General features: G+C 64.7%; 52 protein-coding genes, 1 tRNA gene and 1 pseudogene (1 of these 54 cut by a window edge). 34 read left to right on the top strand and 20 right to left on the bottom strand.

What is annotated here, in order from left to right; genetic code table 11:
• Positions 1-100, top strand: partial view of a DUF6676 family protein gene (locus Q1V78_RS05825; RefSeq protein WP_367279556.1) — the 3' portion only. The gene continues 431 nt to the left of window position 1, outside the view; the window shows 100 of its 531 coding nt (coding positions 432-531); the start codon falls outside the window, past its left edge; the stop codon is at positions 98-100.
• Positions 101-706: 606 nt separating this feature from the next.
• A complete protein-coding gene (locus Q1V78_RS05820) occupies positions 707-2,596 on the top strand; it encodes a DIP1281 family NlpC/P60 protein (RefSeq protein WP_367279557.1) in 1,890 nt (629 codons plus the stop codon).
• A gap of 57 nt (positions 2,597-2,653) precedes the next feature.
• Here the strand turns inward: Q1V78_RS05820 and Q1V78_RS05815 are convergent, their stop codons facing one another.
• The gene (locus tag Q1V78_RS05815; protein ID WP_300612604.1) at positions 2,654-3,556 is read right to left on the bottom strand and encodes a hypothetical protein; all 903 of its coding nucleotides are present in this window, start codon (positions 3,554-3,556) and stop codon (positions 2,654-2,656) included.
• Between Q1V78_RS05815 and Q1V78_RS05810 the strand changes: the two genes are divergently transcribed.
• Complete coding sequence (locus tag Q1V78_RS05810) at positions 3,543-4,382, top strand: DUF3097 domain-containing protein (protein ID WP_300612602.1); 840 nt, start codon at positions 3,543-3,545, stop codon at positions 4,380-4,382. The two genes, Q1V78_RS05815 and Q1V78_RS05810, sit on opposite strands and share 14 nt — an antisense overlap.
• A gap of 90 nt (positions 4,383-4,472) precedes the next feature.
• Here Q1V78_RS05810 and Q1V78_RS05805 read toward each other — a convergent pair whose 3' ends face one another.
• From Q1V78_RS05805 to Q1V78_RS05795, 3 genes are all read right to left on the bottom strand, one after another.
• Positions 4,473-5,123, bottom strand: a complete 651-nt coding sequence (locus tag Q1V78_RS05805; protein ID WP_300612600.1) for a DNA-binding protein — start codon at positions 5,121-5,123, stop codon at positions 4,473-4,475.
• Between the two features lie 106 nt (positions 5,124-5,229).
• On the bottom strand, positions 5,230-5,928 hold the full coding sequence (locus Q1V78_RS05800) for a TVP38/TMEM64 family protein (protein ID WP_300612598.1): 699 nt from the start codon (positions 5,926-5,928) through the stop codon (positions 5,230-5,232).
• A 72-nt stretch (positions 5,929-6,000) separates the two neighbouring features.
• Positions 6,001-6,089: transfer RNA gene (locus Q1V78_RS05795), tRNA-Leu, on the bottom strand.
• Positions 6,090-6,250: 161 nt separating this feature from the next.
• Here Q1V78_RS05795 and Q1V78_RS05790 point away from each other — a divergent pair.
• A complete protein-coding gene (locus Q1V78_RS05790) occupies positions 6,251-6,814 on the top strand; it encodes a YbhB/YbcL family Raf kinase inhibitor-like protein (RefSeq protein WP_300612596.1) in 564 nt (187 codons plus the stop codon).
• Positions 6,815-6,845: 31 nt separating this feature from the next.
• On the opposite strand, the gene Q1V78_RS05785 is transcribed toward Q1V78_RS05790, so the two are convergent.
• Together Q1V78_RS05785 and Q1V78_RS05780 are read right to left on the bottom strand one after the other, a co-directional pair.
• Positions 6,846-7,973, bottom strand: a complete 1,128-nt coding sequence (locus tag Q1V78_RS05785; RefSeq protein WP_300612594.1) for a quinone-dependent dihydroorotate dehydrogenase — start codon at positions 7,971-7,973, stop codon at positions 6,846-6,848.
• Positions 7,974-8,028: 55 nt separating this feature from the next.
• A complete protein-coding gene (locus Q1V78_RS05780) occupies positions 8,029-9,180 on the bottom strand; it encodes a hypothetical protein (protein ID WP_300612592.1) in 1,152 nt (383 codons plus the stop codon).
• Between the two features lie 97 nt (positions 9,181-9,277).
• On the opposite strand from Q1V78_RS05780, the gene Q1V78_RS05775 reads away from it, so the two are divergent.
• From Q1V78_RS05775 to aspA, 6 genes are all read left to right on the top strand, one after another.
• On the top strand, positions 9,278-10,117 hold the full coding sequence (locus Q1V78_RS05775; protein WP_300612590.1) for an undecaprenyl-diphosphate phosphatase: 840 nt from the start codon (positions 9,278-9,280) through the stop codon (positions 10,115-10,117).
• A 9-nt stretch (positions 10,118-10,126) separates the two neighbouring features.
• Positions 10,127-11,446 (top strand): cysteine--1-D-myo-inosityl 2-amino-2-deoxy-alpha-D-glucopyranoside ligase, encoded by a 1,320-nt coding sequence (gene mshC, locus Q1V78_RS05770; protein ID WP_300612588.1) that lies wholly within the window; start codon positions 10,127-10,129, stop codon positions 11,444-11,446.
• Positions 11,447-11,463: 17 nt separating this feature from the next.
• Positions 11,464-11,874 carry a hypothetical protein gene (locus tag Q1V78_RS05765; RefSeq protein WP_300612587.1) on the top strand — a complete coding sequence of 137 codons (411 nt, stop codon included), beginning with the start codon at positions 11,464-11,466 and terminating at the stop codon, positions 11,872-11,874.
• 110 nt (positions 11,875-11,984) lie between these two features.
• On the top strand, positions 11,985-12,257 hold the full coding sequence (locus Q1V78_RS05760) for a phosphoribosyl-ATP diphosphatase (RefSeq protein ID WP_012360282.1): 273 nt from the start codon (positions 11,985-11,987) through the stop codon (positions 12,255-12,257).
• Positions 12,258-12,353: 96 nt separating this feature from the next.
• The gene (hisG, locus tag Q1V78_RS05755; RefSeq protein WP_300612584.1) at positions 12,354-13,268 is read left to right on the top strand and encodes an ATP phosphoribosyltransferase; all 915 of its coding nucleotides are present in this window, start codon (positions 12,354-12,356) and stop codon (positions 13,266-13,268) included.
• A 245-nt stretch (positions 13,269-13,513) separates the two neighbouring features.
• Positions 13,514-15,046 carry an aspartate ammonia-lyase gene (gene aspA, locus Q1V78_RS05750; protein ID WP_300612582.1) on the top strand — a complete coding sequence of 511 codons (1,533 nt, stop codon included), beginning with the start codon at positions 13,514-13,516 and terminating at the stop codon, positions 15,044-15,046.
• 3 nt (positions 15,047-15,049) lie between these two features.
• Here aspA and Q1V78_RS05745 read toward each other — a convergent pair whose 3' ends face one another.
• Both Q1V78_RS05745 and Q1V78_RS05740 read right to left on the bottom strand, forming a co-directional pair.
• Positions 15,050-15,877 (bottom strand): RecB family exonuclease, encoded by an 828-nt coding sequence (locus Q1V78_RS05745; RefSeq protein WP_300612580.1) that lies wholly within the window; start codon positions 15,875-15,877, stop codon positions 15,050-15,052.
• Positions 15,878-15,948: 71 nt separating this feature from the next.
• Positions 15,949-16,626 (bottom strand): YoaK family protein, encoded by a 678-nt coding sequence (locus Q1V78_RS05740; RefSeq protein ID WP_300612578.1) that lies wholly within the window; start codon positions 16,624-16,626, stop codon positions 15,949-15,951.
• Between the two features lie 35 nt (positions 16,627-16,661).
• Here Q1V78_RS05740 and Q1V78_RS05735 point away from each other — a divergent pair, with 35 nt between their 5' ends.
• The 13 genes from Q1V78_RS05735 to Q1V78_RS05675 all read left to right on the top strand — a co-directional run bounded on the left by Q1V78_RS05735 (position 16,662) and on the right by Q1V78_RS05675 (position 32,835).
• Positions 16,662-17,495 (top strand): tRNA (adenine-N1)-methyltransferase, encoded by an 834-nt coding sequence (locus Q1V78_RS05735; RefSeq protein ID WP_300612576.1) that lies wholly within the window; start codon positions 16,662-16,664, stop codon positions 17,493-17,495.
• A gap of 100 nt (positions 17,496-17,595) precedes the next feature.
• Positions 17,596-19,212, top strand: coding sequence for a proteasome ATPase (gene arc / locus Q1V78_RS05730; protein ID WP_300612574.1), 1,617 nt, complete (start codon positions 17,596-17,598; stop codon positions 19,210-19,212).
• Between the two features lie 61 nt (positions 19,213-19,273).
• Positions 19,274-20,863, top strand: coding sequence for a depupylase/deamidase Dop (gene dop / locus Q1V78_RS05725; RefSeq protein ID WP_300612572.1), 1,590 nt, complete (start codon positions 19,274-19,276; stop codon positions 20,861-20,863).
• Between the two features lie 65 nt (positions 20,864-20,928).
• Positions 20,929-21,126 carry a ubiquitin-like protein Pup gene (locus Q1V78_RS05720; protein WP_012360290.1) on the top strand — a complete coding sequence of 66 codons (198 nt, stop codon included), beginning with the start codon at positions 20,929-20,931 and terminating at the stop codon, positions 21,124-21,126.
• Positions 21,123-22,634, top strand: a complete 1,512-nt coding sequence (pafA, locus tag Q1V78_RS05715; RefSeq protein WP_300612568.1) for a Pup--protein ligase — start codon at positions 21,123-21,125, stop codon at positions 22,632-22,634. Before Q1V78_RS05720 ends, pafA begins: the two co-directional genes overlap by 4 nt.
• A gap of 6 nt (positions 22,635-22,640) precedes the next feature.
• On the top strand, positions 22,641-24,944 hold the full coding sequence (locus Q1V78_RS05710; RefSeq protein ID WP_300612566.1) for a WYL domain-containing protein: 2,304 nt from the start codon (positions 22,641-22,643) through the stop codon (positions 24,942-24,944).
• Between the two features lie 43 nt (positions 24,945-24,987).
• Positions 24,988-25,218 carry a Sec-independent protein translocase subunit TatA gene (gene tatA, locus Q1V78_RS05705; RefSeq protein WP_300612564.1) on the top strand — a complete coding sequence of 77 codons (231 nt, stop codon included), beginning with the start codon at positions 24,988-24,990 and terminating at the stop codon, positions 25,216-25,218.
• A 43-nt stretch (positions 25,219-25,261) separates the two neighbouring features.
• The gene (gene tatC, locus Q1V78_RS05700; RefSeq protein WP_300612562.1) at positions 25,262-26,293 is read left to right on the top strand and encodes a twin-arginine translocase subunit TatC; all 1,032 of its coding nucleotides are present in this window, start codon (positions 25,262-25,264) and stop codon (positions 26,291-26,293) included.
• A gap of 105 nt (positions 26,294-26,398) precedes the next feature.
• Positions 26,399-29,134: a DEAD/DEAH box helicase gene (locus Q1V78_RS05695; protein WP_300612560.1), complete on the top strand. Its 2,736-nt coding sequence runs from the start codon at positions 26,399-26,401 to the stop codon at positions 29,132-29,134.
• Positions 29,127-29,861 (top strand): SDR family NAD(P)-dependent oxidoreductase, encoded by a 735-nt coding sequence (locus tag Q1V78_RS05690; protein ID WP_300612558.1) that lies wholly within the window; start codon positions 29,127-29,129, stop codon positions 29,859-29,861. Before Q1V78_RS05695 ends, Q1V78_RS05690 begins: the two co-directional genes overlap by 8 nt.
• Positions 29,862-29,980: 119 nt before the next feature.
• Complete coding sequence (locus Q1V78_RS05685; protein WP_300612556.1) at positions 29,981-30,466, top strand: FxsA family protein; 486 nt, start codon at positions 29,981-29,983, stop codon at positions 30,464-30,466.
• A 38-nt stretch (positions 30,467-30,504) separates the two neighbouring features.
• Positions 30,505-32,025 (top strand): apolipoprotein N-acyltransferase, encoded by a 1,521-nt coding sequence (lnt, locus tag Q1V78_RS05680; protein ID WP_300612554.1) that lies wholly within the window; start codon positions 30,505-30,507, stop codon positions 32,023-32,025.
• A gap of 12 nt (positions 32,026-32,037) precedes the next feature.
• Positions 32,038-32,835 (top strand): polyprenol monophosphomannose synthase, encoded by a 798-nt coding sequence (locus tag Q1V78_RS05675; protein WP_070760240.1) that lies wholly within the window; start codon positions 32,038-32,040, stop codon positions 32,833-32,835.
• Between the two features lie 79 nt (positions 32,836-32,914).
• Here Q1V78_RS05675 and Q1V78_RS05670 read toward each other — a convergent pair whose 3' ends face one another.
• Positions 32,915-33,283 carry an RNA polymerase-binding protein RbpA gene (locus Q1V78_RS05670; RefSeq protein WP_300612550.1) on the bottom strand — a complete coding sequence of 123 codons (369 nt, stop codon included), beginning with the start codon at positions 33,281-33,283 and terminating at the stop codon, positions 32,915-32,917.
• Positions 33,284-33,398: 115 nt separating this feature from the next.
• Here Q1V78_RS05670 and Q1V78_RS05665 point away from each other — a divergent pair, with 115 nt between their 5' ends.
• Genes Q1V78_RS05665 through mgtE form a run of 4 tightly spaced genes read left to right on the top strand, consistent with a single transcriptional unit; the run spans position 33,399 to position 36,141 of the window.
• Complete coding sequence (locus Q1V78_RS05665; protein ID WP_300612548.1) at positions 33,399-33,782, top strand: hypothetical protein; 384 nt, start codon at positions 33,399-33,401, stop codon at positions 33,780-33,782.
• Positions 33,783-33,829: 47 nt separating this feature from the next.
• Entirely contained in the window at positions 33,830-34,525 is a 696-nt protein-coding gene (locus Q1V78_RS05660) for a YceI family protein (protein WP_070759115.1), read from the top strand.
• A gap of 52 nt (positions 34,526-34,577) precedes the next feature.
• Positions 34,578-34,757 carry a hypothetical protein gene (locus Q1V78_RS05655; protein WP_300612545.1) on the top strand — a complete coding sequence of 60 codons (180 nt, stop codon included), beginning with the start codon at positions 34,578-34,580 and terminating at the stop codon, positions 34,755-34,757.
• A 1-nt stretch (position 34,758) separates the two neighbouring features.
• Positions 34,759-36,141: a magnesium transporter gene (gene mgtE / locus Q1V78_RS05650; protein WP_300612543.1), complete on the top strand. Its 1,383-nt coding sequence runs from the start codon at positions 34,759-34,761 to the stop codon at positions 36,139-36,141.
• Here the strand turns inward: mgtE and Q1V78_RS05645 are convergent.
• From Q1V78_RS05645 to Q1V78_RS05620, 6 genes are all read right to left on the bottom strand, one after another.
• On the bottom strand, positions 36,138-36,827 hold the full coding sequence (locus Q1V78_RS05645) for a TrkA family potassium uptake protein (RefSeq protein ID WP_300612542.1): 690 nt from the start codon (positions 36,825-36,827) through the stop codon (positions 36,138-36,140). The two genes, mgtE and Q1V78_RS05645, sit on opposite strands and share 4 nt — an antisense overlap.
• The gene (locus Q1V78_RS05640) at positions 36,820-38,181 is read right to left on the bottom strand and encodes a TrkH family potassium uptake protein (RefSeq protein WP_300612540.1); all 1,362 of its coding nucleotides are present in this window, start codon (positions 38,179-38,181) and stop codon (positions 36,820-36,822) included. The genes Q1V78_RS05645 and Q1V78_RS05640 overlap by 8 nt, the downstream gene beginning before the upstream one ends.
• A 220-nt stretch (positions 38,182-38,401) precedes the next feature.
• Positions 38,402-39,820 (bottom strand): hypothetical protein, encoded by a 1,419-nt coding sequence (locus tag Q1V78_RS05635; RefSeq protein ID WP_300612538.1) that lies wholly within the window; start codon positions 39,818-39,820, stop codon positions 38,402-38,404.
• A 123-nt stretch (positions 39,821-39,943) separates the two neighbouring features.
• A complete protein-coding gene (locus tag Q1V78_RS05630) occupies positions 39,944-41,368 on the bottom strand; it encodes an amidase family protein (protein WP_300612536.1) in 1,425 nt (474 codons plus the stop codon).
• 115 nt (positions 41,369-41,483) lie between these two features.
• Entirely contained in the window at positions 41,484-43,190 is a 1,707-nt protein-coding gene (locus Q1V78_RS05625) for an FAD-binding dehydrogenase (RefSeq protein ID WP_300612534.1), read from the bottom strand.
• Between the two features lie 148 nt (positions 43,191-43,338).
• The gene (locus Q1V78_RS05620; protein ID WP_300612532.1) at positions 43,339-44,841 is read right to left on the bottom strand and encodes a class I SAM-dependent methyltransferase; all 1,503 of its coding nucleotides are present in this window, start codon (positions 44,839-44,841) and stop codon (positions 43,339-43,341) included.
• A 146-nt stretch (positions 44,842-44,987) separates the two neighbouring features.
• Here Q1V78_RS05620 and Q1V78_RS05615 point away from each other — a divergent pair, with 146 nt between their 5' ends.
• Complete coding sequence (locus Q1V78_RS05615) at positions 44,988-46,418, top strand: NAD(P)/FAD-dependent oxidoreductase (RefSeq protein ID WP_300612530.1); 1,431 nt, start codon at positions 44,988-44,990, stop codon at positions 46,416-46,418.
• A 91-nt stretch (positions 46,419-46,509) separates the two neighbouring features.
• On the opposite strand, the gene Q1V78_RS05610 is transcribed toward Q1V78_RS05615, so the two are convergent.
• Positions 46,510-46,986: a PaaI family thioesterase gene (locus Q1V78_RS05610; protein WP_300612528.1), complete on the bottom strand. Its 477-nt coding sequence runs from the start codon at positions 46,984-46,986 to the stop codon at positions 46,510-46,512.
• Positions 46,987-47,029: 43 nt separating this feature from the next.
• Here Q1V78_RS05610 and gndA point away from each other — a divergent pair, with 43 nt between their 5' ends.
• The 6 genes from gndA to Q1V78_RS05580 all read left to right on the top strand — a co-directional run bounded on the left by gndA (position 47,030) and on the right by Q1V78_RS05580 (position 54,622).
• Positions 47,030-48,529 (top strand): NADP-dependent phosphogluconate dehydrogenase, encoded by a 1,500-nt coding sequence (gene gndA, locus Q1V78_RS05605; RefSeq protein WP_300612526.1) that lies wholly within the window; start codon positions 47,030-47,032, stop codon positions 48,527-48,529.
• The gene (locus Q1V78_RS05600; RefSeq protein ID WP_300612524.1) at positions 48,530-49,819 is read left to right on the top strand and encodes a DEAD/DEAH box helicase; all 1,290 of its coding nucleotides are present in this window, start codon (positions 48,530-48,532) and stop codon (positions 49,817-49,819) included.
• 78 nt (positions 49,820-49,897) lie between these two features.
• A complete protein-coding gene (locus Q1V78_RS05595) occupies positions 49,898-51,295 on the top strand; it encodes a hemolysin family protein (RefSeq protein WP_300612522.1) in 1,398 nt (465 codons plus the stop codon).
• Positions 51,295-52,329 carry a hemolysin family protein gene (locus tag Q1V78_RS05590; RefSeq protein WP_300612520.1) on the top strand — a complete coding sequence of 345 codons (1,035 nt, stop codon included), beginning with the start codon at positions 51,295-51,297 and terminating at the stop codon, positions 52,327-52,329. The genes Q1V78_RS05595 and Q1V78_RS05590 overlap by 1 nt, the downstream gene beginning before the upstream one ends.
• 45 nt (positions 52,330-52,374) lie before the next feature.
• Positions 52,375-53,322 carry a 3-methyladenine DNA glycosylase gene (locus tag Q1V78_RS05585; protein WP_300612518.1) on the top strand — a complete coding sequence of 316 codons (948 nt, stop codon included), beginning with the start codon at positions 52,375-52,377 and terminating at the stop codon, positions 53,320-53,322.
• A 64-nt stretch (positions 53,323-53,386) separates the two neighbouring features.
• A complete protein-coding gene (locus Q1V78_RS05580; RefSeq protein ID WP_300612516.1) occupies positions 53,387-54,622 on the top strand; it encodes a VWA domain-containing protein in 1,236 nt (411 codons plus the stop codon).
• A 55-nt stretch (positions 54,623-54,677) separates the two neighbouring features.
• Here the strand turns inward: Q1V78_RS05580 and Q1V78_RS05575 are convergent, their stop codons facing one another.
• The 4 genes and pseudogenes from Q1V78_RS05575 to Q1V78_RS05560 form a co-directional block, all read right to left on the bottom strand.
• Positions 54,678-55,211, bottom strand: a complete 534-nt coding sequence (locus Q1V78_RS05575; protein WP_300612514.1) for a MerR family transcriptional regulator — start codon at positions 55,209-55,211, stop codon at positions 54,678-54,680.
• 256 nt (positions 55,212-55,467) lie between these two features.
• Positions 55,468-56,211 (bottom strand): MerR family transcriptional regulator, encoded by a 744-nt coding sequence (locus Q1V78_RS05570; RefSeq protein ID WP_300612512.1) that lies wholly within the window; start codon positions 56,209-56,211, stop codon positions 55,468-55,470.
• A 5-nt stretch (positions 56,212-56,216) separates the two neighbouring features.
• Positions 56,217-56,651, bottom strand: coding sequence for an oxoglutarate dehydrogenase inhibitor Odhl (gene odhI / locus Q1V78_RS05565; RefSeq protein WP_070759131.1), 435 nt, complete (start codon positions 56,649-56,651; stop codon positions 56,217-56,219).
• A 96-nt stretch (positions 56,652-56,747) separates the two neighbouring features.
• Positions 56,748-57,349: pseudogene (locus Q1V78_RS05560) on the bottom strand (accessory Sec system translocase SecA2); the annotation flags it as partial.

Genomic DNA, 57,349 nt, shown 5'->3' with positions numbered 1-57,349 from the left:
AAACACAGCAACACCGACAACTGCCGTCAGCAGCGGCCTGCTGGGAATCACCATTCTCTCGATTGCAATCACCGCACTGTTCGCGCAGCGGCGCCGCTAGCGGAACAAAAGTAGCTGCGATTATTCACCACACAATTCAGCGATGCTCACGCGACCGCAGCACCGCTTCTTAGTCCTTAGCCCCGCCACCCCAGCTCCCACCCACCGGATCACCAGGGCGATGGCAGGCAGATCTTCAGCTCCACGCACTTTTCGGCGACGAAGGTCACGAAAAGGCGAAGAAAACCATACAACCGGACTGGCAAAAATCTGGTCAATCCCAGAGACTTGACAGACCTTAATCGAGAGTTGAGCGATTTACACGCTTTCTTGCATCCTCCAAGCAGACACGCCAGCATCTTCCAAATTGTGATTTACGCCACAAAGTTGCCAATTCTTTACCTTTTCGCTGGTCAAGTCATGTGACATGACCAAAGTGGCGTGTGTTTAATTTGATACTTATGTGAATTGAGTCGCTCAGTTATGCATTTGTGCCCTAGGGTTTTGAACGTCATCGACTGAAACAGGAGGGCACTCGAGTTACTCGAGCTGCACCGAAACCTTCGGACACCCCCTGGACCGCGCTTCATCTCATGGGGAAGTGAGATAAACCGGACCGCGGGTGACCTTCTTGTGGACGTCCACCGTCAACCAGGAGACCTTTAACGTGCTATCTCGCCCGAGCATCGGCCGTAACGACACGGCAAACATCGCGCGGTCTAGTCGCACTCTTCTTGCGGTCGCTGTGACCGCTGGCATCTATGCGCACACGGCCACCGCACCCGCACTAGCAGACGACCAGGAGTCCGTTGAGGCATATCTCGCGGACCTGGTGGATCAGACGTCCAGCAAGCAGTCCGAGGTTGACAACATCCTCAACCAGATGGGCGGCATCCGCGAAGCAGCAAATAAGTCCCGCGTGGACCTGGAGCGTAGCCAGAAGGCCGCCCAGGAAGCGCAGGATAAGACGCTGTCCGCGCGCAAGCGGCTCGACAGTGCCGAAAAGGACGTCAACACCGCCCAGGAAAAGCTGAACGAAATTGCTCGCTCCGCATATAAGCAGGGCGGCCACACGGCTCCGGTCACTCTCGCCGCGGGCGCCGATTCCGCCGCGTCCCAGATGGATCGCGCCAGCTATGTTCGTCTCGCGACAGAGAAGCAGCAGGGCGTAGTCAACCGTTTCGACTTGTCTCGGACCCAGAGCGCGAACGAGGAGTCTCGCCTGCGGGCGTCCCGCGAGGCCGCGGATAACGCGGTGCAGAACGCGGTCAAGGCGCACCAGACCGCCGTGGACACGCTGCGCAACTCCCAGCAGCGGCTGCAGCAGATCTCGGCGGAGTACCAGAAGCTCAAGCGCCAGGCCGAGCAGGCTCAGGCAAAGCTTCGCGCAGCCAAGAGCGCGATCGAGACGCTGGCAAACCAGAAGCCCAAGGCTTCCTCCTTTGAAAAGCGTGCTGCAGCGGAGAAGGCCGCGAACCTGGTCGAGGATAAGACGGAGAAGGACTCCGATAAGAAGTCCGAGCAGCCGAGCGCGCCACAGCAGAACACGCCGCAGACTGAGGAAGCGACCTCCGGCAGCAACGCCGCTGAAAGCACTGCAGCACCTACCGAGACCCAGGCACCGTCCGAGGCACCTGCGCCGGACACCGCAGCAGCTGCTGCACCGGAGACACCTGCCACCTTCGAGCAGTCCAGCGCTGGCGACGATCACCGCCAGAAGGCCATCGACGGCCTGATTGCTGCCGGCCAGGACGCCTTCCGGGCAGGCGCCACCGCCACCGCCAATGGGCAGGATCGTGCCGCCGCGCTGCGCGCCGCTGGGGAAGCAGGCCGGAATACCGCCGGTCAGCACTACGATCAGCTCGTCGCTAACGCAGGCGGCGCACAAAACCAGACCGCGACCACCCCGGAGTCTGCGCAGGAGACCGCTGAGCAGCAGGCCGAGCCGACCGTAGAAGCGGAGGGCCAGGAACAGAGCGACAACCCGGCTCAGCAGGCTGAGTCCCAGGGCATCCTGATCAACCCGGAGACCGGCCTCCAGGAAGAGCGCCCCGGCGAGATGCCACCGGTCACGGCACCGGATAACGACAACCTGCCGGCCGCGGACACCACCGTCGACACCAGCGGCACCGCTGAAGAGAAGATCGAGCGTGTGATCGACCGCGCGATGAGCCAGCTCGGCGTGCAGTACGCCTGGGGTGGTGGAAACGCCAATGGCCCGACGCTCGGAATCCGCGACGGGGGTGTGGCGGACCAGTACGGCGACTACCAGAAGATCGGTTTCGACTGCTCCGGTCTAACCCTCTACGCCTTCGCCGCAGTGGGCCTGGATATCGGCCACTACACCGGCTACCAGTACAACCAGGGTCGCAAGATCCCGGTCTCGGAGATCAAGCGTGGCGACATGCTCTTCTGGGGACCGAACGCCGAGTACCACGTCGCGATCTACCTCGGCGACGGGAAGATGATCGAGGCTCCGCAGTCGGGCGATGTGGTCAAGATCTCCGACGTCCGCTACGACGGCATGAGCCCCTACGCGGTGCGCATGATCGAATGATGAGACGCTAAAAGAGCTCCTGGAAAACTGCTCCGTTAGTCAAGGTAAATGGCTTGACTAACGGAGCAGTTCTCGTTGTGCATAATCCACCGCAGTCATCCGAGCGGTACGCACCGCCCGCCCCAGCGGCAGGAGAAAAGGATCGAGGCTTGACTGCGGTGCCGAATCGCGCGCGACATCAATAATGGCCGCGACATAGTCTGCGCGAGCCATGAGCTTCTCCGCGCGCGAGGGAACGTTCACCGGCAACCCCGGCACACCGAAAGCATCGCTCAGCGCCCCCACCAACATCCGTGGTCCGACCGAGCCGGTGGGCCAGCGAACCATCACTCCACTGGAGTCGATTCCTGCAACCGCCCGATCCGTCGCCTGTCGCAACATCGCATCCGCGTCGCCCGGCCCGTTGGTTGGCAGTTGCGGAGCCCGGCCCTCGGCGGTGTGCCAGTGCCAGTAGATCACCGAGGAATCAACGATCTCGGGCACGGCGACGTGGTGGACGAGCGGGTCTTCGTCCGCAAAGGCAATCCCCGCACCCGCCGCGGCGACCGCCGAAGCAGCCTCCCCAGCCGGCAGTGGGGGCGGATCCCCCATTCCAGCCAGCACCAAATTAACCAACGGCCGGTGCTCCAGACCGACTGCCGCTCCCTCAGTCACCGCGCGTACGGTCTTGAGGAGGTCGATCAAACCGGTGACCTCATCCGCCTCTGCGGCGGTTCCGGATACCGTCCCACCCGCTCGGGCCAGCACCCGGTGATGCCGGCCCTGCACCGCGTGGAAGGAGTCGATCACCTCGTCGGTGCTAATGACCCCATGCAGCCACCACGCCAACCATAGGGACGTGTTCTGCACCGGGGACCACAGCTGGCTGCGGATCAGCCGCTTCGTTTCAGCATTAGGCATTGTGCCACTGACCTCTTTCATTCGCCTTAGCCTAAGCTTGACAGCCATGAGCTTCAACAATCGCGACCCCTACGCAGGCGACATTTTTCAAGGTCACGCCCGCACGAAGCGGCCACAGTACCCGGAGGCGCCCGCCGAACCTGGGCTGATCATCGAGGTTCTCGCCGATGACTTCGTGGGAGAGGTCGTCGGCGGGGAGAAGACGATCGACGGCTGGTGCGTCAAGCTCGAGGACCGCCATGGCGCCCAGCGCCTGTTCCCGCTGCGACCTGGCGGTTTTCTCCTCGAGGGGCAGCGAGTTAGCCTCAGCCGGTACGTCGCGCCCCGCGAGGTGCCCGCCCAGCCCACGATCTCCAATTCTGGTTCCCGACGGGTCGCCAACGTCGAAGCAAAGGTCGCCGCCCCTTCCCGTATCTGGGTGGAGGGGATTCACGACGCCGCGATCGTCGAGCGGGTCTGGGGGCACGACCTCCGTGTCGAGGGCATCGTGGTGGAGTACATCGAGGGCCTGGACAACCTCCACGGGAGGCTCGCCGAGTTCCAGCCCACCGCGGATCGGCGGGTCGGCGTACTCGCCGATCACCTGATCGAAGGCACCAAGGAGATGCGGCTCGTGCAGAGTCTTGGCCCCCATGTGATGGTCACCGGCCACCCGTATATCGATATCTGGGAAGCCGTGAAACCGTCCTCAGTTGGAATCAAAGCCTGGCCTCATGTTCCGCGTGGGATCGATTGGAAGACCGGGGTGTGCGAGCAACTCGGTTGGGGAACCCCGCAGGATGGCTGGCGGAAAGTCTATTCCTCCGTGAAGACCTTCCGGGACCTCGATTCCTCGCTGCTGGGGGCAGTGGAGCGGCTGATCGACTTCGTGACGGTCGGGGAGTAGCCAACCCTTATTTCCACGGGGCGTTTTGCGCCACACGGTTGGACCCGAGCAGGGTCTGTGCGCCGGTAGTTGCCTCCAGCTCGGTGTGAGTCAGCCCAGCTCGTCCACGCGGGCGAGCATGTGCACCGCAAGGTTCCACCCGGCCTGCTCGGCCTGCCAACCCGCAGAAGCGAGCCGTTGGCTCATCGCCTGCTTGGAGATGCCGACAACCTCCGCTGCCTCCGACTGCGAGTAACCGGAACGCAGGAGGGCAGTAGCCTCGCGCCCCTCCTTTGTGCGCCGGGCCAACACATGGGCGATGAGGGTAAACGCGGCGGCAATATCCTCGGCGATCTCCGTTCCCTTGCCCGGTGCCTGGGTGTGCTCCGAGCCGGGCAGCTCCAGCCGAACGCTCACCTCACCAGCCCGCTGCCGGATGCGGATCGCTCGCCGAGCGACCTCGCCGGTGGCAGCCATCTGCTCGTGAGGTGCCAATTCCTCCCATTCCTCAGTGCTTTCTGGGTAGAGCTCGGCCATGGTCACGGTTCGCCCGATGCCGATGGCGAAATCCCTGGCCTGGATCAGGCTCAGAACCACCGCGAGCGTCTCCTCAGCCCCCTCGGTGTGGCAGAGCAGGTCCTCGACCCCGACCTGTTCCACGTTCAAAACGGAGTCCGCATTAGCGAAGGCTTCGGTGACCTCCTCGACGTATTCCGCCCGGCGACGGGAACGGCCACGGTAGGAAGCGAAAACTGCGAACACTTGCTGTCAGGGCTTTCTTATTGGGAACTGCGGGACGTTGGCTGGTGGCCTGCGGTGGCAGGGGCGCACCAAACGGGACGGCGCGTTCGCGCCAGTGATTTTCATTCTAAGGCCTGCTGCTCACGAGCTTGCGCCAGAGCCAGGCCTCACGGGAAGCGATAGCCAGGCCCGCCAGCATCAACAAGGCTGAGGCCACGAGCCACAGCATTCGCGTCCCGGAATCCAGGTTCTGGGAGGTGAGGCTATTGGTCGCAATGATAAGACCGACAGTATTGGGAGCGCTGCCCACCACCGTGGCAAAAAGGAAACCCGGGAGGGGGATGCACACCAGGCCACAAGCGTAGTTTAACAAGCTAAACGGCACCGCTGGCACGAGCCGGAGCCCCAGCACGGCCAGCCAACCACGCTGTTCAATCAGCTCGCGCAAGGTCCCGACGCGCGGGTCGTCGCTGTCCTCGGCCGGACGCCACCGGCCGCCGAGGCGACGGAAAATCAGCACGGAGATGGTCGCCGACAGCCCGAGCCCCAGGAACATCAGTGTGATGCCTAACAACGGACTAAACATCAGCCCCGCGGTCAGCGTCCAGACTGTGCGAGGGAACGGGAACTGGGTACACAGAACCATCAACACCAGGTATGCCAGTGGCGCCCAGGGGCCAGTAGACCCCACCCAGTCGCGGATGGTGTGCGGGGAGGGCAGCGGAATAAAGAAAAGGCACGCGACCATGGCGAGCGAGGCAAGGACGAGGCCGATCTGAGCCCGAGTTCCCAGTTGCGCCCAACGTTCGCGAAGATGGGTCAGCACTTGAGGGCGCCCCTTCCAGCCACGTGAGATCCAATAAAAAATCGCCCCGCTTGGTTCAAGCGGGGCGAATCATGGTGTCCGGAGGGGGACTTGAACCCCCACGCCCGTTAATAGGGCACTAGCACCTCAAGCTAGCGCGTCTGCCATTCCGCCACCCGGACAGGGTAAGCATACACTGTGCTTAGGTGGCTTAGCACCTAGCCCGTGCGTGCTTGAAATACTGTATCCAGCTTATGAAATTAAAACAAATTGGCAGGTCAGAGCGATAAAACTTCCGGAAATCCGTGGCTAGAGTACAAGATTGTTCGGTAGACTAAACAGCATGACTCTTAACCCAGAAGATGCTTCAACTAAAGCTTCCTATGTCGACGATCGCTTTCCGGGTCCAGACCCGTATGCGCCACTAGCCGACCTGCCCAAGCTTAAGGTCAGCAGCGAGACCTTCGCAGACGGAGACCGCCTCCCAGAGGCGCAACTCGGTGGCAACGATGTCTCCCCGCAGCTGAGCTGGGAGCCCGGCCCGGAGGGGACCGAAAGCTATGCGGTCACGTGCTTTGACCCGGATGCGCCTACCGCCAGCGGCTTCTGGCACTGGGCCGTGTTCAATATCCCGGCGTCCGTGACTAGCCTCCCGCTCGATGCGGGGGACGAGGAGCTCGCCGGCCTGCCAAAGGGTGCGACAGCGCTGCGCGGGGACTCCGGAAGCCGCGGCTACTACGGCGCCATGCCTCCAGAGGGCCACGGCCCACACCGCTATCTCTTCGCGGTGCACGCTGTCGGGGAGAAGTTGGATATCAGCGACTCCGCAACGCCAACCGTCCTGGGGTTCAACCTCCAGTTCAAGGCTTTGGCGCGCGGCATCCTGTGGGGCTGGGCAGAGAACTAAGCCCCTTAAGCGCTCAACGCGAGGGAGCTGCTTAGAGCTCCTTCCACTCCAGACCCGAGCCCACTGCTTCGGAGATGTTCCGCAGGCCGTGGGCTCGAATCTGTGCGGCCAGTCCCCGGTGGATCTTCGAGATCCAGTTCGGGCCGCCGTAGATAAAGCCGGTGTAGCCCTGCAGAAGGCTGGCACCTGCAGCGATGCGCTCCCAGGCCTGCTGCGGGGTCTCGATGCCCCCCACGCCGATGAGCACCAGCTTGCCCTCCGCACGTGCCGCGATGCGACGCAGCACCTCGAGGGAGCGCTCTGCCAGGGGAGCACCCGATACTCCGCCAGCGCCGAGGGACTGAACCCACTGCGCGTCGGACTTCAGACCCTCTCGGCTGATCGTCGTATTCGTCGCGATCAGGCCGGTGACCCCCAGTTCAATGCCCAGATCGGTCACGGCGTCGATGTCCTCATCGGAAAGATCCGGCGCGATCTTGACGAACAGCGGGAGATCGGCTTCCTCCTGGACTGCCGCGACGATGGGACGCAGCGAGTCCACGGCCTGCAGGTCGCGCAGCCCCGGCGTGTTCGGGGAGGATACGTTGATCACCAGGTAGTCGGCGACGTCCTTCACCGCACGCGCGGACTCGCGGTAGTCGTTGGGCGCCAGCTCCGGTGGGGTGATCTTCGCCTTGCCAAGGTTCACACCCACGGGCTCGAGGCAGCGCCGGCGGGACAGGCGCTGAGCAGCAGCAATCGCGCCGTCGTTGTTGAATCCCATGCGGTTGAGGATCGCGCGGTCCTCAGGCAGCCGGAACAGACGCGGGGTCGGGTTACCAGGCTGGGCAACGCTGGTCAGCGTGCCGAGCTCCGAGTAGCCGAAGCCGAGCGGACCCCAGATGTGGAATTCCTCGGCGTTCTTATCGAAGCCGGCAGCCAGGCCGAGCGGCCGGTCAAAGCGAATACCGGCCACCGTCTGGGAGAGCACCGGGTCGTCGACGACTAGCGCGCGGCGCACCGCAGCGCAGGCAACCTGCGAGTCAGCGATTCGACGGAAAACGCCCGAGAGCATGCCGTGGATCCGCTCCGGCGGGATCCGGAACATCAGCTTCAACAGCTTCTCGTAGGCCGAGTCCGAGAGGTGATTGAAGCGGCGGGGAGTTGGGGTGTTGGCCATGGCAGTCTCCTGAATTGTGTGGTGGTGGACGTGGTTCTCTGTGGCGACCAGTGGGCTAGTGATCCTCGTGAATCACGGGGAAGTCCTCAGCCCCCGGCACCCCGCGCTCAACAGCGGCGTCGATATCCGTGGCCGACACCCGCTGGGTGGTGCCGTCCGGGCAGAAGAACAGCATGTCGCCGTCCGGGGAGTCCAGGATGTGGCGCACGTTCGCGATGGAGTCGAACGCCGCTACCTGGATCGGGGTTCCGCTGTCGATGCGGTAGCCGGTGACCTTATTATCGCCGGTGGTGGAGACCCAGGCGATCTGGCGCTTGCCGTCCCACAGCACCGCCCACGGGCTCTTGCCGGTGGGGGCGGCCTGGACCTGGCGCACGACGTCGTTCAAGGTGAAGACCTGGAACTGGTCCTGCACGGTATCCGCCGCGATGAAGATCCCCTGATCCCCGCGACCAACGCTGTTCAGACCCACGCCCTGGCCGATGCGCAGGGCACCGCGCGGGCCGTTGGTGGCGAGGTCGATGTCGGTGATGCTGGTCTGGTCGCGGTCGATCACCGCGAGCCTTTCCTCACCGTGTTCGTTGTTGACGTGGACGAGGTCGTCGAGGCTACGGCTGACGACGATGGTCTCCGCCTCACCGAGCTGATCGCCGGAGGGGGAGTAGTAGTGCAGCTGGTTGGAATGCTTGAAGCCCACGAACACCCGGCCATCCGTCGTGACGGTGGCCACCGTGGGAGTGCCGTCGAGGCTGTACTTCTTAAGCTGCTTGCCGTTGGCGCCGTATTCGTATAGCGCGCCGTCGCAGGCGAGCATGACGCCATCGGCTGAAGGCGTGACCTTCGTGCACTTCTCCGGCACGTCGATCTTCTTCGCCTCGCCCTCACCAGACAACTCAGCCAACGTTCCGATGCGCAGCGTGGATGCGCTCAGTGCCGCTACCTGCTCAGTCTTCGGGTCCAGGCCGATCAGGGAGACGTCGACAACCTCGCCGGCCTCGCTATCCTTCTGCACCTCACCGAGCGGATCCTTCGCTGCCGGGGAGTCCGCGGGAATGGCGGGCGTGCCGCCCTTCGGTGCCGACTCTGGGGCGGCGGATCCTTCCGGCGCGCCGTTGTCTGCCACATCCTCGGTGGCACAGCCTGCCAACCCGAGCCCCACGGTAGCCGTTACCGCAGTCGCCCACGTCAGAGGTTTCTTCCAAGCCATCGCGTCATCGCCTCGTTTACGCCAAACACGCTTACCTGCATTCATCAGGTAGTACGCTACCAGCCGAGTTGGGTGGGTCGGTGTATGGTCCTTAAGCATGCCTACCGAAATGTCTTGGCTGCAGACGATCGTGCTGTCGATCGTGCAAGGTCTCACCGAGTTTCTACCCGTTTCCTCCTCCGGGCACCTGCGGATTGTCTCCGAACTGTTCTGGGGAGCTGACGCGGGCGCCTCCTTCACAGCTGTGATCCAGCTCGGCACGGAGCTGGCGGTGCTCGTGTACTTCGCTAAGGACATCTGGCGGATCCTCACCGCGTGGTTCGCCGGCCTGGTGGATAAGTCCCGGCGGAACCACGACTATCAGATGGGGTGGATGGTCATCGCCGGCACCATCCCCATCGCGGTGCTGGGTTTCTTCGGCAAGGATTTGATCCGCGATCAGCTGCGCAACCTGTGGATCACCGCTGCCATGTTGATCCTGTTCTCCTTCGTGTTCATTCTCGCGGAGAAGCTAGGACGTCGACGCCGCTCCTTCGACGAGCTGACCATGCGGGATGCGATGCTCATGGGTCTGGCCCAGTGCCTCGCCTTGATCCCTGGCGTGTCCCGGTCGGGCGGTACGATTTCCGCCGGTCTGTTCCTCAACCTGGACCGCGAGGTCGCCACCCGGTTCAGCTTCCTCCTGGCTATCCCCGCCGTCTTGGCGTCCGGCATCTTTTCCCTGGGGGATGTGTTCGATCCGGCTGCAGGCCAGGCAGCGAGCGGGGGCCAGCTGGCGGTCGGCACGCTGATCGCCTTCCTCGTCGGATACGCCTCCATCGCCTGGCTTCTGAAGTTCGTGTCTAACCACAGTTTCGCCTGGTTCGCAGCATGGCGCATCCCGGTCGGTGTGCTGGTGATGGTGCTGCTGGGCGCGGGAGCTTTGCAGCCGTTATAGTGGGGAACCATGCATTCTTGGTCTGCTCCCCGTGTCCCACAGTTCCCGACGGCCATTCCGGCGGTGGCCGATTCCGCTGCAGCGGAGGTGGCGGCCCCGCCAGCGTTGCAGCTCTACGACACGGCAGATGACCAGGTCAAGCCCGTCGCACTGCCAGAGGACGGCGCCCCGGTGGGCATGTACGTCTGCGGGATCACCCCGTATGACTCCACCCACCTGGGGCACGCGGCGACCTATAACACCTTCGACCTGGTGAACCGTTACTTGCGCGCCGCCGGGCACGCCGTTACTTATGTGCAGAATGTCACGGATGTCGATGATCCGCTGTTCGAGCGCGCCGAGCGTGATGGCGTGGACTGGCGCGAGCTGGGCAAGGAGCAGACCGACCTGTTCCGTTCCGACATGACTCAGCTGCGGATTCTGCCGCCGGAGTTCTTCGTCGGGGCGATGGAGACGATCGATGAGGTCGTCGAGATGGTCAGCGCGCTGCTCGACAAGGGCGCGGCCTACGTCGTGGAGGGGGAGTACCCGGATATCTACGCCGACCACACCTTCACCGAACAGTTTGGCTACGAGTCCCGCTACGACGAGGCCACCATGCGGGAACTCTTCGCCGAGCGCGGTGGTGACCCGGAGCGGGAAGGCAAGCGCCACCCGCTGGATGCACAGCTGTGGCGGGCCCACCGCACGGGTGAGCCGGAGTGGGATGCTCCCTTTGGCTCGGGGCGGCCTGGCTGGCACGTGGAGTGCGCGGCCATCGCAATGAACCGCTTGGGGGAGCAGTTCGCCATCCAGGGTGGCGGCGTTGATCTGCGTTACCCGCACCATGAGTACTCGGCAGCTCACGTGGAGGCTGCCTGCGGCACCCAGCGTATGGCGGGGCACTACGTGCACACCGGCATGATCGGCCTTGAGGGGACCAAGATGTCCAAGTCCCTCGGAAACCTGGAATTCGTCTCCGCGCTCACCGCGCAGGGCTTCGACCCCGCGGCAATCCGCGTGGGGCTCTACGCCGGGCACTACCGGGCCGATCGTGACTGGTCCGCGGAGGTCCTCAGTGAGGCTGAGGATCGCCTCGCCAAGTGGCGCGCCGCTGCCGCTGAGGAGAACAATCCGCAGCGCGTCGCGGAAGTGCTGGCGGCCGTCACCGGACACCTTTCCAACGACCTCGACACCCCAGCCGTCCTGCGCACGCTCGACGAGTGGGCAGCGGCGGTCAACAGGGGCATTGGAGCCAGTGGCTATCGGGTCACCCCTGCCGCCGAGCGCACTGCGCCTTCCCAGGCTCTCGCCGCGGGTCTCGACGCGCTGCTCGGCGTCACGGTCTAGGGCGGGTGACGAGCGCCGTGGCACAGCACCCATACTCGGCGGGCGATTCTTCGCTTTCCGAATGGCCACCAGATGTCCGTGAGGCCGCCACGGAGTTCATCGGAAACCTCCGGATGATGGCTACCGGCAGCTACCTGCGCGCCGAGGAGCGACAGCATTGGGACCCGCCGTACCCGGAGTCTGCGGTGGACGAGGCCCAGGCAGAGCTGGTGACCATCGGGGAGGCGATCCTGGGCGGGGCAGATCCTCAGGAGACCTCCCTGGCCGGGGCCCGCAGGATCATCGCAATCTCCGACGCCAACGGCGGGCTGCTCCTGGATAGCGAGGAGCTGGACGAGCTGCTGGTGTTCCTCAGTCGACTCACTGCCACGGTGGGTGGGGAAGCCACGGTGATCTGCGACGCCGTGCGCGAACTCGTCGAGGAGTAGCCCTTTAAGCCCCCTGGGGCTGGACACTTGCCCCGATAGTGGTGCGACTATTCACCCCACTATCGGGGCTCCTTGCAACCTTCGGGGGAGACGCGTGCCACAATAGGGGCGTGAGCAATCCCAAGAATTTTGATTCCCTATTCGCGGAGCTTTCCGAGAAGGCGCGCACCCGTCCAGAAGGCTCCGGCACCGTCAAAGCCCTCGACGCCGGTGTCCATTTCCAAGGCAAGAAGATCGTCGAAGAGGCTGGGGAAGTGTGGCTGGCCGCCGAGTACGAGTCGGATGAGGAGCTGGCCGAGGAGATCTCCCAGCTGCTGTACTGGCTACAGGTCGTGGCAGTCGGCCGGGGCCTCAGCCTCGAGGACATCTACAAGCATCTTTAGGCCCAGCTAGAAGCCCGAACTAAACGCACGGAACCCGACTGCGCCGCACCCATCACTGCGGCGGCGCTGCACAGTATCCACCACGCAAGGAGCCACATGTCCCAGGTCGCGCCCAACCTGAACGCCCCGATTCCTAAAGACAACGCCTCTGATTCCGGTGAGCGCTACCTGCGCGTCGCCGTCCCGAACAAGGGTTCGCTCTCGGAAGCCGCGACGAACATCCTCAAGGAGGCGGGTTACACCACCCGCGCTGATTCCAAGGCGCTGACCGCGGTCGACCACGAGAACCAGGTTGAGTTCTACTTCCTGCGCCCGAAGGACATCGCCATCTACGTCGCCTCCGGCCACCTCGACATCGGAATCACGGGCCGCGATCTTGCCGCAGATACCCGCGAGGAAACCGCCGAGCTGCTGCCGCTGGGCTTCGGGGCCTCCACCTTCCGCTACGCCGCCCCGATGGGCGAGGGCTGGACGGTCGAGAAGCTGGTGGGCAAGCGCATCGCCACCGCCTACCCGAACCTCGTGCGTAAGGACCTGAAGAACCGGGGCATCGACGCCACGGTGATCCGCCTGGACGGCGCGGTGGAGATCTCCATCCGCCTGGGCGTGGCCGACGCGATCGCCGACGTGGTCTCCACCGGCCGCACCCTCCGCACGCAGGGCCTGGAGCCTTTCGGCGAGCCGCTGTGCGTCTCCGAGGCCGTCATGATCGGCCGCAAGGGGGCCGAGATGGACGAAGCAAAGCAGGTGCTGCTGAAGCGCATGGAGGGCATCCTGCACGCCCAGAACTACGTCATGCTGGACTACAACGTCTCCCGGGACGTGCTGGACGAAGCTGCCGCCATCACCCCGGGGCTCTCGGCCCCGACCGTCTCCCCGCTGGCTAATGAAGGCTGGGTCGCGGTGCGCGCAATGGTGCCACGCAAGCAGGCCAACGCGCTGATGGATTCGCTGTCCGCCCTGGGGGCGGAGGCGATCCTCGCAACGGATATCCGCATCGCCCGTATCTAGCGGATTCGCCTTATCCCTCAACGGGGTCGCCGTCGTGGCGGCCTCCTTTTTCTTCCACGGCTACCCCAGGGGAGATAGCCCCGCGCCCGCAGCGCGCCGTTTCTTCTACACTCTTTAAGTACACCCGTTCCTGCACCGGTCAGCGAGAGCGTCCCTATGCTCCGCCGCACCGGGACATCAGTACGGCTCCCAACACCCCTTAACGCCTGTGGCGATTGACGCGAAAGTTTAGGTGGCAGTTTCACATGGCACACCGCCCCAAGCCCTCCCCGAACTCCCAAAGCTCCAGCGACGGGCACGTCCTGAGCTCGACGGACATCATCACCTCAGCCGAATCCTCCTCCCTGGAAGCCCGCAGCGGCGCACACTACCGCCTGGAGGAAGACCTGCTGGGCACGATGAAGGTTCCGGCAGACGCCTACTACGGAATCCACACCCTCCGAGCAGTGGATAACTTCCAGATCTCCCGCACGAACATCAACCACATCCCGGAGCTCATCCGCGGCATGGTGATGGTGAAGAAGGCCGCCGCGATGGCCAACATGCGGGTCAAGGCTCTGCCCATCGACAAGGGCGAGGCGATCGTCGCGGCCTGCGATGCGGTGCTCGAGGAACACCGCGCGATGGATCAGTTCCCCATCGACGTCTTCCAAGGCGGGGCAGGGACGTCCCAAAACATGAACACCAACGAGGTCATCGCGAACCTCGCGCTGGAGCACCTCGGGTACCCGAAGGGCCGCTACGACATCATCAGCCCGAACGATGACGTCAACATGTCCCAGTCCACCAACGACGCCTTCCCAACTGGGCTGCGCCTGGGCCTCCACTTCGATATCGACGAACTGCTCAAGCACCTGGCTGCGCTGGAGCGCGCGCTATTCGCTAAGGCTCAGGAGTTCGACCACATCATCAAGATGGGCCGAACCCAGCTGCAGGACGCCGTCCCGATGTCCCTGGGCCAGGAGTTCCGCGCCTTCGCGAACAACATCGCCGAGGAGTCCGCGCAGCTCAGGCACGCGCAGTCCCTGCTGCGACAGGTCAACCTGGGTGGCACCGCGATCGGCACCGGCGTGAACACGCCCCCAGGCTACCGCCAGGCGGCAATCGCATCCCTGCGGGAGATCACGGGCCTGGACATCACCTCCGCGTACGACCTGGTGGAGGCAACCAGCGACACCGGTGCGTTCGTCAACACCCACGCGGCAGTGAAGCGCACCGCGATGAAGCTGTCGAAGATCTGTAATGACCTGCGTCTGCTGTCCTCCGGCCCGCGCGCCGGCCTGGGGGAGATCAACATCCCACCTCGCCAGGCGGGTTCCTCGATCATGCCGGCGAAGGTCAACCCGGTGATCCCTGAGGTCGTCAACCAGATCTGCTTCAAGGTCTTCGGCAACGACGTCACCGTCTCCATGGCCGCCGAGGCCGGCCAGCTCCAGCTCAACGTCATGGAACCGGTCATCGCGCAGTGCGCCTTCGAATCCATTCGCTTCATGGCGCGGGCCTGCACCACGCTGCGCACGCTGTGCGTCGTGGACATCACCGCGAACGAGGACGTCTGCCGCAACTACGTCGAGAACTCGATCGGCATCATCACCTACCTCAACCCCCTGATCGGCCACCACAATGGCGACCTGATCGGCAAGGAGGCCGCGGCGACCGGGAAGTCGGTGCGCGAACTCGTCTTGGAGAAGGAGCTGCTCGACGAGGACACCCTCAACGAGGTGCTGAGCACGGAGAACCTGCTCAACCCGATGTACCGGGGTCGCCGCTACGAGTAGGCGCTAGCGGACCTCCGGGTACTCCGGGGGAGTGCCGCCGAATGCGGGGCAGAGCTCCTGGAAGGAGCACCAGTCGCAGAGCTTGGAGGTCTTCGGCTGAAAGTCCCCGCTATGGATGTCAGCGAGGATGCGGTCCCAGAGTTCGCGCAGGTCGCGCTCGAAGTACTGCAGCTCAGCGGGGGTGGGCTGCAGCACCAGGTCGTCGGCCACCTTCAAGTACATCAGCCGAAGCTGGGCCGGGATCAGGTCGTGCAGCCGCCAGTAGACCAGGGCGTAGAACTTCATCTGGAACAGCGCCTGGGCGGCGAAGCGCGGTGGCGGCTTCTTTCCGGTCTTGTAGTCGACGACGCGTACCTGGCCATTCGCGGCGACGTCCACCCGGTCGATGAAGCCGCGGACAGGGACCCCGTTGGGCAGGGTGGCTTCGACGAACTCCTCGACCTCGTGGGCGTCGAAGCCCTGGGGGTTTTCCATCTGGAAGTACCCCTTGACCAGGGCGCGGGCGTCGACGAGGAAGTCGTAGAGCTGGTCTTCCGGAACGAGCTCGTTCAGATCGGTGTCCTTGCCCACCATCTTTGCCCACGCGGGCTTCAGCATCTTCACCGCGGCCGGGTAGGTGCGCTGCTCGCGGGGCAGGGCGTGGAGTTCCTCGAGCACCGCGTGGACGAGGGTTCCCTTCACCTGCGCGATCGTCTTGGGTTCCGGCAGCTTGTCGATGCTGCGGAAGCGGTAGAGCAGCGGGCACTGCTGATAGTCCCCGGCGCGGGAGGGGGAGAGCGCCAAGCGGTCGAGGGAGACCTTCGGCTGCGGTTTCTCGGTCGGGGTGGACACTAATTCTCCTTCGGCTTTGTTCTCGGTTTTCGGGCCACCGCAGGGGCTCTGCGAAGCGTGGCTGCGGTGGGCTACAGCGGCAGGCCGGCGCGACGTCGATGGTCGCGGACCAGCTGGTTGATCGCCACGGTCGCCAGGGTGATCAGCGTCATCAGCTCGACGGCGTGGATACCCAGCATCCGGTAGGCCAGGGCGCCGGCGATCGCCCCGACGGACAGGCTCAGCCACAGCGAGAGGTTGAGGATCCAGACGAGGTGACGGCCGTCGAAGAACGCGTCGACGAAGCGCTGCCCCGTGCGCACCAGCGTGCCCGTCATATACGTCAGCGGGATAGCGACCTCGCCGTTGCGTTCGAAGATGCTGTTCATGGTACCCACGCCGATGGACAGGGCGATGATGGCCGCGCTGTGGTGCTCCAGCTCGATCAGGACGCTGGAGAGGACGAACCAGAAGCTGACGTTGACGAGGACGAACTCCCGGCTCCGGGTCTCGTCCAAGGCGCGGACCACGATGCGTTTCGTAAACGCACCGTTGATCACGCCGATCAGGAAGAAGATGATGCAGCCGCCGGCCACCCTCACCATGTCCCAATTGCCGTCGACGATGGCGGTGGCGGAGCGGGTGGTGTTGCCGGACATGAAGGAGAGGAACACCCCGCCCAGGTAGAGAAAACCCACCGAGTCGATAAAGCCGGCGATGAAGGCGAATACGCCTGCCAGCACCCGTTCCCCGAGACGCGATTCCATCATAGTGATTTGAGAGTCTAGTAGGTTAGGGTTTTCCTATGGCTTATACCGGACCTTTTACCGCCGGAGACCGCGTCCAGTTGACCGACGCGAAGCGGCGACACTTCAGCATCACCCTGACCCCGGGGGAGAGCTTCTTCACCCATAAGGGCGAGATTCGTCACGACGACATCATCGGCGCGGACGAGGGCACCGTCGTGGAGTCCAGCGTGGGCGGGGAGTACCTCTGCTTCCGTCACCTCCTGGTCGACCAGGTGCTCTCCATGCCGCGTGGCGCAGCGGTGATCTACCCGAAGGATGCCGCACAGATCCTGGTGGAGGGGGATATCTTCCCCGGCGCGACGGTGCTCGAGGCTGGTGCTGGTTCCGGCGCGATGTCCAGCTGGCTGCTGCGCGCGGTCGGTGAGCACGGGAAGGTCATCAGCTATGAAGTCCGCCAGGATCACCTTGACTACGCGGTGAGCAACGTCCACAACATCATGGGTGGGAAGCCGAAGAACTGGGACGTGCGCCTGGGCGACGTCAAGGAGGCCACCCGCGAGTCCGTGGGCGAGGTCGACCGCGTCCTGCTGGACATGCTGGAACCGTGGGAGGTTCTGGAGACGGTGCGAGACGTCCTCGTCCCGGGCGGGGTGTTCATGACCTACGTGGCCACCGTCCCGCAGCTGATGAAGGTGATGGAGGGCATCCGGGAGCTGGGGTGCTTCACTGAGCCGCGCGCTTGGGAGTCGCTGGTGCGCGAGTGGAAGGTGGAGGGCTTGGCCACCCGGCCGGAGCACCGCATGAACGCGCACACCGCGTTCCTCATCTGGGCCCGTCGCCTGGCGGATGGCGTGACCGCCCCGCGGCCACAACGGCGGGCACGGCGCTAGAGCGATCCGAGTACGGCTGCCGGGGCGCGCTTCCCGGTGGCCTCTCCGCTAGGCCTACCGGCAGGTTTTGGGCTGCGGGGCCTTCAGTAGGATTGGTGGCATGACTGCGCAGAATCCCTCCGATCAGCCTTCGCCCACCGCCCGCGAATTGCGGCTGGCCAATCATCGGTTGGGGGCCCAGAACGAGAAGCTCACCGAGGCGCTGAAGGCCTCCCGCGAGAAGCTGGCGGAAATCAATTCCCGCCTGGCGGATATGGCGGAGCCGCCGAGTACCTACGGCACGCTGCTGCAGCTCAACGGCTCGGGGAAGACCGCGGAGGTCTTCACCTCGAACCGCCACATGCGCCTGGCTGTCTCCCCGCTGCTGGACCGGATGGATCTGCAGCCCGGGGTGACGGTGCGGCTGGGGGAGAATCTCCAGGTCGTGGAGGTCACCGGCTTCGCTGATTCTGGCGACGTCGCCGCGGTCGTCGAGGTCGTCGGTGATCGCCTGATCATCGCGGACAAGCTGGGGGAGGAGTCGATCGTCAAGGCTGCCCGCCCGCTGCAGTCCCTGATCACGAACCGGGAGCTCACCACCGGCGATAGCGTGGTCGTCGACCGTCGCAGCGGCTGGGCCTTCGACATGATCCCCCGGGCCGAGGTCACCTCCCTGGTGCTGGAGGAGGTCCCGGACGTCAGCTACGAAAACATCGGCGGCCTGAGCAATCAGATAGAGCAGATTCGGGACGCGGTGGAGCTGCCCTTCCTGCACCCGGAGATTTACCGCCACTACGGGCTGCGCCCACCGAAGGGCGTGCTGCTCTACGGCCCGCCCGGCAACGGCAAGACGCTCATCGCCAAGGCAGTGGCCAACTCGCTGTCGAAGTCCATGGGCTCCAGCGACAAGGCGTCCCGCTTCGCGGATTCCTACTTCCTCAACGTCAAGGGCCCGGAGCTGCTGAATAAGTTCGTCGGTGAGACGGAACGCCAGATCCGGCAGATCTTTGAGCGCGCCCGCAAGATCGCCCACGCCGGTAAGCCGGTGATCGTCTTCTTCGACGAGATGGAGGCCATCTTCCGCACCCGTGGCACCGGAGTGTCCTCGGACATGGAGTCCACGGTCGTCCCGCAGCTGCTCTCCGAGCTGGACGGCGTGGAGGGGCTGGATAACGTCATCGTCATCGGCGCCTCGAATCGCGAGGAGCTCATCGACCCCGCCATCCTGCGCCCGGGCCGCCTGGATGTGAAGATCCGGGTGGACCGCCCCGACCAGGACGCCGCACTCGACATCCTGTCCAAGCACATCGACGCCTCTCTCCCGCTGGATGCGGACCTGGTGGCGGAGCACGGTGGCAAGGAGGAGGCCGCGGCCGCGCTGTGCCGCATCATCGCCGAGGAGCTCTTCCGCCAGGATGCCGCGCACCGCTACGTGACCCTCCACCTGGCGGATGGGCAGACCAAGGATCTGTACTGGGCGGACTTTGTCTCCGGCGCGATGCTGGCCAATATCGTCGATCGTGCGAAGACCTTCGCGATCAAGCGCGCCCTGTCGCAGACCGCAAGCACGAGCGAGGCTGCCACCGAGGGCGGGCTGAGCACCGCGGACGTCCTCGATGCCATCACGGCGGAGATCAACGACAGCGAGAACCTGCCGGACACAACCAACCCCACGGAATGGGCACGCATCTCCGGGCACGGCACCGGCCGGGTCGTGGACATCACCCTGGCGGACTAGGCCGAACTGGAAACTAAGCCCGACGAGAGAACACTTTTCGACTCCTGGAAGGAAAACTCTGGTGAACGCTCAGAAGGATAACGAGGCCACCGGCTACGTGCTCGGCTCCGAGACGGAGTTCGGCATCGTCGCCGTCGACGCCCCGGAAGCCAGCCCCGTGTACACGAGCACTCAGGCGGTCGTCGCCTACGCGGAGGTCTCCGGGCAGGGAGTCAACCGCCGGACCCGCTGGGACTATGACTCGGAGTCCCCACTCCGCGACGCCCGTGGCTTCGACCTGCGCCGCTACCGTTCCGGCGCGGCCCCCAGCTACGACCCGAACGCGGTGGGCATCGCCAACGTCATCACCCCGGCGGGTGCGCGTTTCTACGTGGACCACGCCCACCCGGAGTATTCCTCGCCTGAGGTCACCTGCGCCTATGACCTGGTGGTCTGGGATCAGGCCGGCGACCGGGTCATGCACGCGGCTGCGCAGGCAGCGGGTCAGGTCGAGGGCCAGCCGGAGCTGAAGATCTACAAGAACAACGTGGACGGCAAGGGCGCGTCCTATGGCGCCCACGAGAATTACCTCTACCCGCGCAGCCTCAACGTCGAGGACGTGCACCAGGCGCTGGTCCCGCACTTCGTCACCCGCCAGATTTACGCCGGTGCGGGCCGCGTGGGTCTCGGGCAGGCGGGGGAGCAGGCGGGCTTCCAGATCTCCCAGCGCGCCGACTACATCGAGACGGAAGTATCCCTGGAGACCACCCTGAACCGCGGCATCGTCAATACCCGCGACGAACCACACGCCACCGCGGATGATTGGCGCCGCCTCCACGTGATCATCGGCGATGCGAACTTGAGCCAGTTCGCGACCTACCTGCGCTTCGGCACCACCGCGTTGGTGCTCAAGGCCGTCGAGGCGGGCGCCGATTTCAGCGACATCGTGCTGATCGATCCCGTCGAGGATGTCCGCCGGGTCTCCCGCGACCTGGAGTTGAAGACCCCGCTGCGCCTTTACGGCAACACCACCGCCACCGCGATCGAGCTGCAGCGTAGGATCCGCGAGACGGTCATTGGCGCCCTCGAACCGGCAGGAAAGCTCACCACCGACGAGCAGCGAGTGCTCGCGCTGTGGGAGGAGATCCTGGACGACCTGGAAGCTGATCCGCTGCGCACCTCCGACCGGCTGGACTGGACGGCGAAATACGCGCTGCTGCAGGGATACCGCGCCCGGGGCTTGGAGTGGTCGGATCCGCGGATGGCGCTGATCGATATCCAGTACCACGACATTGACCCGGCCCGCGGGCTGTACCACGCGCTCGTCGCGCGCGGGAAGATGCGCACGCTGGTCGACGATTCCGAGATCGCCGCGGCCGTCGACACCCCGCCCCGGGGGACGCGGGCCTGGCTGCGTGGGGCGCTGGTTAAGCACTACGCCCCAAAGATCCTGGCCACGAACTGGGATAGCGTCGTCCTGGAGCACCCGCACGACGGGCACCCGGCGCTGCGCGTGGGGCTGCCTGAGCCGCTGCAGTCCACGGCCGGCAGTTTCGCCGGCACCGTACTAGAGAATCTCGCGGAGGCCGAGCCGGGCCAGGCGCCGGAGTTCTCCGAGGTGGCGGCCGCGCTGATCGCCGCTCTGCCCGAGCGCGTGATGGGCGTGGGCTAGCGCCGACCGCGCCCGGGAGCCCAGGTAATGTGAAGGTCAACTAATCAACGTTTGAGGAGATAGGCATGGCAAACGCTCAGCAGCAGGTCTTCGGCGGCGGGGGCGGCGACGACGCCGAGAACAACGACGCCCCGCAGCAGGGTTCGGGCACCCAGCAGGTCAACGTCACCGGGACGGACGACCTCCTGGACGAAATCGACGGACTGCTGGAGACCAATGCCGAGGAATTCGTCCGCTCCTACGTCCAGAAGGGCGGACAGTGAGCCCGGTGACCGGAGAAGCCACGCCAACGGAGCAGGCAGCTGCGGAGAATCCCGTCTACGTCCGCCGCATCATGGGGCTGGAGACCGAGTACGGCATCACGAACGTCCTCGACGGCACGCGCCGCCTCGGGCCCGATGAGGTGTCCCGGCTGCTGTTTTCTCCCATCGTGGAGAAGTACCGCAGCTCCAATATCTTCACCGAGAACGCCTCCCGCCTGTACCTGGATGTGGGCGCGCACCCGGAGATCGCGACCGCGGAGTGCGATAGCCTGCACCAGTTGCTCGCTTACGATCGCGCGGGTGACGAGCTCGTCCAGCAACTGGCGAGCCGCGCCGAGGAAGAGCTGGCCGGCAACGGTGTCGGCGGGCACGTCTTCCTGCTGAAGAACAACACCGACTCGATGGGCAACTCCTACGGCTGCCACGAGAACTACCTGATCAGCCGCAATGTGCTGCTCAAGCACCTATCCTCCCAGCTGCTGCCCTTCCTGGTGACCCGCCAGCTGATCTGCGGGGCGGGCAAGCTCACGATCCCAAGCCCGGGCGCCCCGAATGAGAACTTCGAAGCCGGGTTCATGATGAGCCAGCGGGCGGACTACATGTGGGAGGGCATTTCGAGTGCCACCACCCGTTCCCGGCCGATCATCAACACCCGCGACGAGCCGCACGCGGACTCCTCGAAGTACCGCCGCCTGCACGTGATCGTGGGGGACTCGAACATGTCCGAGACCACCACCGCGCTGAAGATCGGTTCCGCGCTACTGGTCCTCGAGATGATCGAGGCGGGCGTAGAGCTGCCGAACTACGAGCTGGCCAACGAGATTCGAGCCATTCGGGACATCGCTCGGGACTTCACGGGGCTCACCGAGCTCAAGCTGCGCAGCGGCGAGACTGCCACCCCACTGGAGATGCAGCGCACCTTCCACGCCGCTGCGGTGCAGTGGCTGGAGCGTCGCCCAGAACCAGAGTGCGTCGATGGGCGTTGGCTGGGCACCCCGCGCGAGCAGCTCGAGCCGGTGGTGGAGCTGTGGGGTCGTGTCCTGGACTGCTTCGAGACCGGGGATTTCTCCCCGGTGGATACCGAGATCGACTGGGTGATCAAGAAGAAGCTGCTGGACGGCATGGCCTCCCGCCACGGGCTGGAGCTGACCGATCCGCGGCTGGCGCAGATTGACCTGCGCTATCACGATATTCACCCCACCCGTGGGCTGTTCAACGTGCTGAAGCGCCGCGGCCAGGCCGCCTCGATCTTGAGCGAGGAGCAGATCCGCGAGGCGATGGACCAGGCTCCGACGACGACTCGCGCGGCGCTGCGTGGACGCTTCCTCGCCGCCGCGCGGGAGCACGGCTGTGCCACTACCGTGGATTGGATGCGGCTGAAGATCAACGGTGAATTCGGCAGCGAGGTTGCGCTCCCGGACCCGTTTGCGGCCACGGATCCGCAGGTGGACGAGATGATCGCCAGCATGGCCGATTTCGGCGGTGCCGACGCGCCCGCGCGGGGTTAAGCACTGATGGTGGGTCCAGGAAAGCCCGGCAGCGCCGGGTCCCGCAACCGGCCAGTGAAGGTGACCTGGCAGCAGGGCGCGAGCAGGCTATTCAACCTGGTCATCGGCCTGCTCAACGCCCCAAGCCCGCGGCCGACCGCCTGGGTCGTCGAGAATATTGAGGGCTATTCCGGGCAGCTCAAGTCCCGGGAACGCGTGTTCCACCGGGACCGGGAGTCGCTGCGCCAGCTGGGGATTCAGCTGAGCCACGAAAGCCGGGAGGGGCAGGACTACTGGCTACTGCGACCCGAGCAGGTCTTCCTCCCGGATCTGGACCTCTCGGAAGCCGAGCTGCAGGTGTTGGCGACCGCCACGCAGTGGGCACGCCAACCGGTGGACTCCGCGATGGCTGGCCCCACGGCGCAGGCGCAGCTGAAGCTCGCCGGCGCGGGGCTCAGCAGGGTCGACGATACCGCCGTGGTTCAGCCCGTCCCCGACATGGTGGAACTGGATCCGCGCAGCGTCGATGCTATTTTCCGCGCCACCCAGCGCGGGCTGCGGATGACTTTCTGGTACTACCCGGCCTACTTGGTCGAGCCGGAGCAGCGCACGCTGGATCCGTGGGCGGTCGCCGGGATCGATGGGCGGCTATACGTCACTGGTTTCGACGTCGACCGGGGTGCCCAGCGCACCTTTCGCCTGGCCAGGCTCTCCGATGTTCGGGCGGAGGCGCAGTTCGTCGAGCACCAGGCGCCCACCGACCCCGCGACCGGTCAGCCGGTGCCGGCCGGCGAGTTGATTCGCCGCGGGCTGGCGGGGCACCAGACGAAGGTCACGGCTAACGTGCTGTTCACGGGGGACGGCGCCATCGAACTTCAGGACATGGCCAGCGAGCTCCGCGATACGCCCGAAGGGCGAGTGGGGACGGTCGGGCCGGTGGATCGTGATTGGCTAGTGCAGACGGCGGCGAGCTATGCCCCGGATGCAGTGCTGCTGGAGCCCCAGCAGCTCGTCGTTGAGGTCCTCGACCTTCTGCAGCGCGCCCAGCAGTTGGGCACCCAGGAAAAGATCTCAGCCACGCAGCCTACGGATACTGACGCCGCGACCTTAGATGGCGGTTCAGCTGTGGACGAGCAAGAGCCGGATTTCATGGAGCCGCATACCCCTGGTCAGGCCATGGACGACGAACTGGCCGACGTCCAGGCGCCGCCGGTCAACCTCGTCGCCCAGCAGTTCGCCCAGACACTTTCGGTACTGGCCTGGTTCCAGGCCCACCCGCGTGGCTCCTTCATGCGGGCTTCCCGCGACCTGGGACTCAGCGTGGCCCAAATCCAGCACGAGCTCAAGCAACTGAGCATGTGCGGGCTGCCGGGCTACTATCCGGGCTCACTGGTTGAAATCGCGATGGACCGCACCACCGCGGAGGCGCAATTCACCGCCGGGTTGGACGGCCCGGTGCGGCTGAGCACGGTGGAGGCCGGCGCGTTGCTGCTCAACCTGGAAGCGGTCCGGGACGCTGTCCCCGCCGAGCAGCGGGAAGCCGTGGACTCGGTGACCGAGAAGCTGCGTGGCCTCCTGGAGGGCAAGCAGGGCGTGGCCAACCAGCCTTCGACGGGCACCGATGCCGGTCCCTCTCAAGTCGGCATCATCACCCCGGAGCACCAGGAAACGGCTGCGCAACGCCAGCCCAACGCCCCGGAGAACACTGTGGAGTCCACCCTGGAGCTGCTGCGCACCGCACTCGCGGAGAGGTGTGTCGTGGACTGCGAGTACCTCACTCTCAGCCGGGATCAGCGCAGTAGCCGCCGCCTGGTGCCGGATGCGATCCGCATGATCGAGGGCAACGCCTATCTACTGGCGCGCAGCCTCGATGACGCGGGAGTGGTGGACGAGACCCCGAAGAACTTCCGGGTTTCCCGCATGAGCGAGGTCACGCTCGGGGAGGAGTCCAGTGCACCGGCACGATTGTCCACCGAGGTCGATGCAACCGATCCCTTCGACTTCGGTGCGGCCGCCGACTGGGCCTACTTCCGCCTATCCGACTCCGCATTGTGGATGCTGGAGTACTTCCCGCTGTGGCAGGACGCCGACGCGGGAGTCGGCGGCGTAAGCGAAGACGCCCGAACCGAAGCCACCTCCGTTAAAACCAGCCCCGAGAGCCGGAGCACCGCTGTGACGATGCCGGACACCGGGGCCTGGCTGGAGCGCTTCTTGATCGCCCATGCCGGTCAGGTCGCGGAACTCTCAACCCCGGGCCTCGCCGGACGCGTCGCGCGACGCGCGGAAACAGGGCTGGGGGTTTATCGGGACCGTTTCCCCGATGTAAGCTGAAGACTGAGATTTTTAACGCTGGTCCTGAAAGGCAAAAACCTTCATGCTCTCTGGTAGCCACATCCTCATCCTGTTGCTGGTTGTCCTTCTCGTGTTCGGCGCATCCCGCCTGCCGAACGCAGCCCGTTCCCTCGGCCGTTCGATGCGCATCTTCAAGTCCGAGATGGACGAGATGCGCACCGATAACCCAGAGCAGAACGGGCAGGAGGCCATCGAGCAGCAGCGCGCGCCGCAGCCTAATCCAGCGCAGCAGCAGAATCAGAACAGCAACTAGGTAGAAACTCGCGCCCAGCTTCGCCGCGTTTCCGCTTTTCCGCATGAGTAACACCCCTCAGGCAGCACGCACAGCCCAGCGGCCCCGCCGCCGGGCTTTTCGCCGTGCCAACCAACGCCCAACCGACGGCGCGATGAGCATCGTCGAGCACATTCAGGAACTCCGCCGCCGCCTCATTATCGCGGTCATCGCAATCCTGATCGGCACGATCCTGGGCTACCTCTGGTACGGCACCAACGTGGGCCCGCTCCGCAGCCTGGGGGAAATCCTCCGCGAGCCTTATTGCAAACTCCCTTCCGAGGTGCGCTTCGGTGCCGCGACCGGGGAGTGTCGCCTGCTGGCCACCGGCCCCTTCGAGATGTTCCTGCTGCGCTTGAAGGTCGGTTTCATCGCCGGCATCGTGCTCTCCGCTCCGGTGTGGATCGGCCAGATCTGGGGCTTCATCACCCCGGGACTGAAGAAGAATGAGCGCCGCTGGGCGGTCTCGGTGTCACTGGTAGCAACACTGTTTTTCTTCTTCGGCGCCGCGCTGGCCTACCTCGTCCTGCACCACGGCCTGCACTTCCTCCTCACGGTCGGCGACGAGGCCCAGATCACCGCGCTGAAGGGCAGCGAGTATTTCAGCTTCGTCCTCATCCTCCTGCTCGTCTTCGGCGTCAGCTTCGAGCTGCCACTGTTCACGGTGCTGCTGAGCTTCGCGGGTCTACTGCGCTACGACAGCATCAAGACGAAGCGCCGCTACATCATCGTCGGTCTCTTCGCCTTCGCGGCCTTCGTGACCCCGGCTGACCCGTTCTCCATGCTGGCGCTCGGCTGCGCACTGACCCTGATGATGGAGATCGCCTACCTGATCATCCGTTTCAACGATAAGCGCCGGGATAAGCGGCAGGCCCAGGCGGCAGACGCTCCTGGTTCCGAGATTCGCCCCTCCGGCGCGGTCGCGCCAGCCGAGGCTGTCGAACGCGCCGAGCCGATCAGGGCCTCCCAGGGCATCGCGGGTCAGGCACCGGCAGACCCGGGCATGGGACGGCGGAACTCCTTCAACTACGCCGAGATCTTCGACGAGGACAACTAAACACCACCGCAGCCCCAATGAGCAGCAGACCGGGGATTGAGTGTCTGCCCGAACCGACGTCCTGAAACGCGTGAGCAACAGCGAGCGGATAGACTCGGTATACATATGGCTAACAGCGCTACGTGCAACGCAAAAAACTACCCCACGCTGGTCGAAGAGTTCCGGAAGGAATACGACTTCGAACTCGATGAATTCCAGCTTGACGCAGCCGCTGCGATCGCCGAGGGCAGGGGAGTGCTCGTGGGAGCACCGACCGGTGCCGGCAAGACGATCGTCGGCGAATTCGCGGTCTACATGGCCTTCCACGGTGGCGGGGCCTGCTTTTACACCACGCCGATCAAGGCACTGAGCAACCAGAAGTACCACGACCTGTGCGCCAGCTACGGCGAAGAGAACGTCGGGTTGCTCACGGGCGACGTGACGCTCAACCCGGACGCGCCGATCGTCGTCATGACCACCGAGGTCCTGCGCAACATGATCTACGCGGACTCGGACCGGCTGGCCAGCCTCACCCACGTGGTGATGGACGAGGTCCACTTCCTGGCCGACCGGTGGCGTGGGCCGGTGTGGGAGGAGACGATCCTCAACCTGGACCAGCGCGTGACCCTGGTGTCGCTCTCGGCGACGGTCTCCAACGTGGAGGAGTTCGGCGGCTGGCTGCGCACCCTGCGGGGCGAGACGGACATCATCGTCACTGATAAGCGCCCCGTTCCGCTGACCCAGTACATGATGGTCGGTTCGAAGATCATGCGACTGTTCAGCAAGAACGCCGAGCACCTGGCGGGGGAGGACCACCCCGGCGCGATCAACCGTTCCCTGCTCTCGGCGGTGGGCAAGGCTGAGGCCTATGGCAATCAACGCGGGCCCCGCCGCGAGGACGTGGTGCGCCACCTGGAGCAGGCGAAGATGCTGCCGGCGATCTACTTCATTTTCTCCCGCATCGGCTGCGATAAGGCGGTGCAGCAGCTGCTGATCCGGAAGGTGGAGCTCACCACGCCCGAGGAGGCTCGTGAGATCGGCGAGGTCATCGACGAGGGCGTGGCTGGGCTGGAGCCGGCGGATCTGCACATGCTGGGTTTCCGCCAGTGGCGCCGGGCCTTGATGCGGGGCTTCGGGGCGCACCACGCCGGGATGCTGCCGGCGTTCCGGCACATCGTGGAGAAGCTGTTTAGCCGTGGGCTGCTGAAGGTCTGCTTCGCCACCGAGACGCTGGCGCTGGGCATCAACATGCCCGCGCGCACGGTGGTGCTGGAGAAGATGACGAAGTTCAACGGGGAGGCTCACGCGGAGCTGACCCCGGGCCAGTACACGCAGCTGACGGGGCGCGCAGGGCGCCGCGGTATCGACACGGTGGGCAACGCCGTGGTGCTGTGGAGCCCCCAGGTCGATCCCTATGCGGTGGCAGCGCTGGCCTCGGCCCGGACGTACCCGCTGGATTCGACGTTCCGGCCGGGCTACAACATGGCGGTCAACCTCATCGCCACGAAGGGCTGGGCGGAGGCGCACCGGATCCTGGAGCGTTCCTTCGCCCAGTACCAGGCTAATGACACGATCGTGGAGCGCGCGCACGCCGTCGAGCTGCGGCGGCAAGACTTCGACCGGGAGCGTGCAGAGCTGGAGGCCCTGGTGGGACGCACCGAGGCCGCACAGCGGGCCGACGCCGCCGAGCTCACCGAGCAGGTCTTGGACTACGCGGAGCTACGGCGCACGCTGTCCCACGAGGAGCGGCAGGCGAAGCGGGATGCGGCCCTCGAGCGCCAGCAGGAGGTCGAACACCTGCTGCGCTCGATCAACGTTGGTGATGTGATCGCCCTGCCGACGGGCAAGAACCCGGTGACCGCTGTGGTCGTCCGTTCCGATTCTTCCCGCAATCCGCGCCCCACCCTGGTTCTCGACGATGGCTGGGTAGAGCGCGTGGCCGCCGACATGTTCCGTAACACCCCGGTGATCATCGGTCACATGCGGATCCACCGGGGCGTGGAGCGCGCACCGAAGCGCCACGCCCGGGCTGTGGCCTCCCAGCTGCGGCGCATGCACCTGGATAAGCCGAAGAAGATCCGCCCGCACGCCCGCGGGGGTTCGAAGAAGGCCGCGGAGCTGCGCAATCAGCTGCATGTCCACCCGGTTCATTCCTGGGCGGAGCGCGAGGAGCTGGCGAAGAAGGCACAGTCCGTGCTGAAGGCCGGCCGGCGCTGGGAGTACCAGAAGCAGGAATCCGAGCAGCCGGGGGACTCGCTGACCGCCACCTTCGACCGGATCATCGCTCTGCTCGAGGAGCTGGGCTACGTGGAAACCTGGGCGGGTGAGGGCGGTGCCCCGGCGGCGAAGGTCACCGAAGAGGGCGAGAAGCTGGCCCGGATCCACCACGAATCGGATCTGCTGGTGGCCCAGTGCCTCCGCCGCGGGCTATGGGATGAGCTCGACCCGGCCGAGCTGGCTGCTGCGGTGAGTGCCTGCGTGTTTGAGAACCGTCGGGAATCCACCGTGCGCACCCAGTTGCCGACGGATGCGTTGGAGGAGGCGGTGGCGCACACGCTGCGCGTGTACAAGGAGCTTGTCAGCGACGAGGAACGCCACCGCCTGACCGCCACCCGGGAGCCCCAGCTGGGCTTCGCCACGGCGGTTCACCAGTGGGTGGCCGGGGCACCGCTGGAATACTGCCTGCAGGCCGCGGAGGCCTCGGGCGCGGTGCTAACCCCGGGTGACTTCGTCCGCGCCTGTGGTCGGGTGAAGGACCTGCTGGATCAGATCAAGATGACCGGTTATTCCAACGACGTGAGGAAGTCCGCGCGCAAGGCCGTGGACGCGATGCAACGAGGGGTTGTGGCTATCGATGTCTAATATCGCCATTTTCGGCGCCACCAGCGAGATCGGCGAGCACATCGCGCGCCTGCTGGCACCGGGGCAGTCCTTCCTTTTGGCAGGACGCCGGCCTGAAGCTCTGGAAACCTTGGCCGAGGAGCTACGAGGCTTGGGTGCAGAGCGGGTGGAGACCTACTTCTTCGACGCGGCAGATACCGCGAGCCACAGCGGCATCATCGATGAGATGGAGGCGGGCTGCGGGCCGATCGACACCGCCTTCGCCATGTTCGGGGTGCTGGGGGACCAGCAGCTCGCGGAGGAGGACGGTGCTGAGGTCTACCGGGTGCTGCACACGGACTTCACCGCGCAGGCCGTGCTGCTCACGGAGCTATCCCAGCGGATGAAGCGCCGTGGCACGGGCACGCTGGTGGCGTACTCCTCGATCGCCGGTGCCCGGGTGCGCCGCCCGAACTACGTCTACGGTTCCGCGAAGGCCGGCCTGGATGGGTTCGCCCAGGGGATGCAGGACGCCCTGCGGGGCAGCGGGGTGCGGCTGATGGTCGTGCGCCCCGGCTTCGTCATCGGACGGATGACCGAGGGGATGGATCCTGCGCCGATGTCCTCCACCCCTGACGTGGTTGCGAAGGCCACCGTGGAGGCCCTAGAGCGCCGCCGCGACGACGTGTGGATTCCGGGCAAGCTCCGCGTGCTGGCTGCGGTGATGCAGCTGGTTCCGCGTTGGCTGTGGCGGCTCGCGCCGCGTTAGAGCGCTTTTGCTGCCGCCGGGACTACGATGGAATCTCTAACACCGCTGCAGCGTTACTGCTATCAGGTACCGCATGCCGCTGGTGCGCTGATTGTCTTTTAGGAGGACACAGAAAACTTATGCGCAGGAGCTTCTTCCTCTACGTGGTCGTGGAGCTGTTGGCCTTTATTCTGCTGGGCAAGTGGCTCGGCTTCGGCTGGACGATCCTGCTGTACCTGGGGCTGTTCATCCTCGGTGTCGCGATCGCCGCCTGGCAGATGCGTGTGCTGACGGTGCGCGTGCTGCGGGACCGCAGGTCGCCAGGAAAACTAACCGGCGATGCAGCGCTCTCTGCGTTCGGTGCTCTGCTAGTAGCTCTGCCTGGGGTTGTGACGGGGGTCGTGGGCATTCTGTTCATGCTCCCGCCGACCCGCTCGATCGCCCGCCGCAGCATGGGAACCGCGCTGCGCGCGAAGATCACCCGCCTGGGTGGGGAATCCTTCATCGTGTCCTCCCGTGCCAGCGATCCGCAGGTACGCAACATCCCGGGCTGGGGAGAGGTCATTGACCACCGCAGCGAGGAGTTCGGGGACGAGGGTCCTGCCGGGACCGATAGCGCCCGATGAAGCAGTGGCTCGCTAACCTTCCCTCACCGTGGCGGGTGGTGGGAGCCCTTTTTGCGGGCTTCATGGTCTTCGCCTCCTACGAGCCCACCGGGCTGTGGTGGGCAGCCCCGTTGGGCTACGCGCTCTTCTTCGCCGTTGTCACGCAGCGGCACGCAGTCTCGCTCGCCTTCCTCAACTCGCTGGCTACGTATGGCTTTCTCCTGCCGTGGATCGGTGAGTTCGTCGGCGCCTCCGCGTGGATCGCGCTCGCCATCGTGCAGGCGCTCTACGCCTTGCTTTTTGGCCTCGGAGCCCGCTGGTTGCTGCGCTGGGGCAACGGAACCTGGAACTGGCGCAGCATCGTGGGCGCGGCCGCGTTCTTCGTCGCCGTCGAGGGTTTCCGTTCCCACTGGCCGTTCGGGGGCTTCGGTTGGGGACGGCTGGCGTGGGGCCAGGTTTCCGGGCCACTGGCCGCCGATATCCGACTTGGTGGCTCCGCGTTCGTGAGTTTCCTGGTCGTCCTGCTGGGCGGGCTCATCTACCTAGCAGCCCGACCGCCGTACAACACCCGGGCTGCGGTCACCCCGAAGATCCGACTGCAGTACGCCGGCGTGGTGGGCGTTGTGCTGCTGGCCTCCGTCATCTACGGCTCGAGTTTTAGCCAGGAGCCCACCGCGGGCCAGGTCAACGTCGCCGCAATCCAGGGCAACGTCCCCCGAGCTGGCCTGGATTTCGCGGCCCAGCGCCGCGCCGTGCTAAACAACCACGTGCAGCGCACCCACGAGCTGGCGGACTCGGTCGCGACCGGCGAGGCACCGCAGCCTGACGTGGTCATCTGGCCGGAGAACTCCTCCGATGTGAACCCGTTTAAGGACCCGGACGCCTACACCGCCATCGATTCGGCGGTCACGGCAGTCAACGCTCCGGTGATGGTCGGCACCGTCATCGGAAATGAAAACACGATGCTCACCTGGGGCCCTGCCACCAGCAGCGAGCCGGGGCCGGGGGAGAAGCACGTGAAGAAGTTCCTCCAGCCCTTCGGCGAGTACATGCCCTTCCGGGAGATCCTCAAGCACGTCAACGAGAACGTCGAGCGCGCGGGCAACTTCGTCCCCGGCGACGGACCGGGCGTGGTGCGGATGCCCGCTGCCCGCGGGGACGTCCTCGTGGGCGTATCCACCTGCTACGAGATCTCTTTCGACGCCAGCGCCCGCGACGCGGTGCGCAATGGTGCGGAGTTCCTGGCTAGTCCAACGAATAACGCCACCTTCGGCTTCACGGACATGAGCTACCAGCAGCTCGCAATGAGCCGGATGCGGGCGATCGAGACGGACCGGGCGGTCGTCGTAGCCGCGACCTCCGGGGTCTCGGCGATCGTCATGCCGGATGGGGAAGTGGTGGCCCAGAGCCGGCTGTTCCGCCCGGATATCCTGCAGGCCGATATCCCGCTGCGCGATGGCATTACGCCGTCCGTGGCCGCGGGTCCCTGGGTAGAGCTGGGGCTAGCTGCCGCGGGTGTTTTGGGGATAATCGGGGCGTTCCTCGCGTCTCGGCCCACACGGCGCAAGAAAAGCAGATAAACTAATCACATTATGAAGAAGCTCAGCGATAAGACTCTCGTCATCATCCCGACTTTCAACGAGCGCGATAACCTCCCGATCATCACGCGTCGCCTGTTGGAGGCCGAGCCGGAGCGCGTCAACGTTCTGGTCGTCGACGACAATTCGCCGGACGGCACCGGGGACCTGGCGGATCAGATGGCCAAGGACGATTCCCGCATCCACGTACTGCACCGCGAGGGCAAGGGTGGCCTCGGCGGGGCTTACCTGGCCGGTTTCAAGTGGGGCATCGAGAACGGCTATGAGGTTCTCTGCGAGATGGACGCCGACGGCTCCCACGCCCCGGAGCAGCTCCACCTGCTGCTGGACAAGATCGACGATGGTGCAGAGCTTGTCCTGGGTTCCCGCTACGTCAAGGGTGGCAAGACCGTGAACTGGCCGGCAGACCGCAAGTTCCTCTCCCGTGGCGGCAACATCTACGCCTCCATGGCGCTGGGTGCCGGCCTGTCCGACATCACCGGCGGTTACCGCGCCTTCCAGCGCGACCTGCTGGAGCGCATGGACCTCGACGCCGTGGACTCCGCGGGTTATGTCTTCCAGGTGGACATGGCATGGCGTGCTGTTAACGAGGGCGCCGACGTGCGTGAGGTCCCGATTACCTTCACCGAGCGCGAGATCGGCGAGTCCAAGATGAGCAGCCGCATCGTCGGCGAGGCGATGGCTCAGGTGACCCGCTGGGGCTTCCGCCACCGCATGTACCAGGTTCGCCAGCTCATGCGCGAGGGTGCACGTATCGGCGCCGGCACCGTGGAGCGCGCTCTGCAGAGCTAACCGAAAAGCGCAACGCTAAAGGCCTGGTCACGTTGATAACGTGGCCAGGCCTTTGTTCGTGCTGAGGCGAGGGGAGGGTTTAAGCCTTCTCCTGGTCCTTGAGCAGCTTCATGGCCTCGCGGCGGCGCTTACGCAGCAGCTCGATACGCTCCTCCAGCAGCTCGTCGAGCTCCTCCAGGGAGCGACGCTCGAGAAGCATGTCCCAGTGCGTACGTGGCGGCTTCGCAGGCTTGGATTCAATGCCCTCGCCCTCCACGAGGGTGCCCATCTGGCCGTTCTTGCACAGCCAGTCCTGCGGGATCTCGGCGTCGTCAGCGAACGGGACCTCAAAAATTTCGCCGTCCTCAGTCTGGTACTTCACCATCTGACGTGGCGCGAGATCGTGGTCCCGGTCGGTTTCATACGACACGGCACCCATGCGACTGCCTCGCAGTACGCGGTCTGCCATTAGTTCCTCACTTCCGAAGTTCGCTAGCGGCGCCTCCGAGGCGCCATCAACGTAGATAACGCACCGGGTGCGGGTTTTGTTCCCAGTTTTCCCGAAAGGGTTAGGATCTTTAGCCATGAGCACCCCCATTGCGCGCGAAGACTTCCCCCACACGCCGGGGTTCTGCGCGTGGTGCGGGGAGGAAATGCCCGGCCAGAAGCGGGGGAGGCCACGCAAATTCTGCAGCCGGTCCTGCCGCCAACGGGCCTACGAGCAACGTGCGAGCCAGCCGGCGGCGGACTCACCCACGCCCACAAGCACCCGGCTGGGGACTCCAGGGGACACCGGGGATGAGTTGGGGGATCAGCTCTTCGAACTCAGGTGCGCGGCGGAGGACCTCGTCACCGCGATAGACGAGCGTGCAGAGCCCGCCGAGCTGCGTGGCATGGCTACGGACCTGGTGCGGCTGGCGCACCGCGCGGAGCAGCTGAACCACCCCCAACCCCCGGGACGCGCTTAAGCCCCACCTTTTCCTAATCTTCCCTGCTTAGCACTAGGCTGGGTGCCATGCGCAAGGGAATTATCACTCTGGGTGTTATCGGTATTATCGCGGCATTCCTGTTCGGCGTTGGGCCGATCGCGTATCAGCTGCTCACTGACCGGGGTCTGCAAACCGCCGATCTCGTCGAGGGCGGACCCGAGCCAACAACGTCAGCGGACGGTCACTGGGTGATCGTCCCTGGTGCCGGTGCCAACCACACCCAGGCTGGTTATACCTTCCGTGAGATCCTGCCGGGGCAGGAGAAGACCACCTCCGGACGTGCGGATAACAGCACGGAGGAGAACATCAAGGGCGACCTGCAGGTCTCGGACGGCACCCTCACGGAGGGCCTGGTGGAGGTCCGCGTCGCGGGGATCTCCTCGGACGTGGAGAAGCGCGACATCAACGTCCGCCGCTCGATCCTGCACACGGAGGACTACCCGAAGGCGAAGTTCAGCATCACCGAGCCGGTGGATCTGAGTGGCATTCCGGAGGACGGTTCCGTCGGTGAGGTCGACGTCACGGGAGAGCTCACCCTCCGCGGCGAGTCCAATAAGGTCAGCGCGCCACTGAAGGTGCTGCGCACGGGGGACAAGGTCGTCGTCCAGGGCAAGGTGCCGTTCAAGCGTTCGGACTTCAACATCAAGACCCCAGAGTTCGTCGCGGCCAAGATCGCTGACGAAGGAACGATCGACCTGCTTCTCGTTTTCGAGAAGCCTTAAACCCCACACGCGACGCGCGCGAGAACAATCGCGGTCAATATTAGGAGCACCATTGAACACCCAATTTCTCCTGTGGTCCCGGGTTATCCGGCTTGTGGTGCTGCTCGCGCTCGGCGGGTGGCTCGTGAGTAATGGCACCGGCCTTGACTACTTCTTTGCCGCGGTCTGCGCCGCGCTGATCGCACTGACCTGTTATCAACTGTGGGCGAGCAGCCAGAGGGGTGGCCACTGATATGGCATCGAATGCACGTTTTCTCGAAGACCTGCTGGACGACAAGGACCTCGACGCGGTGAGCCGGTGGCTCGCCGATCGTTCGTCGGTCGTGGTGGCCGAAGAGCTCGGCCGAATCTCCGGGGCGGAGCAGGCGGTGGCCTTCCGGTTGCTGCCCAAGGACCGCGCCCTGGATGTCTTCGAATACCTGGATCCGGTGCACCAGGCCGAGCTGCTGGACGCGCTGCGAGACGACCACGTCACCGAGATCTTCGCGAGTCTGGCCCCGGATGACCAGGCATCCCTGCTGGATGAGATGCCGGCGAAGGTCGCCTCGCGCCTGCTGCAGGGACTGCCGTATTCCCAACGACGTGTGACGAGTGGGCTGCTGGGTTATCCATCCGAGTCTGCGGGCCGTCTGATGGTGCCCACGCCCACGGTGCTGACCCCGGACGCGACCCGGGAGGAATCCCTGGAAAAGCTGCAGTCGCGCGCTCAGCGCTATGCCTCGGGCCCGCATCACTCGATCGCGCTGGCCACCGTGGCGGTGACCGATGAGTCGCGCAAGCTACTCGGCATGGTGGAGCTCGCGGACCTGGTCACCGCGCCCGAGGGAACGCTGGTCGGGGAGTTGCTCGAGGAGGAGCAGCACAGTGTCTCCGCCTATGACGACCAGGAGCACGCGGCCCGACTGATCCAGGAAGCTGACCTTCTGGCACTGCCCGTCGTCGACGACGAAGACCGCATTCTGGGCGTCATCACGGTCGATGACGCCATGGAGGTCCTCGAGGCCGAGGTGACGGAGGATGCCTACCGCGCCGGTGGCGCCGAGCCGCTGAACGAGCCTTATCTGACGGCGACGGTGATGACGCTGGCGAAGAAGCGCGGCGTCTGGCTGATCGTCCTGATCCTGGCCGCCTTCCTCACGATCAACGTGATGCAGTATTTCGAGGATGTGCTCGAGGCCGTGGTGGTGCTCAGCATCTTCGTGCCGATGTTGATCGGTACGGGCGGTAACGCGGGCTCGCAGGCGGCGTCCTCGGTGGTGCGTGCGCTCGCGGTCAACGAGGTGAGACCCCGGGACGTGTTGCGGGTCATCGGCCGTGAGGTTCGGGTGGGCTTCCTGCTGGGTGTCTTCCTGGGTACGGTGATCTTCCCAATTCTGGCCTTCCTGTACTATCCGCAGGTCGCGTTGACTATTTCGTTGACGATCGTGGCGATCTGTACCTGGGCCTGCATCGTTGGTGGCGTGCTGCCGCTGGTGGCGAAGAAGTTGGGCGTGGACCCGGCGGTCTTCTCGACGCCCGTGGTGTCCACGTTGGTGGACGCCACCGGCCTGATTATTTACTTCAGCATCGCCGGTGTGATCATGGCTGATCAGATCCGCCAGGCGACGGGCGGCTAGCGTCGGCCGAACTTCTCTAGGTCGGCTGGTGCACCGGCGAGGATGACGTTGTCGTCGGGGGAGAGCGGGTGGTCGGCGAAGGGTGGGGCCCACTGATTGCCGCTGTGCACGGCGACTAGCTGGACGCGGTGCTTCGCCCACAGGCTGTGCCGGTTGAGGGAGTGGTTCACCAGTTCCTTGGGGGCTCGCAGGGTGATCATCGCGTAACCCTGGTCGAAGACGGTATAGTCCTGGAAACGGCCGCTGAGCAGGTGCGCGACGCGGCGGCCGGTGTCTCGTTCGGGGCGGACGACGTGGTGTACGCCCACGCGAGTGAGGATGCGGGCGTGGGCGTCGGAATCCGCCTTGGCCCAAATGTCCTTGACCCCGAGTTCCACGAGGTTCGATGCGGTCAGGATCGAGGCTTCGAGGCTGCTACCGATGCCGATGACGACCTGCTGAAAATCCTTTACACCGAGCTGCTTGAGGGCCTCGGGATCGGTGGCATCGGCGATGAAGGAGTCGGTGAGGTGGGCGTCGCTGTCGTGCAGCAACTTTTCATCGACGTCGATGCCGAGTACGTCGACGCCGTGGCTGTGGAGCTCTTCAGCCATCGCGGAACCGAACCGGCCAAGCCCGATGATTGCGACTGGTGGCAAGTGGATGGGGCGGGCGCTGGGGAGGAGCTTATCGAGTGGGTTAACCAATGTACGGCCTTTCTGCGGGGTAGGAGTAGTGCTTGCTCGGGGTCGTCGTGGCAAGCGCTGCGACGAGGGTGATGGGGCCGACGCGGCCCATGAACATCACGAAGCAAAGAAGGAGCTGCGAGGCGCCACTGAGGTCAGCGGTGATGCCAGTGGAGAGGCCGACGGTGCCGAAGGCGGAGATGACCTCAAAGTGGATTTGGTCAGCAGTGAACTGGGGGTTGAAGGTGCGCAGGCACGCGATAACGATTGTTATGACACTTACCGCCACGGCGCCGACGGTAAGAGCCTGTCGGATCACGGTGTGATCGACACGGCGGCCACCGATGACCGTATCCTTCTCGCCCTTAATTTCTGCCACGATCGCTGCGAGCACCACGAAGAGCGTGGTGATTTTGAGACCGCCGGCGGTGCCACCGGAGCCACCGCCGATGAACATCAGGATGTCGGTGCCCATCAGGGTATTGGGGGACATCTCTCCAAAGTCGACGGATTGGAAGCCGGCGGTGCGGGTCGTGATGGACTGGAACACCGCAGCGAGCGCCGCGGTGCCACCACTCATGCCAGCAAAAGCGTGATTGCGCTCGAGTACCCAGAACATCACAAAACCGCTGATCAGGAGGACAGCCGTGCCAGTGAGCGTGATCCGGGCGGTCATAGACAGGCGCGGCGGGTTCCTGCGTTGCCTGCGCAGGCGGACACGCGCGATGAGCTCGTCGAGCACGGGGAAGCCGAGGCCACCGAAGACGATTGCCAGACCGATCGGCAGGATGATCCAAGCATCTCCGACGTGAGGGATGAGGCTACCGGCGTCGAGCCCGAAGCCGGCGTTATTGAAGGCGGAAATGGCGTGGAATAGGCCCATCCATGCCGCTTCGCCGGGGCTATCGGCGTAGCCGCCCACAAACATACGAACGGCGAGCACGCTCGCAACCAACAGTTCGCAGACCACCGTGAGAATAATCGCGCCGATAATGGTGGATTTCACGCTGCCAACGGTGAGCGTTTTTCGCTCTGCGACCGTATAGAGCTTGGTTTTCAGGCCCAGCCGTCCGCTGAGGATGAGACCGGCGAGGGATGTCAAGGACATGATTCCGAAGCCGCCGATCTGGATGAGAGCCAGGATGACGACCTGCCCGGCACCCGTAAAGCCCGTGCCGGTGTCCCGCACGCCAAGCCCGGTCAGCGTCACCGCGGACGTCGCTGTGAAGAAGGCCTCGAGTGGCGAGACGGAGTCGCCGTCGGGCGCGGAGAAAGGCATGAGAAGCAATAAGGTGCCCAGCGCGATGAGCCCAAAGAATCCAACGGACACGAGGCGCGCCGGATTCTGCGTCAACGACGCGAATAAGCGATTCACCAGAATGATCCTAGACCTGTCGCGAAGGGCACACTAGGGCTTTGTGATCGATACACAACAGTGGCGAGCTACGGGGCTCAACCAACCCACCAGCAAACAGCCTGGCCGTAATTGTCCGATAATATACATTATGACACTTTAGATTTATGGGGTCCTGGCCTGCGCCAAGTCCCTCCGGCCCCGCTGCAGATACAGCGGGGCCGTCAGTCCCCCTGGAGTCCTAGGAGTCCTTAGATTCCTTGAGCTCGGAATCCTCGCCGGGCTCCCAATCAACCTCGAGTTCATCCATGAGCTCCTGGGTCGAGTTTTCAATCTCCGTCGTCGAATCCTTCTTATCGTCGGCCGAACTCTCGGAAGCCCCTGACGCCTCGGCGGCATCGTCCTCAGCCGAGTCCTCGTCCTCAAGATCCTCAGATTCACTTTGGAACTCACGAGTCAGTGCCTCGGCAAGCTCATAGTTGCCCACGTTGGACTTCTCCACGATCTTCTTGAGCTCACGACCCTCCGAGTCGCTCAGCTCTTCCTCCCCCTCGTGGAACTTATTCACCAGTTCGGTGGCGCGCTCGCGGAACTTAGCCTCGCGCTGGATGCGAACCCGGGACTTGATCCACCAGGCGACGAGCACCGCGATCGTCAACAGCCCCACCCAGCCGATGATCGGATACACATTGGCCATCAATGCTTCGAAGCCGAAGAAGCTCACACCGAAACCCACCAGGCAGACGCCCAGAAACACGGGGCGATACTTATCGCGGTGGTTGGCCGTCAGGCGGCGCCCCAGCGCGTAGAACATGCCGATGCAGGTGTTGTAGATCATGATGAAGATGATCACGACCATCACATAGGACAGCGGATGGTTGATGTGATCGATCAGGCTGAGCATCGGAACGCTCGAGTCCCCGACCACGTCGAAGTTGGCGAGCAGGACGAAGGTCGCCATCATCAGCATCGTCAGGTAGATGAGGCCACCCATGAGGCCGCCCACACCCGCTTCGCGTGGCTTCGTGTTCGCGCCACCGATCACCAGGGCCATGGACAACCCCAGCAGCAGCGCAAGCCCCGTGTAGTTCAGGGCGGAAAGCCACCACGGGCTGATTGGCGATTCGGCCCCCTGAGCCAACTTCCCCATCGCAGCCATGTCATCCGGCAGGTTGAACAGCGTGTAGCCGAATGCGAAGACCACCGCGATGATAATCAGCGGCGTCACCGTGGAGATGATGCTGGAGACCCGGTCGACATCCATCAGCCCGGTGATCATCACCAGGATCAGCATGATCAGCGAGCCGACCCAGGCAGGCCAGCCGAACTGCTGCTCTAGGTTGGATCCCGCCCCCGCGAGCATCACGAAGCCCACGGCAAACAGCGTGAAGGTCACGCCGAAGTCCAGGAACCTGGAGACGATCGGGTGGGACATGTTCCGGAACACCATGCGGTGCTCCTGCGCCAGAAAGTAGCTGCCGAGCTGCAGGATCACTGCCCCGGCGATGGTCATCAGGACACCGGCGAGCAGCGCACCCCACAGTGCGGAGAGTCCAAAGGAGCCGAAATATTGAATGACCTCTTGACCAGTCGCGAAACCAGCGCCGACCAGGAGGCCAACAAAAGATAATGCAATTTTAAAAGTGTTTCTCAAAGACACTAATGAGAGCCTCTTTCGTAAATATCACAAATACGAACGCTCTCCAGTATTGCTTAAAATTTACTTATCCTCATATTGCGAAACTGTGTTGAAAGACACACACCGTCCGCCGGATCGTCCGAATCACGCCAGTTCACGGGCAAGATCCAGGAGCTTTTTCTCGGCGCCGACATCTCCCACCAGCTGCACGCTGGTCGGAAGCCCGTCGCTGCCCTGCCCCATCGGCACGGCTAGTGCCGGCTGACCCGCGACATTCCACATGGCCGTGTATGCGATCGAAGGCATGCTCAGCAGGGAGGCACGAATGGCCCCCTTCCCCACCAACAGGTCAGCGCGGCGTGGCCTGTCGGCCACGGTCGGCGTGAGGATCGCATCAATACCCTCGCGGGCCATGATGTCCGAGACCTGGCGCCCAATGGCGGCTGCCTTCTTCTCCGCCCAGGACACCATCTTCGGCCTCATGAGCGCGCCCACCAGCTTGGTCAGTCGGTGGCGCTTCTCGATGCGATCGGGCTTTTCCAGCAGCCCGATTTCGCTCCGGATTCCGGCGAACATGAGGATCAGGAACGGCAGCGTGGGATCCGGCAGTCGGGCAGACAGCGGCCGAAGCTGCGCCCCTTGGGCCTCAAGCTGTGCTGCGGCACGCTTCCGCGCCTGGCGGTTCGCTGCTGCCACCGGGATGAACGGCGTGCTCGACCGGTCCAGCCATGCCACCTGCCATGGCCTCTCGCTGAAATCCCGTCCGCGCTGCTCTACCGGGTCAAACGATGCCCGCTCCCAGCTAGCCCCACCCGATCCGGACGGAACGAGGTCCTCGTCCCGTAGGACCGACAGCATCAACTCGACATCGTCTACCGTTCGGGCCATCGGGCCGGACGTCCCCAGGGACTTCCACAGGTCGGTATAGGGGGCGGTGGGCAGCACTCCCCGACCCGGCTTGAGTCCTACCAGCCCGCACATCGCCGCTGGGATTCGGACCGAGCCACCGCCATCGCCACCCATCGCGATCGGCACCATCCCTGCCGCTACCGCCGCGGCGGAACCCCCAGAGGAGCCACCTGGGGTCCGGGAAAGATCGATGGGGTTGCGCGTCACCCCGTAGCCCTGTGAGGAGGTCAGCGGGTAAGCGCCGAACTCCGGCATGTTGGTCTTGCCAATGATGACCGCTCCAGCTGCGCGGAGACGAGCCACGACCACGGAGTCTTTCGACTTCGGCGTGTGGTTCGCACGGGTTCCAAAGCTCGTCACGGCACCAGCGACATCGAGTTCTTCCTTAATGGCAACGGGAACACCGTGGAGAGCACCTCGCTCCGAGGGATCAAGCTGGTCGAGCGCTGAAGCTGCCCGCAGGGCGTCTTCCGCAAAGACCTGGCTGAAAGCGTTGATGAACGCGTCTCGCTCCTCAATTCGTTCGAGGGCTGCGCGCACTCCCTCAACTGCCGTACGTTCCGCTACCCTCGCGCGCCACTGGTGCGCGTCGAGCTCGTGCCACGGGGTGTCCCCGACGTTTCCACGCCGGACACTGACGTTGTTTTCCTGAGGTGTCATCTCCACTAACCGCTTTCTTTCGATCTAATTCCAGCCTCTGATCCCCCCGCGCTACAGCGGGGCACAGCGCTCACCCGATCGCCCCACCGGCGTGAGCCCTGCCCCTCGGGTCGCGCTACACCCCGGCGCCGGCCTGAGGCAGCGTGTACCGCAGCTGCTCGCCGACCCGCTTTCCGGAGTGGATGCAGCCGCCGAGGAAGGTTCCTTCCAGCGCGTTCTGGCCGTGCATACCGCCGCCACCGAAGCCCGCGACCTCGCCGACCGCGTAGAGCCCCGGCAGGACCTCCCCGTCGTTGGTGAGGCAGCGGCCGGCCAGGTCGGTCTCGATGCCGCCCAGAGTCTTTCGGGTCAGCACGCTCAAGCGCACGGCGATCAATGGTCCGTGCTTCGGGTCCATCAACTCGTGCGGTGCCGCACAGCGCACCACCTTGTCGCCCAGGTACTGGCGTGCGGTGCGGATGCAGTTGATCTGATAGTCCTTGGAGAACTTGTTCTCGATCTGGCTATCCCGGTCCTCGATCTGACGGCGCAGCCCCTCCTCATCGACCTGTGGCCTATCCGGCCCGACTAGCTCGTTCATCTTCTTGACCAGGCTGCTGAGGTCGTGGGCGATCACCCAGTCCTCACCGTGGTCCATGAACGCCTGCACGGCGACCTGCATGCCGGAGCCAAGCTTGGAGAGCAGCTTCTTCACGCTCTTGTCCGTCAGGTCTGGGTTCTGCTCGGAGCCGGAGAAGATAAACTCCTTGGCAGCGATGGTCTTGTTGAGGATAAACCAGCTATATCCCATCCCGGTGCGCCCAATATGGCTCAGCGCCGCGAGGTTATCGCCGCCCGGGATGAGGTTATTGGGCAGCCGCTGGCCCGCCGCGTCCAACCACATCGCGCTGGGACCAGGGATGATGCGAATACCGTGGCCCGGCCAGATGGAGTTCCAGTTGTGCATGCCCTCTGGGTAATGCCAGGTTCGGTCGGTGTTCACGAGGTTCGCACCCGCAGTTTCGGAGATGCCGATCATGCGGCCGTCCACGTGGGCCGGCACGCCGGTGACCATGTCCTCCGGGGCGGGCCCCCAGCGGTCAGTCGGCCAGCGCTTGCGCACCAGATCGAGGTTTCCGCCGATTCCGCCGGAAGCGACGACGATGCCCGCTGCACGGAATTCGAACTCCCCCGTGGCCGTTCGGGAGGATGCCTCGCCGCGCGGGAGATCCGTTGCTTCCAGGACCGTGCCGCGCACGCCTTCGATGCGGGTGCGCCCGTCGGCCCCAGCTCCCGTGATCAGCTCATCGACGCGGTGACGGAACTCGAAGTGGATGCGCCCCTCCTGCTCCAGCTTCTCGACCTGCTCGCGGAAGACGCGGACGACCTCCGGCCCCGTCCCCCAGGTCAGGTGGAAACGCGGCACGCTGTTGCCGTGCCCGGAGGCGTCGCCGGAGCCGCGCTCGGCCCAACCGACGGTGGGCAGAACGTTGAGCCCCAGGTTCTTGAGGTAGCTGCGCTTCTCATTGGCGGCAAAGCGGACGTACTCCCGGCCCCAGGCCTTCGGCCAGCGGTCGTTCGGGGTGTCCTCGAATTGCGCGGAGTTCTCCCAGTCGCGCCAGGCCAGGTCTTCGCTGTCCTTGACCCCCATGAGCCGCTGCTCCTGGCTGTCGACGTAGAACAACCCACCGAGGGACCAGAACGCCTGCCCGCCCAGGTTGTTACGGTTTTCCTGGTCCAGAATGAGGACGTTCAACCCACCCGTTGCGGCCTCGTAGGCGGTGACAAGGCCTGCCAGGCCTGCACCGACGACGATGACGTCCGGATTCCACTGCGTACTCAAACTGTCCTCCCCTTATCTACGGGCATCTGCCTCGGCTCCACGGGATCGTGGGGCGCGAATATAGAGGTTAGTTTAGGCAAAGGACATAGCTGTGTGCGCGAATTGCGAAACTTCGATCAGAGCCTCACACGACCGACCCCGCCTCGCGCTAACGCCGGTGGCGAATGACGAACTGCATGCAGTCGATGTCGCCGGCGCCCACGAGTGCCTCGTGCAGCGCGAGCTGGAAGTCCCAGAGGCGGCGATAGATCGCGTCGAAGCCCGCGGCAGCAGCTTGTCGCTCGCGGGAGGCGAAGTGGGCACGCCACATCGGCAGGGTCGCCGCGAGGTGCGGCCCCAGGTGATTTTCGGCGACGACGTCCAGCCCGGCGGTGAAGATGTGCTGGCGGATCAGTGCCGCCGGCGAGTATTCCAGGGCAGGCCAGATGTAGCCGCGCACCACGTCGAGAGATTCCCGCGCGGTTTCGCGCATCTGCGGGGTGGCGACCAGGGTCTGCACCACGGCCACGCCCCCGTCCGCAAGGAGCCGGTCCACAGCCCGGAAGAAGTGCCCAAGGCCACCTCGGCCTAGGGTTTCCAGCCGTTCAGTGGAGAAGATGGCGTCGTACTCCCCGGCCCACTGCCGTGGCGAGGGCACTGGACCGCTGATCAGCTCCACCCGCACGCCACCGGCCACGCCGGCCTGACGCACGCGGGAGCGCACCACCTCGGCGTGCTCCTCATCGGAGGTCAGCACGCTCACCGATGCGCCACGCTGAGCGGCAAGGATCGCCAACTGCCCGCCGGAACTCGAGAGCTCGAGGACGCGGTCGCCAGGGCCAACATTCGCCTCGTCCAGCATCAAGTTGATGCGGCGCAGCTGCCCGGAGTTGAGGTCCTGGCGCTGCACGTCGGCGGGCTCGAGGTACCAGGTTTCATCGAGGCGGACGGGCTCCTCCGGCCTACTGAAACGGCGGCGCACGCCGGTTGCCACGCCGGCCACACCGCGGGGGGCGGGTTTCTCCTCATCGTCCACCAGGATCTCTCCGGTCCTGCGGTCGACCTGAACGGTTTCCGTGGTGCGGGCGGCCGAGGCAAACAGCGCGGTGGCGGTGGCACGGGTGGCTCCCGCGTACAGCTCCACGAGACCATCGGGCAGCTCGCCGGCACGCACCGAACCAAAATCGTGGCGCGGCTTTCGTGGGCTAATCCCACCCAGCAAGGTATTCATCGGCGCTTCGAGGGGCTGGTGAAGGAGAACTTCCAGCACCTTAACCAAAGGCTCAGCCCGCCACTCCCCGATCAGGTAGCTTTCCGCAAGCCCCAGCCAGCCTTGGGCAACCGCCCGGTCGAGCATGAGGCCGTCACGCACCTCGAGGTAGGTCTCGTCCTTGGAGTCGAAGGAAATTCCCTCGTCGTCCAACAGTTTTTCCAGCCGCTCCCGGAATGCCTCGGATCGCTTGCTGAGGAACCGACCATGGGGCATCTCAGCGAGGTGCGGCCACCGCTCGGGGTCGATATAGGGGTCGAGAGAGAAACGTTCCACGGGAACTATCAGACTCTCCTCTCCCGGTGCGCGCGGGGCCGGCTCGGCTATTGGCGGTGAAGTTATCCCTAAAGTTAGTCGATATCGCGCCCCAAACGGGTTATTAACACTCGCGAAACAACCCACATCAGGTGGATCCCGAAAGTGCTTTACATGGCCTTAAGCATTAAGATTGTTGAAGCACGCTTCGTGAGGATCTCACAGGGTCCGTATATCAGCGAGAACTTGAATCCAAAAACCAAAAATATTGTGCTGAGGAGCATTAGTTTCTTATGACCACCAACTCCCTTGGTCCAGCAGGTAATCGCCACCACGTCGTCATCATCGGCGGTGGTTTCGGCGGTCTGTTCGCGGCAAAGAAGTTCAAGGGCAAGGACATCGCGGTCACCATCATCGACCGCACCAACCACCACCTGTTCCAGCCACTGCTCTACCAGGTCGCGACCGGTATCTTGTCTGAAGGTGAGATCGCACCTTCCATCCGCCAGCTGATGGCGGACGACGAGAACGTCCGCGTGATCAAGGGCGAGGTCCGCAACATCGACATCGACGGCCAGAACGTCACTGCTGACCTGGGTGGTAAGGAAGCCGTCATCGAGTATGACTCCCTGATCCTCGCTGCCGGTGCGGCACAGTCCTACTTCGGTAACGACCACTTCGCTGAGTTCGCGCCAGGCATGAAGTCTGTCGACGATGCCCTGGAGATCCGCGCCCGCGTTACCGGCGCCTTCGAGCGCGCCGAGATCACCAGCGACCCGGAGGAGCGCCGCCGCCTGCTGAACTTCGTGGTCGTCGGCGCTGGCCCGACCGGCGTGGAGCTGGCTGGTCAGCTGGCTGAGATGGCCCACCGCACCCTCGCCAAGGAGTTCCGCGAGGTCGATACCAACGATGCCCGCATCATCCTTATCGACGGTAGCCCGCAGGTTCTGCCACCGTTCGGCAAGCGCCTGGGCCGCAAGGCTCGTCGCAAGCTCGAGGATCTTGGCGTCGAGGTCGTCCTGAACTCCCTGGTCACCGACGTCGACCGCGAGGGCGTGACCTACAAGAACATGAAGACCGGCGAGGAATCCTCGATCCCGAGCTACGCCAAGATCTGGTCCGCCGGTGTGGCCGCTTCCCCGCTGGGCAAGCACGTCGCCGACCAGGCTGGCGTGGAGTCTGACCGCGCGGGCCGCGTCATGGTCAACGAGGACCTGACCCTGGGCGAGCACAAGAACGTCTTCCTCATCGGCGACATGATCAACCTCAACGGCCTACCAGGCGTGGCCCAGGTCGCCATGCAGGGTGGCCAGTACGCAGCAAAGACCATCATCGACGAGATCGAGAATGGCACCAGCCCGGAGGCCCGCGCCCCGTTCGACTACTTCGACAAGGGTTCCATGGCGATCGTCTCCCGCTTCAACGCTGTGGTGAAGATCAACAAGGCCGAGGTCTCCGGCTTCATCGGTTGGCTGATGTGGCTGGCCCTGCACCTGCTGTACCTGGTCGGCTTCCGCAACCGCGCGATCGCCGCGTTCAGCTGGGGCCTGAACTCCGTGTCCCGCCGCCGCTGGCAGCTGGTTGCTACCCGCCAGCAGCTGCACGCCCGCAACGCGCTGAACAAGCTGCGCAAGCTGGAGGATGAGAAGGGCATCCGTTCCCTCGAGGTTCGCGATAACCTCAAGTTTGGCGAGGGTCGCGACACCCCGGCTGACGCCGACTAGTTCCCGCACTCGCGCCCGAGCGCACTAGAAAAGCGCAATCCCCGGCCCCTCCTTCGTGGTGGCTGGCCGGGGATTTTTGCGTGGCGTTAACTCACTTATTCATCACAGCTGTCTTCAGCATGGTCAGGGCCAGCAGCTTCCCGGTCTCCTCATTGCGGTGCTCGACGCGCCACAGGTGGGAGGTCGACCCCAGGTGCTCAGCGGTCGCGGTGGAGACGATGACGTCGCCCGCCTTCGAAGGCCGCAGGAAGTCGGTATTGTTGTTCGTTCCGACGACGATCGGGCCCGCGCCCGCGGCGACGAAGCTGGCCATGCTGGCTGCGGTCTCCCCCAGCGTGGCGTAGATGCCTCCATTGGTGATCCCCCAAGGCTGCAGGTGAATCGGTTGCACCTCAAGGCGCAGGGTGAGGGAATGAGGTGCTACCTCGGTGTAGCGAACACCCAGCGTCTCTTCCAGCCCGTTGGTTGCGGTCATAATTCCATTAAGGGTGTCGAGCTCTTCGCCGGTGAGCTTACGCTGGCCGGCAGTGCTGCTGAGCTCCAGCATGGTCTTCATGTGTTCGTTCATGTCAATAGATTAACCACGAAGTGTCGGGGTAAACTGCGAAATCATGAGTAAACCTTCGGCACCGAATCCTTCCTCGAATCAGGCACCCGCAGGCGCACCAGATGGCGAGCTCGCCCAGATCGGCGTGATCGGCCTGGCGGTGATGGGGTCCAATATCGCCCGCAACTTCGTGAATCACGGCCACACCGTAGCGGTTTTCAACCGCACTTTCGCCCGCACCGAGGGCTTCATGGAGAACTTCGGCGAGCAGGGTTCTTTCATTCCAGCCGAGACCTTGGAGGCCTTCGTGGCTTCCCTCGAAAAGCCGCGCCGCGCGCTGATTATGGTGCAGGCCGGCCCCGCCACCGATGCCATGATCGAGCAGCTCGCCGATGTCATGGACCCGGGCGACATCATCATCGATGGTGGCAACGCCCTGTACACGGATACGATCCGCCGCGAGAAGGAGATCTCCGCGCGCGGCCTGCACTTCGTCGGCACCGGTATCTCCGGTGGCGAGGAGGGAGCCCTGAACGGCCCAGCGATCATGCTGGGCGGCACCGCCGAGGCCTACGAGTCCCTGGGCCCGCTGCTGGAGTCCATTTCCGCGAAGGTTGATGGCGAGCCGTGCTGCGCCCACATCGGCCCGGACGGCGCTGGCCACTTCGTCAAGATGGTCCACAACGGTATCGAGTACGCGGATATGCAGGTCATCGGCGAGGCTTACCACCTGCTGCGCTACGGGGCGGGGCTGAGCCCGAAGGAGATCTCCGAGGTTTTCCGCGAGTGGAACACCGGCGAGCTGGAGTCCTACCTCGTGGAGATCACCGCGGAGGTCCTAGCGCAGGTCGATGCCGAAACCGGCAAGCCGCTGGTGGACATCATCGTGGACGCTGCCGGCCAGAAGGGCACGGGGCGCTGGACTGTGAAGTCCGCCTGCGACCTGGGGATCCCGGTCACCGGTATCGGTGAGGCGGTGTTTGCCCGCGCGCTCTCCTCTGATAGCCCTGCCCGCCAGGCCGCCCAGGGCAAGCTCGCTTCCGGTGAGCTGGCAGCCCCAGTGGACCCCGCCCAGCGTGCGGACTTCATCGAGGACGTCCGCCGCGCGCTGTACGCGTCGAAGATGGTCGCCTATGCCCAGGGCTTCGACCAGATCCTCGCGGGTTCGGCGGAATACGGTTGGGACGTCGACCCCCGGGACCTGGCCCGCATCTGGCGCGGTGGCTGCATCATCCGCGCCCGTTTCCTCAACCGCATCGTCGATGCCTACGAGGCGGATCCGCAGCTTCCGTCCCTGCTGCTGGATGAGTACTTCCTGGAGCAGATGTCTGGTCTAGTGGACTCGTGGCGCTGCGTCGTCGGGACCGCGACCGCCCAGGGGCACCCGGTTCCGGTGTTTGCCTCCTCGCTCTCCTACTACGATTCCCTGCGCGCCCAGCGCCTGCCGGCCGCGCTGATTCAGGGCCAGCGAGACTTCTTCGGCGCCCACACCTACGGCCGCGTGGACAAGCCTGGCGCCTTCCACACCCTCTGGTCCGGCGACCGCAGCGAGGTCGAGGCTTAAGTGCCGTCGCCTGACCCAGAGCCGCCGTCTTCCCAGCCCGAGTTTCGATCGCTCGGGCTACCAGTAGCGCTCGCCCAGTCCCTGCAGCGCGCGGGGCTGCGTAAAGCCTTTCCCATCCAGGCCAGCGTGATCCCCTCCGCCGTTGAGGGCAAGGACGTGCTGGCCAGCGCTCCGACCGGCTCGGGTAAAACCCTCGCCTTCGGGCTTCCCATGCTGGCTCGGTTGAGTTCCGGGGATTTGCCGCGCGCGACGCGGCCGGGCAATCCGCGTGGTGTGGTGCTCTGCCCCACCCGCGAGCTCGCGGAGCAGGTCTTCGAGAACCTGGACCCGCATGCCGCAGCTCTGGGCCTGCGTGCGCTGGTGCTGGTGGGCGGGGTGAAGGTGCGAGCCAATCTCACATCCCTGGCCCGCACGGTGGACCTTGTCGTGGCCACCCCGGGTCGGTTGAACGACCTCATTAAACGCCGTGCGATCTCCCTGGAGCACTGCGCCGTCACGGTCGTGGACGAGGCCGATCACATGGCAGACCTGGGATTCCTTCCCCAGGTGCAGGCAATTCTCGAACGCACTCCGCAAGACAGCCAGCGGATGCTCTTCTCCGCAACATTAGACGGCGAGGTCGCGGCCCTGGCTGAGGGCTGGACCCGTAACCCGGTCCGCATCGAGGCTTCCGGCGCACGCTCGATCTCGGCGGCAGCGCCAGTCCCCGCCGCCGGTGCAGGACACCAGGCTGAGGCAAAGGCACGAGCCGCGGCTACTCACCCAACTTCACGCGCAGCCAAGGACGAAGGATCTCCGGTGGAGTTCCTTCTCAGCGAGGTCGCCGATAACGGCCAGCGTCAGGCCGCGGTCCGCGCGATCGCACGCAAGGTGCCCCGCGTGATGCTTTTCGTGCGCACCACCCATGCGGTGACGCGCTGGGCGAAGCACCTCTCGGCGGGCGGCGTCAAGGTCGCCGCCCTGCATGGCAACCGTGGCCATCAGTCCCGCCAGCGAGCGCTCGCTGACTTCCGGGAAGGCAAGGTGCGCGTGCTTGTCGCCACCGATATCGCCGCACGGGGCATCGATGTGCCTGGCGTGCGCGCCGTCGTGCACATCGACCCGCCGCGCGATCCCAAGGCGCTCGTGCACCGCTCGGGTCGAACCGGTCGCGCGGGCGCGTCCGGCACGGTCGCCCTGCTCGCCTTCCCCGACCAGGTCCGCGAAGTTTCGACCATGATGCGGGCCGCTAACCTGGGCTACGAGAAGGTCGAGTCCACCAGGCTCGTCCGCCGGATTCTCCGTGAATAACCACCACCGCCCCGGTCCGCCGGGGTACGCACAACCCACCACCCACTCACTCCTCGCCAAGGACAACTTCTCAAGAATATGGACATACTGCTGAGCATCCTCGGCCTCGCGGGCTTCATTGCACTGACCGCGGGCACCGGGCTGTTCGTCGGGATCGAGTTCGCCATCACCGGTCTCGAAAGATCGACCATCGACCAACACGTCAAGGACAAGAACGACGGCCCAGCACGCCTTATCCAAAAGGCTCACGGCGAGCTCTCGCTGCTGCTTTCCGGCGCCCAGCTGGGCATCACGATCACGACCCTGGCCACCGGCTTCCTCGCCGAGCCGATCCTGGCGAAGTTCTTCACCCCGATGCTGGATCTGTTCGGCATCCCGCACTCCGCCTCGATGGCGATCGCGCTGACCCTCGCCGTCATCCTGGCCACCGCCCTCTCCATGATCTTCGGCGAGCTGGTGCCGAAGAACCTGGCGATCACCGACCCGATCAAGGTCGCGCGCTTCACCATCCGCCCGGTGTGGGCCTTCAACCAATTCTTCCGCGGCTTCATCTCCTGGCTCAACAACATGGCGAACTTCGTGCTGCACCGCGTCGGCATCGAACCGGCCGATGAGCTCGCGAGCGCGCGTAGCCCGAAGGAGCTGGCCGCCATCGTGAAGTCCTCCGCCGGCACCGGCGAGTTCACGCAGGCCAAAGCTCAGATTTTGGACCGTTCCCTGCGCTTCCGCGACATCTCCGCCGACGACATCATGACGCCGCGCTCCACCGTCGAGTCGCTGGATGAGGAGGACACCGCCGACAAGCTGATCCTGCTGGCCATGGAGACCGGCCACTCCCGCTTCCCCGTTACCCGCGGCGACCTCGACGACACGATCGGCGTCGTCCACGTCAAGGACGCGGTCGCACTGCAGCCGGAGCGGCTGGCGACGACCACCGTCAAACGCCTCGCCCGCCCCGTCCCCACCGTCCCGGAAAGCCTGGGTGGCGAGGCCGTCCTACAGAGCGTGCGTTCCGCCGGTTCGCAGCTGATTCTCGTCGCGGACGAGTACGGCGGCACCTCCGGCATCATCACCATCGAGGACGTCGTCGAGGAAATCGTCGGCGAGGTCTGGGATGAGTACGACGATAAGGACGAGGACGCCGAGGTCCGCCGCACCGGGCAGATGTGGGAGATGTCCGGCCTGGTCCGTACCGATGAGATCTTCGAGGAGGTCGGCTACACCGCCCCGGACGGCCCCTATGAAACCCTCGGTGGGCTCGTGATGTCCGCCCTGGGCAGGGTGCCGCTGGAGGGCGACCAGGTGGTCCTCCCCCGCTCCGAGCGGGAACTCCGGGACTCCTTCGAGAGCGGGCTGAACAACCGCTGGCTGGCCCGGGTGGTGTCGATGAATAAGCATCGCGTCGATCGGGTGATCCTGAGCCCGATCACCGAGGAGCAGGCCGCCGAGTACATCGACGAGGAGGGTGAAAACTAATGGGTGATTTGTGGGGCATTCTTCTTGCCGTTTTTCTGATCCTGGTCAACGCCTTCTTCGTGGCGGTGGAGTTCGCGCTGATCTCCTCCCGTAAGGACCGCCTGGACTCGATGATCGCCTCGGGTAACCAGCGGGCGAAGAAGGTCCGCTACGCCGTCGAGCATCTGACCATCATGCTGGCGGGCGCGCAGTTTGGTATCACCATCGCCTCCGTCCTGTTGGGCATGATCGGCGAGCCGGCGATCGCCCACCTCATCGAGGCCCCGCTGGCGGCCCTGGGGCTGCCGGAGAGTTTCGTCCACCCGATCGGCTTTACCATTGCGCTGCTGCTGATCACGATGCTGCACATCGTGCTGGGCGAGATGGTGCCGAAGAATATCGCGCTCGCCGGCCCGGAGACGGTCGGCACGTACCTGGTCCTGCCGCACCTGGCGTTCGTCAAGGTGACGCACCCGATCATGGTCGTGCTGAACTGGATGGCACGCACCGTGCTGCACGCGTTCGGTGTCGAGCAGAAGGACGAGCTGGATTCCACGGTCTCGCCGCACGAGTTGGCGAACATGATCGCGGAGTCCCGCTCCGAGGGGCTGATCGCCGCCGACGAGGCGGACCGCATCTCCAACGCCCTGGCTAGTTCCCGCCGCGCGATGGGCGAGGTGCTCATCCCCCGTGAGGACGTCTACGCCCTGCCCTTCGGGGCGTCCGGGCCGACGGTCATGGAGGTGCACCGCGCGGTGGTGGAGACGGGTTTCTCCCGCTTCCCTGTCGCCGATTCGAACGGCACCTGGTTGGGTTACGTGCACGTCAAGGACGCGCTGGACGACTTCCTCGCCGACCGCGACGTCGCCGTCCCCATCCGCCCGCTGATCACCGTGACGAGCACGCAGAACTTCGACCTGGCAATGCGCGCGATGCGTGTGAACTCCTCGCACGTGGCCGCGGTCGTGGAGAACGGGCGCACCATCGGCCTGGTGATGCTGGAGGACATCATCGAGGAGCTCGTGGGCACCGTCCGCGACTGGACCCACGACTAGAAGTACTAGATCCCCCGAAGACAAGAGGAGGCAGCGAAGGCCTGCATGGCTACTGATACGCAATTATCCCCCACCCGCCCGGCCGAGCGTGTCTTGGGCTGGGCTGAGTGGCAGGCCCGCAAGGCTGCCCACATTCAGCGGGTGGAATCGCTGACCGCAGCACACCAGGCGCGCCGCAAGCAGGGTGAACGCCACCCAGTGTGGGACTTCCTCTTCAGCTACTACCCGGTGACCCCTGGGAAGCTGAAGAAGTGGCACCCGGGGCTGGGCACGGCACTGGAGATCCGCCCGGACGACTCGGTGGAGGGCTTGCCGCAGGTGAAGGATTTCTACCACCGCGTTGGGGATACCTGGCGGCTGGATCCGGCGGCGTTTCTGGCGCGCCGGGGCGAGACCGCCCGGTTCATCCGGCGGCTGCTCGCTGCGACGGCTGCCCGGCCCGCGGTCTTAAGCTGCTTCGGGCTGCACGAGTGGGCGATGGTCTACCGGGATGCCCCGCGGCACCCGGAGCCACTCCGGCTGGGTGCGGCTGGCACCAACGACGTGGTGGAGTCCCACGAGCTGAAGTGCACGCACTTCGACGCCTTCCGGTTCTTCACTTCTTCCTCTGCACCGATGAATGCGAATCAGCTCACCCGGGAGGACCAGGAGCTCTTTGAGCAGCCGGGCTGCCTGCACGCTGGCATGGATCTGTATAAGTGGGCGACCAAGCTGGGCCCGGTAGTGCCGGGAGAGCTGTGGGTGGATTGCTTCGAGCTGGCGGGAGACTTCCGGCAGCTGGACATGGAGGCCAGCCCTTATGACCTGCGGGAATGGGGTTTCGAGCCGGTGCGCATCGAGACCGCCGAGGGTAAGGCGGAGTATGTCCGCCGCCAGCGGGAACTGACCAGCCGCGCCCAGGAACTGCGCGCCCAGTTGCTGGTGCTCCTGGATCTGCTGCTCAGCCAGGAGGATCACCCCCGGCGGGCAAAGCAAGACGCGCCGGGCACGTGATCCAGGGTCGAGGTGCACCGGGCTGCACTAAACTGAAGGTTTGAACACGATTTTTGGAGGGTCGATGGCGCGTCACGCGAGTGGTGAGAATAACTTCAAGGTCGCCGGGTGGGTCTGGGCCGTGTTGATCGCGGTCGTACTAGTCACCGCACTGATCATCAGCTGGTCAGCGGTGTCGAAGAATAACCAGGAGACCGTGGCCGCCGAGGAGTGCGCGGAGGGCGACTACGAGCTGAGCGTCTGGGCCGCACCCAAGGCCAAGGAGGCGGCCGAGGAGCTCGCCAGCGCGTATAACGACGCCGACCGGGTCGTCGCCGATCACTGCGTCACCGCCGCCGTCTCCGAGGTTGCGGATCGCGACGGCCTGTCCAAGCTGGACTCTGAGGTCCCTGCAGCGTGGGTTCCGGAGGACGCCGCGGCAGTCCTGCCTGCCGCGAAGGATCACGGCGTGCGGGCGGCTGGTAGCAAGGCCCCAACCGTGGGCGAGCCGGCGCGTCCGATGCTCCGCCTTGAAGCCGGCGACCGAGTGCCGGAGCTTGGCCAACGTGCGGCCTCGGACTTCACCAGCTTCGCGGTTGAAGAGCAGAAGCTGCCGACCACCGAAGTTGCCGCGCTGGCCGGAGGCAAGGGCCACGGCGCTAAGGACGCGAAGAGCGGCGAGGACGCAAAGGCTAAGGGCTCCAAGAAGGACGAGGACGAGGCGAAGAAGCCGGCGCTGGCTCGTGGCACGGACGTCACCTTCTTGCTGGATACCTCCGACGCGATGGGTGTCGTCGAGGGCGATGCGCGCCGTCTCGACGTGGTGCGCGGTGCACTGCACTCCGCCTTCCAGCGGGTCGGCGAGAACGAGGGTGCGGTGAGCCTGTGGAACTACTCTTCGCAGCTCTCCCCCGGGGCACGTACTCCATACCGCGTGAACGTTGACCTTTCGGTCCGCGATGGTGGGGCGGCCGCCGGTGCGGTGCTGGACCAGCTGAATGTGGGCGGCGGCAACCACGCGAACGTTTCCATCTCGGCCGCGCACAAGGCGGCGGTGGATTCCGCTGCGGCGGCGGGCGCGGAGAAGCCAGCGGGCCGCATGGTCGTGGTGCTGGCCGGTAAGAACCAGGACGAGCTCTCCGTCGAGCGGCTGAAGGCCCAGCTGGCTGCAGCGAACCCGCAGGTGCGGGTGGACATCGTGGGTATCGGTGGCGATGTTTCCGCAGGCGAGCTCACGCCGATCGCGGAGGCGACGGGCGGAAAGTTCTACCCCGCCCGCGACGCGAAGGCCGTGGACGGGGTACTCAAGGATATTCTTTAAGCCTCGCTGCGGTCAGGGGGCAGCGAGGCTTAAAAGTTTCTCGACAGGCTGTGGCCTAGGCCAGGCGACGGCGGCGGCGACGCTCTGCGAGCTCGTCGATCGCCGGGTCCTGGGAAATCTTCTCCGATGGGAAGCTCGTGATATCGCCGCTGAGCTCCTTCATCAGACCTGGAACTGCGATGCCGAACACGCCCTGGCCGCCGTTGAGGAGGTCGATGACCTCCTCGGAGGACCGGCACTCGTAAACGGTCGTGCCGTCGGAGACGAGGGTCAGGCCGGCGAGGTCGTCCACACCGAGGTTCTCCAGCTTGCTGACTGCCTTGCGGATGTTCTGCAGGGAGATGCCGGTGTCCAGCAGGCCCTTGACGATCTTCAGCACGAGGATGTCGCGGAAGGAGTACAGGCGCTGGGAACCGGAGCCGGAAGCATTGCGAATAGAGGGCTTCACCAGGTCGGTACGCGCCCAGTAGTCGAGCTGGCGGTAAGTAATACCTGCGACCTGGCATGCGATGGGCACGCGGTAGCCCACCTCGTAGTCTGGCCCGTGCACATCGAAGAGTGCATCCTGCTGGCCGTCGTTTGTACCCATTCGCTTCTCCTGACCGTGGCTGCCTACGCGAGCCCTTTTGCTAGTTAAAGAATAGCCGGGTCGGCGGATACGTCAACCGCAAACCCTTAAGTTCAAGTTCAAGGTTAACATTAACATTGATAACAAACGACACATGTGTAACAACACGCGTGTCAGATAACTTTTTGAGACCCCCTTGGTGCGCCCCTTGCCAAAAAATAAAGCCCGCGCCCCTCCCCTTGTGGGAGGTAGGCGCGGGCCCAAAGCTCTAGAGAATCTAGTCGAGGTTGCCCTTCACGATGGCGGCGTTGAGGGAGAGCAACAGCGCGGAGACCTCGCGAGCTGTTTCCGCAGAACGCTGGCGAGCGTTTTCGTCGCGGGCGTGCTTCAGCGGATCAGAAACGCGGGAGACCAGGTCGAGCTGACGGTGCGCGATGGTCATCATAGCCTTCAGGTGGCGGCCATCGAGGCCGAACTCGCTCAGCCGGTCCGCCAGCTGCACGATCGTGATGTCGTCCACGCTGAAGAAACCGGACTGGTCGGCCGTTACGAGGCCGAGGCGGATCAGGCTACCGGTGAAGGAGTCCTCGACACCAGCACGCGCCGTCAGGTCCGCGCGCGTCAGGCGGCGCGGCTCCGAGGTGCGGAACTGCTCCGCGGACATCGCACCGGCGATCTGGCGCTTGGCGTAGACCGGGGTGACCTTCCCAGCATCCATCGCGTCAAGCTGCTCCTTGATGACCTTCAGCGGCAGGTAATTATCGCGCTGGTGGGTCAGGATGTAGCGCAGACGCTGAATGTCCTCCGGGGAGAAGCGGCGGTAGCCAGACTGGCTCCGGCGCGGGGTGATGAGCCCCTCGGACTCCAGGAAGCGGATCTTGGATACCGTCACGTCCGGAAAGTCAGGCTTCAGCTGCTTCAGCACATCGCCAATGGAGGCGGTGGGAAGCACCTTCTCCCCAGTCTGCGCCGGGTTCTGCTCGAGCAGCTTCTTCGCTGCGTTACCTTCTTGTGCCGCCACGGGTTTTAGCTTTCCTTCGCGCCGTTCAGGAACACGAGGCGGAACTTGCCGATCTGGATCTCGTCACCGTTGGACAGGACCGCGGAGTTCTTCGGCTCGCGGTTGACGTAGGTGCCGTTCAGGGATCCGACGTCCACGACCTCGTAGTCCGCACCGTTGCGGCGGAACTCAGCGTGGCGACGGGAGACGGTGACGTCATCCAAGAAGATGTCGCTGTCCGGGTGACGGCCAGCGGCGGTGGTCTCCTGATCGAGGAGGAAGCGGGAACCGGCGTTCGGGCCGCGCTTCACCACGAGAAGGGCGGAGCCCTCCGGCAACCCCTCGACACCGGAGGGAGATGCGTCGGCCTGGGCGCCGGACTCCATCTCCTTCAGGAGGTCCGCGCGAAACACCGATGTGGTCTCGACAGATGCCTCCGGCTTACCGGTGTTCTGGCTCATAGTGAGATCCTCTCTGGAACGTATTTGGCTAACGACAACACAATACTACCCCGCCGGCGATGGAGAGTCACCGAGGTTGTTTTCACAAGTTCATAACTATCGGAACATCTGCGCCACAGAACCGATCAACGAGCCGCCACCGCTGGAGAGCGGATTGTCGTTGACCATATAGGTCCAGGTCGCAGACGGCTTGTGGAGTCCGAGGCCGGCCAGGTCCACGCCCTCGCTGGTGAACTCTGCCTCAGCAAAAGTGTCCTCTGCCTTGTTCACCGCACGGGCTGCCAAGTCGCCGAACGCGGCGATGGACATGCGGTGGAACTCGTCGATGGGCGATTCCCGGGCGATGGCGCGCAGGTGGATGGACTCCCGGATGTCGTCCAGGTAGGCCAGGTGTTCGCTCCACTGCAGGTCCAGGTGGAAGAGCATGATCGCGCGGGCCGATTGCTCCAGCACGGCCTGCTCGATGCCCTGCTCCTGCAGGCTGGCGGCCTTCTCTGGCTGTGCTTCGGCGAGCTCCCGCCAGGCAGCGTCGGTATCCAGCAGCTTCTGACGGCGGGCGTCGATGATGTCCCGCTGGTCCTTGATGAGCTTGTTGTACTTCCAGGTCGTGGCGTGAATGTCCAGCATCTGGCCTTCGGTCACGCGCTGGCAGTGGTCGACGAAGTTCGCGACCTTCTTCTGACTCAGGCGACCGCTCG

The sequence above is a fragment of the Corynebacterium sp. genome (assembly GCF_030152825.1).
GTDB lineage: Bacteria > Actinomycetota > Actinomycetes > Mycobacteriales > Mycobacteriaceae > Corynebacterium.
Note: the sequence above shows the minus strand (reverse complement) of the source record. Positions and strands in the feature narration are given on the sequence as shown.

Bases quoted from the DNA above. Each gene is read 5' to 3' on its own strand.
- Q1V78_RS05810 (WP_300612602.1), top strand. From the start codon at position 3,543: ATGAGCTTCAACAATCGCGACCCCTACGCAGGCGACATTTTTCAAGGT.
- Q1V78_RS05790 (WP_300612596.1), top strand. From the start codon at position 6,251: ATGACTCTTAACCCAGAAGATGCTTCAACTAAAGCTTCCTATGTCGAC.
- Q1V78_RS05785 (WP_300612594.1), bottom strand. From the start codon at position 7,973: ATGGCCAACACCCCAACTCCCCGCCGCTTCAATCACCTCTCGGACTCG.
- Q1V78_RS05780 (WP_300612592.1), bottom strand. From the start codon at position 9,180: ATGGCTTGGAAGAAACCTCTGACGTGGGCGACTGCGGTAACGGCTACC.
- Q1V78_RS05775 (WP_300612590.1), top strand. From the start codon at position 9,278: ATGCCTACCGAAATGTCTTGGCTGCAGACGATCGTGCTGTCGATCGTG.
- mshC (WP_300612588.1), top strand. From the start codon at position 10,127: ATGCATTCTTGGTCTGCTCCCCGTGTCCCACAGTTCCCGACGGCCATT.
- hisG (WP_300612584.1), top strand. From the start codon at position 12,354: ATGTCCCAGGTCGCGCCCAACCTGAACGCCCCGATTCCTAAAGACAAC.
- aspA (WP_300612582.1), top strand. From the start codon at position 13,514: ATGGCACACCGCCCCAAGCCCTCCCCGAACTCCCAAAGCTCCAGCGAC.
- Q1V78_RS05740 (WP_300612578.1), bottom strand. From the start codon at position 16,626: ATGATGGAATCGCGTCTCGGGGAACGGGTGCTGGCAGGCGTATTCGCC.
- Q1V78_RS05735 (WP_300612576.1), top strand. From the start codon at position 16,662: ATGGCTTATACCGGACCTTTTACCGCCGGAGACCGCGTCCAGTTGACC.
- arc (WP_300612574.1), top strand. From the start codon at position 17,596: ATGACTGCGCAGAATCCCTCCGATCAGCCTTCGCCCACCGCCCGCGAA.
- Q1V78_RS05720 (WP_012360290.1), top strand. From the start codon at position 20,929: ATGGCAAACGCTCAGCAGCAGGTCTTCGGCGGCGGGGGCGGCGACGAC.
- Q1V78_RS05710 (WP_300612566.1), top strand. From the start codon at position 22,641: ATGGTGGGTCCAGGAAAGCCCGGCAGCGCCGGGTCCCGCAACCGGCCA.
- tatA (WP_300612564.1), top strand. From the start codon at position 24,988: ATGCTCTCTGGTAGCCACATCCTCATCCTGTTGCTGGTTGTCCTTCTC.
- tatC (WP_300612562.1), top strand. From the start codon at position 25,262: ATGAGTAACACCCCTCAGGCAGCACGCACAGCCCAGCGGCCCCGCCGC.
- Q1V78_RS05695 (WP_300612560.1), top strand. From the start codon at position 26,399: ATGGCTAACAGCGCTACGTGCAACGCAAAAAACTACCCCACGCTGGTC.
- Q1V78_RS05690 (WP_300612558.1), top strand. From the start codon at position 29,127: ATGTCTAATATCGCCATTTTCGGCGCCACCAGCGAGATCGGCGAGCAC.
- Q1V78_RS05685 (WP_300612556.1), top strand. From the start codon at position 29,981: ATGCGCAGGAGCTTCTTCCTCTACGTGGTCGTGGAGCTGTTGGCCTTT.
- Q1V78_RS05675 (WP_070760240.1), top strand. From the start codon at position 32,038: ATGAAGAAGCTCAGCGATAAGACTCTCGTCATCATCCCGACTTTCAAC.
- Q1V78_RS05670 (WP_300612550.1), bottom strand. From the start codon at position 33,283: ATGGCAGACCGCGTACTGCGAGGCAGTCGCATGGGTGCCGTGTCGTAT.
- Q1V78_RS05665 (WP_300612548.1), top strand. From the start codon at position 33,399: ATGAGCACCCCCATTGCGCGCGAAGACTTCCCCCACACGCCGGGGTTC.
- Q1V78_RS05660 (WP_070759115.1), top strand. From the start codon at position 33,830: ATGCGCAAGGGAATTATCACTCTGGGTGTTATCGGTATTATCGCGGCA.
- mgtE (WP_300612543.1), top strand. From the start codon at position 34,759: ATGGCATCGAATGCACGTTTTCTCGAAGACCTGCTGGACGACAAGGAC.
- Q1V78_RS05630 (WP_300612536.1), bottom strand. From the start codon at position 41,368: ATGACACCTCAGGAAAACAACGTCAGTGTCCGGCGTGGAAACGTCGGG.
- Q1V78_RS05615 (WP_300612530.1), top strand. From the start codon at position 44,988: ATGACCACCAACTCCCTTGGTCCAGCAGGTAATCGCCACCACGTCGTC.
- Q1V78_RS05610 (WP_300612528.1), bottom strand. From the start codon at position 46,986: ATGAACGAACACATGAAGACCATGCTGGAGCTCAGCAGCACTGCCGGC.
- gndA (WP_300612526.1), top strand. From the start codon at position 47,030: ATGAGTAAACCTTCGGCACCGAATCCTTCCTCGAATCAGGCACCCGCA.
- Q1V78_RS05595 (WP_300612522.1), top strand. From the start codon at position 49,898: ATGGACATACTGCTGAGCATCCTCGGCCTCGCGGGCTTCATTGCACTG.
- Q1V78_RS05590 (WP_300612520.1), top strand. From the start codon at position 51,295: ATGGGTGATTTGTGGGGCATTCTTCTTGCCGTTTTTCTGATCCTGGTC.
- Q1V78_RS05585 (WP_300612518.1), top strand. From the start codon at position 52,375: ATGGCTACTGATACGCAATTATCCCCCACCCGCCCGGCCGAGCGTGTC.
- Q1V78_RS05580 (WP_300612516.1), top strand. From the start codon at position 53,387: ATGGCGCGTCACGCGAGTGGTGAGAATAACTTCAAGGTCGCCGGGTGG.
- Q1V78_RS05575 (WP_300612514.1), bottom strand. From the start codon at position 55,211: ATGGGTACAAACGACGGCCAGCAGGATGCACTCTTCGATGTGCACGGG.
- odhI (WP_070759131.1), bottom strand. From the start codon at position 56,651: ATGAGCCAGAACACCGGTAAGCCGGAGGCATCTGTCGAGACCACATCG.